This is a genomic window from Stutzerimonas azotifigens (assembly GCF_013522725.1).
GTDB lineage: Bacteria > Pseudomonadota > Gammaproteobacteria > Pseudomonadales > Pseudomonadaceae > Stutzerimonas > Stutzerimonas azotifigens_A.
The window spans coordinates 283691-325491 of sequence record NZ_JAAMRF010000006.1; the positions used below are offsets into that span (position 1 = coordinate 283691).

Annotated in this window: 49 protein-coding genes and 1 tRNA gene (1 of these 50 cut by a window edge); 17 read left to right on the forward strand and 33 right to left on the reverse strand. The window is 62.2% G+C overall.

The features are described from left to right. Positions 1-858, reverse strand: the 5' portion of a protein-coding gene (gene bamC / locus G7026_RS13710) for an outer membrane protein assembly factor BamC (RefSeq protein ID WP_181071468.1). The gene continues 243 nt to the left of window position 1, outside the view; only the first 858 of its 1101 coding nucleotides appear in the window; the start codon lies at positions 856-858; its stop codon lies beyond the left edge, outside the window. A 17-nt stretch (positions 859-875) separates the two neighbouring features. Then, on the reverse strand, positions 876-1754 hold the full coding sequence (gene dapA / locus G7026_RS13715; RefSeq protein WP_181071469.1) for a 4-hydroxy-tetrahydrodipicolinate synthase: 879 nt from the start codon (positions 1752-1754) through the stop codon (positions 876-878). 222 nt (positions 1755-1976) lie between these two features. Here dapA and G7026_RS13720 point away from each other — a divergent pair, with 222 nt between their 5' ends. Next, positions 1977-2534, forward strand: coding sequence for a glycine cleavage system protein R (locus G7026_RS13720; protein ID WP_181071470.1), 558 nt, complete (start codon positions 1977-1979; stop codon positions 2532-2534). Positions 2535-2592: 58 nt separating this feature from the next. After that, positions 2593-3066: a peroxiredoxin gene (locus G7026_RS13725; protein ID WP_181071471.1), complete on the forward strand. Its 474-nt coding sequence runs from the start codon at positions 2593-2595 to the stop codon at positions 3064-3066. Positions 3067-3107: 41 nt separating this feature from the next. On the opposite strand, the gene G7026_RS13730 is transcribed toward G7026_RS13725, so the two are convergent. Together G7026_RS13730 and G7026_RS13735 are read right to left on the reverse strand one after the other, a co-directional pair. Then, a complete protein-coding gene (locus tag G7026_RS13730; protein ID WP_181071472.1) occupies positions 3108-4187 on the reverse strand; it encodes an AI-2E family transporter in 1080 nt (359 codons plus the stop codon). Positions 4188-4205: 18 nt separating this feature from the next. Further along, positions 4206-4457, reverse strand: a complete 252-nt coding sequence (locus tag G7026_RS13735; protein WP_181071473.1) for a sulfurtransferase TusA family protein — start codon at positions 4455-4457, stop codon at positions 4206-4208. A 106-nt stretch (positions 4458-4563) separates the two neighbouring features. Here G7026_RS13735 and G7026_RS13740 point away from each other — a divergent pair, with 106 nt between their 5' ends. Beyond that, positions 4564-5994: a M48 family metalloprotease gene (locus tag G7026_RS13740; protein WP_181071474.1), complete on the forward strand. Its 1431-nt coding sequence runs from the start codon at positions 4564-4566 to the stop codon at positions 5992-5994. 18 nt (positions 5995-6012) lie between these two features. Here G7026_RS13740 and nadA read toward each other — a convergent pair whose 3' ends face one another. The 16 genes from nadA to aspS all read right to left on the reverse strand — a co-directional run bounded on the left by nadA (position 6013) and on the right by aspS (position 19233). After that, a complete protein-coding gene (gene nadA, locus G7026_RS13745; RefSeq protein WP_181071475.1) occupies positions 6013-7071 on the reverse strand; it encodes a quinolinate synthase NadA in 1059 nt (352 codons plus the stop codon). Positions 7072-7306: 235 nt separating this feature from the next. Further along, positions 7307-7382, reverse strand: a tRNA-Lys gene (locus tag G7026_RS13750). A gap of 58 nt (positions 7383-7440) precedes the next feature. Further along, on the reverse strand, positions 7441-8115 hold the full coding sequence (gene queC / locus G7026_RS13755; protein WP_181071476.1) for a 7-cyano-7-deazaguanine synthase QueC: 675 nt from the start codon (positions 8113-8115) through the stop codon (positions 7441-7443). Positions 8116-8130: 15 nt separating this feature from the next. Continuing rightward, positions 8131-8778 (reverse strand): 7-carboxy-7-deazaguanine synthase QueE, encoded by a 648-nt coding sequence (gene queE, locus G7026_RS13760; protein WP_181071477.1) that lies wholly within the window; start codon positions 8776-8778, stop codon positions 8131-8133. A gap of 113 nt (positions 8779-8891) precedes the next feature. After that, positions 8892-9713 carry a tol-pal system protein YbgF gene (ybgF, locus tag G7026_RS13765; protein WP_181071478.1) on the reverse strand — a complete coding sequence of 274 codons (822 nt, stop codon included), beginning with the start codon at positions 9711-9713 and terminating at the stop codon, positions 8892-8894. A 6-nt stretch (positions 9714-9719) separates the two neighbouring features. Further along, positions 9720-10226 carry a peptidoglycan-associated lipoprotein Pal gene (gene pal, locus G7026_RS13770; protein WP_181071479.1) on the reverse strand — a complete coding sequence of 169 codons (507 nt, stop codon included), beginning with the start codon at positions 10224-10226 and terminating at the stop codon, positions 9720-9722. 57 nt (positions 10227-10283) lie between these two features. Further along, complete coding sequence (tolB, locus tag G7026_RS13775) at positions 10284-11585, reverse strand: Tol-Pal system beta propeller repeat protein TolB (protein ID WP_181071480.1); 1302 nt, start codon at positions 11583-11585, stop codon at positions 10284-10286. Next, positions 11582-12577: a cell envelope integrity protein TolA gene (gene tolA, locus G7026_RS13780; protein WP_181071481.1), complete on the reverse strand. Its 996-nt coding sequence runs from the start codon at positions 12575-12577 to the stop codon at positions 11582-11584. The genes tolB and tolA overlap by 4 nt, the downstream gene beginning before the upstream one ends. Continuing rightward, positions 12577-13017 (reverse strand): protein TolR, encoded by a 441-nt coding sequence (gene tolR, locus G7026_RS13785; protein ID WP_181071482.1) that lies wholly within the window; start codon positions 13015-13017, stop codon positions 12577-12579. Before tolR ends, tolA begins: the two co-directional genes overlap by 1 nt. A gap of 12 nt (positions 13018-13029) precedes the next feature. Then, positions 13030-13722, reverse strand: a complete 693-nt coding sequence (gene tolQ, locus G7026_RS13790; RefSeq protein WP_181071483.1) for a protein TolQ — start codon at positions 13720-13722, stop codon at positions 13030-13032. Between the two features lie 2 nt (positions 13723-13724). Then, positions 13725-14168 carry a tol-pal system-associated acyl-CoA thioesterase gene (gene ybgC, locus G7026_RS13795; protein WP_181071484.1) on the reverse strand — a complete coding sequence of 148 codons (444 nt, stop codon included), beginning with the start codon at positions 14166-14168 and terminating at the stop codon, positions 13725-13727. Positions 14169-14221: 53 nt separating this feature from the next. Then, on the reverse strand, positions 14222-15274 hold the full coding sequence (ruvB, locus tag G7026_RS13800; protein WP_181071485.1) for a Holliday junction branch migration DNA helicase RuvB: 1053 nt from the start codon (positions 15272-15274) through the stop codon (positions 14222-14224). Then, a complete protein-coding gene (ruvA, locus tag G7026_RS13805) occupies positions 15275-15880 on the reverse strand; it encodes a Holliday junction branch migration protein RuvA (protein ID WP_181071486.1) in 606 nt (201 codons plus the stop codon). 83 nt (positions 15881-15963) lie between these two features. Further along, positions 15964-16488, reverse strand: a complete 525-nt coding sequence (gene ruvC / locus G7026_RS13810) for a crossover junction endodeoxyribonuclease RuvC (protein WP_181071526.1) — start codon at positions 16486-16488, stop codon at positions 15964-15966. A gap of 146 nt (positions 16489-16634) precedes the next feature. Beyond that, complete coding sequence (locus G7026_RS13815) at positions 16635-17381, reverse strand: YebC/PmpR family DNA-binding transcriptional regulator (RefSeq protein ID WP_181071487.1); 747 nt, start codon at positions 17379-17381, stop codon at positions 16635-16637. A gap of 76 nt (positions 17382-17457) precedes the next feature. Then, positions 17458-19233, reverse strand: a complete 1776-nt coding sequence (gene aspS, locus G7026_RS13820) for an aspartate--tRNA ligase (protein ID WP_181071488.1) — start codon at positions 19231-19233, stop codon at positions 17458-17460. A gap of 417 nt (positions 19234-19650) precedes the next feature. Between aspS and G7026_RS13825 the strand changes: the two genes are divergently transcribed. Further along, entirely contained in the window at positions 19651-20121 is a 471-nt protein-coding gene (locus G7026_RS13825; protein WP_181071489.1) for a Dps family protein, read from the forward strand. A gap of 253 nt (positions 20122-20374) precedes the next feature. Then, positions 20375-20989, forward strand: a complete 615-nt coding sequence (locus G7026_RS22745; RefSeq protein WP_181071490.1) for a cold-shock protein — start codon at positions 20375-20377, stop codon at positions 20987-20989. Positions 20990-21013: 24 nt separating this feature from the next. On the opposite strand, the gene G7026_RS13835 is transcribed toward G7026_RS22745, so the two are convergent. After that, positions 21014-21220, reverse strand: coding sequence for a SlyX family protein (locus tag G7026_RS13835; protein WP_181071491.1), 207 nt, complete (start codon positions 21218-21220; stop codon positions 21014-21016). 2 nt (positions 21221-21222) lie between these two features. Further along, complete coding sequence (locus G7026_RS13840) at positions 21223-21645, reverse strand: HIT family protein (protein WP_181071492.1); 423 nt, start codon at positions 21643-21645, stop codon at positions 21223-21225. A 394-nt stretch (positions 21646-22039) separates the two neighbouring features. On the opposite strand from G7026_RS13840, the gene G7026_RS13845 reads away from it, so the two are divergent. From G7026_RS13845 to G7026_RS13860, 4 genes are all read left to right on the forward strand, one after another. Further along, positions 22040-23290 (forward strand): OprD family porin, encoded by a 1251-nt coding sequence (locus tag G7026_RS13845; protein WP_181071493.1) that lies wholly within the window; start codon positions 22040-22042, stop codon positions 23288-23290. A gap of 182 nt (positions 23291-23472) precedes the next feature. After that, positions 23473-25188, forward strand: a complete 1716-nt coding sequence (locus G7026_RS13850) for a proline--tRNA ligase (protein WP_181071494.1) — start codon at positions 23473-23475, stop codon at positions 25186-25188. A gap of 8 nt (positions 25189-25196) precedes the next feature. Further along, complete coding sequence (locus G7026_RS13855) at positions 25197-26150, forward strand: hypothetical protein (protein ID WP_181071495.1); 954 nt, start codon at positions 25197-25199, stop codon at positions 26148-26150. Positions 26151-26161: 11 nt separating this feature from the next. Further along, positions 26162-26734 (forward strand): lytic transglycosylase domain-containing protein, encoded by a 573-nt coding sequence (locus G7026_RS13860; RefSeq protein ID WP_181071496.1) that lies wholly within the window; start codon positions 26162-26164, stop codon positions 26732-26734. A gap of 3 nt (positions 26735-26737) precedes the next feature. On the opposite strand, the gene G7026_RS13865 is transcribed toward G7026_RS13860, so the two are convergent. Continuing rightward, positions 26738-27196 (reverse strand): TlpA disulfide reductase family protein, encoded by a 459-nt coding sequence (locus tag G7026_RS13865; protein ID WP_181071497.1) that lies wholly within the window; start codon positions 27194-27196, stop codon positions 26738-26740. A 229-nt stretch (positions 27197-27425) separates the two neighbouring features. Here G7026_RS13865 and G7026_RS13870 point away from each other — a divergent pair, with 229 nt between their 5' ends. Beyond that, on the forward strand, positions 27426-27818 hold the full coding sequence (locus tag G7026_RS13870; protein ID WP_181071498.1) for a hypothetical protein: 393 nt from the start codon (positions 27426-27428) through the stop codon (positions 27816-27818). Positions 27819-27825: 7 nt separating this feature from the next. Here the strand turns inward: G7026_RS13870 and G7026_RS13875 are convergent, their stop codons facing one another. Further along, positions 27826-28095: a hypothetical protein gene (locus tag G7026_RS13875; RefSeq protein ID WP_181071529.1), complete on the reverse strand. Its 270-nt coding sequence runs from the start codon at positions 28093-28095 to the stop codon at positions 27826-27828. An 80-nt stretch (positions 28096-28175) separates the two neighbouring features. Then, positions 28176-29399, reverse strand: coding sequence for a YihY family inner membrane protein (locus G7026_RS13880; RefSeq protein WP_181071499.1), 1224 nt, complete (start codon positions 29397-29399; stop codon positions 28176-28178). Positions 29400-29583: 184 nt separating this feature from the next. Here G7026_RS13880 and arsC point away from each other — a divergent pair, with 184 nt between their 5' ends. From arsC to G7026_RS13895, 3 genes are read left to right on the forward strand one after another with little or no spacing between them, the layout of a single operon-like run. Next, positions 29584-29937 carry an arsenate reductase (glutaredoxin) gene (gene arsC / locus G7026_RS13885; RefSeq protein ID WP_181071500.1) on the forward strand — a complete coding sequence of 118 codons (354 nt, stop codon included), beginning with the start codon at positions 29584-29586 and terminating at the stop codon, positions 29935-29937. After that, positions 29934-30539 carry an NAD(P)H:quinone oxidoreductase gene (gene wrbA / locus G7026_RS13890; RefSeq protein WP_181071501.1) on the forward strand — a complete coding sequence of 202 codons (606 nt, stop codon included), beginning with the start codon at positions 29934-29936 and terminating at the stop codon, positions 30537-30539. Before arsC ends, wrbA begins: the two co-directional genes overlap by 4 nt. Continuing rightward, a complete protein-coding gene (locus G7026_RS13895) occupies positions 30532-30939 on the forward strand; it encodes a DUF2069 domain-containing protein (protein WP_181071502.1) in 408 nt (135 codons plus the stop codon). The genes wrbA and G7026_RS13895 overlap by 8 nt, the downstream gene beginning before the upstream one ends. Before the next feature lie 19 nt (positions 30940-30958). On the opposite strand, the gene G7026_RS13900 is transcribed toward G7026_RS13895, so the two are convergent. The 3 genes from G7026_RS13900 to lexA are packed head-to-tail and all read right to left on the reverse strand — an operon-like array spanning position 30959 to position 33612. Beyond that, positions 30959-32374, reverse strand: coding sequence for a Y-family DNA polymerase (locus tag G7026_RS13900; RefSeq protein ID WP_181071503.1), 1416 nt, complete (start codon positions 32372-32374; stop codon positions 30959-30961). Positions 32375-32380: 6 nt separating this feature from the next. Next, positions 32381-32995 (reverse strand): translesion DNA synthesis-associated protein ImuA, encoded by a 615-nt coding sequence (gene imuA, locus G7026_RS13905; RefSeq protein WP_181071504.1) that lies wholly within the window; start codon positions 32993-32995, stop codon positions 32381-32383. Next, positions 32995-33612: a transcriptional repressor LexA gene (gene lexA / locus G7026_RS13910; protein ID WP_181071505.1), complete on the reverse strand. Its 618-nt coding sequence runs from the start codon at positions 33610-33612 to the stop codon at positions 32995-32997. Before lexA ends, imuA begins: the two co-directional genes overlap by 1 nt. Positions 33613-33732: 120 nt before the next feature. Between lexA and G7026_RS13915 the strand changes: the two genes are divergently transcribed. Next, on the forward strand, positions 33733-34359 hold the full coding sequence (locus G7026_RS13915) for a cyclodeaminase/cyclohydrolase family protein (RefSeq protein WP_258190273.1): 627 nt from the start codon (positions 33733-33735) through the stop codon (positions 34357-34359). On the opposite strand, the gene G7026_RS13920 is transcribed toward G7026_RS13915, so the two are convergent. The 5 genes from G7026_RS13920 to G7026_RS13940 form a co-directional block, all read right to left on the reverse strand. After that, the gene (locus tag G7026_RS13920) at positions 34349-34906 is read right to left on the reverse strand and encodes a nucleotidyltransferase family protein (RefSeq protein WP_308811802.1); all 558 of its coding nucleotides are present in this window, start codon (positions 34904-34906) and stop codon (positions 34349-34351) included. The genes G7026_RS13915 and G7026_RS13920 overlap by 11 nt on opposite strands. A 13-nt stretch (positions 34907-34919) precedes the next feature. Further along, entirely contained in the window at positions 34920-35465 is a 546-nt protein-coding gene (locus G7026_RS13925; RefSeq protein ID WP_258190274.1) for a disulfide bond formation protein B, read from the reverse strand. Positions 35466-35624: 159 nt separating this feature from the next. After that, positions 35625-35858: a hypothetical protein gene (locus tag G7026_RS13930; RefSeq protein WP_181071508.1), complete on the reverse strand. Its 234-nt coding sequence runs from the start codon at positions 35856-35858 to the stop codon at positions 35625-35627. A 76-nt stretch (positions 35859-35934) separates the two neighbouring features. Further along, the gene (locus G7026_RS13935; protein WP_181071509.1) at positions 35935-36363 is read right to left on the reverse strand and encodes a DNA methylase; all 429 of its coding nucleotides are present in this window, start codon (positions 36361-36363) and stop codon (positions 35935-35937) included. 88 nt (positions 36364-36451) lie between these two features. Next, a complete protein-coding gene (locus G7026_RS13940) occupies positions 36452-37075 on the reverse strand; it encodes a glutathione S-transferase family protein (RefSeq protein ID WP_181071510.1) in 624 nt (207 codons plus the stop codon). A gap of 203 nt (positions 37076-37278) precedes the next feature. Between G7026_RS13940 and G7026_RS13945 the strand changes: the two genes are divergently transcribed. From G7026_RS13945 to G7026_RS13955, 3 genes are all read left to right on the forward strand, one after another. Next, entirely contained in the window at positions 37279-38928 is a 1650-nt protein-coding gene (locus G7026_RS13945) for a VRR-NUC domain-containing protein (RefSeq protein ID WP_181071511.1), read from the forward strand. Further along, complete coding sequence (locus tag G7026_RS13950; RefSeq protein WP_181071528.1) at positions 38925-41186, forward strand: ATP-dependent DNA helicase; 2262 nt, start codon at positions 38925-38927, stop codon at positions 41184-41186. Before G7026_RS13945 ends, G7026_RS13950 begins: the two co-directional genes overlap by 4 nt. A gap of 394 nt (positions 41187-41580) precedes the next feature. Continuing rightward, on the forward strand, positions 41581-41801 hold a 221-nt coding region (locus tag G7026_RS13955; protein WP_181071512.1), incomplete at its 3' end, for an OprD family outer membrane porin.

The window sequence follows — 41801 nt, forward strand, 5'->3', positions numbered from 1 at the left end:
GCCCAGGCTGCGGTCGAGGTCGTCGATGCGAATATCGGCTGCCTCGAGGGCGCGGCCGATGCGCGACCAGGCGCGATCGAAATCGCTTTCCAGCTGCAGCATCGGGTTGCCGTTGCCGTCCTCGCTGAGGCGCACCCGGTCCGGCGCATCGAAGTCACGCTCGGCCAGCAGCGACACCGAACCGCCCTGCTCGGAGGAGCGAGCCAGGCCCGTGCGCAGTTCGTCGAGCAGAGCAGCATCGAGGCTGGTGTTGACCGAGCGCTCGGTCCAGGCGACGTCTGCCGTACTGCCGGCGGGACGCTGCGCACTGACCACGAAGATCTCGCTGGTATTGCTCTGCACGCCCGGCTCTATCCGTACGCGAAAGCGCGACTCGTCGTTGCGCATGCCAAGGCTGCTGGCAAGGGTCGAGTCGATCTGCTCGCGGGTCTGCCAGCCCGTGACGAACTCGCCGGTCTGCGGCCGTTCCTCGGCAATCTCGAAACCGTTGTCGATGAAGAACTGACGCGCGGCAGGCCACACTTGCGAAGGCGTGCGCATCGCGACCAGCCAGCGCGAATCGCCGGAGCGCTGCAGGCTGAACTCGCTGGCCTCAGCGGCCACTTGCAGGCGCTGCGGGCGCGGCACTTCGTAATCACTGGAGGCATGCGAGTCGGCGACGTTACGCGGGATCGGCAACAGCGGCTCGACCGGACGAACTACGCTGCCAGGCGGTGCCTGCATCGGTGCCGTCTGGCGGGCCGACAGATAGTCGTTTCCACGGTCCCGGAAATAGCCATCGTCACCCCAGAGCCAGCCACAGCCGCTGGTACTGGCAATGATCACCGCCAGGGTCGAGAAACCGGCCAATCGCTTCATGCGTATTCCCTTATCGTTCAAACCAGTACACCGGATTCGCGCATTGCCTGACGCAATGGCTCCTGGCAGCGCGGGCTCAGCCAGGTCAACGGCAGGCGAATGCCGTCGGGCATCAGGCCCATCTCGTGCAATGCCCACTTCACCGGAATCGGGTTGGCCTCGATGAACAGCTGCTGGTGCAGCGGCATCAGGCGCTGATGAATGGCTCGCGCGGTCTCGGCATCGCCGGCCATGGCCGCCGCGCATAGGTCGCTCATGGCGCGAGGGGCGACGTTGGCGGTCACCGAGATGTTGCCCTTGCCGCCCATCAGCATCAGCTCGACGGCCGTGGCGTCGTCACCGGAATAGACGAGGAAGTCTTGGGCCACGCGGTCGAGGATGTCGCGCGCGCGGCCGAGGTCGCCGGTCGCTTCCTTGATACCGATGATGTTGGAGACTTTCGACAGGCGCTCGACCGTTTCAGGGAGCATGTCGCAGGCGGTCCGACCAGGCACGTTGTAGAGAATCTGCGGAATCGCGACGGCTTCGGCGATATGGCGGAAGTGCAGGTAGAGCCCTTCCTGGGTCGGCTTGTTGTAATACGGAGTGACCAACAGACAGGCATCGGCACCGGCGGTCTTGGCGTTCTCGGTAAGCTCGACGGCCTCACGGGTGGAGTTGGCGCCCGTCCCGGCGATGACCGGAATACGGCCATTGACCTGGCCGACGACGCGACGGATCACTTCGATATGTTCGGATACGTCGAGCGTGGCGGATTCGCCCGTGGTACCGACCGCAACGATTGCGTTGGTGCCTTCCTGCAAATGGAAATCCACCAGCTTGCTCAGGCTGTCCCAGTCCAGACCACCCTGCGCATCCATGGGCGTGACCAGTGCCACCATACTGCCCGCAATCATGCAACCACTCCTGCCGGAAAAAGAGAGGCGTAATGGTACAAGGCTCCAATACGCTTTGCGAGCGCGCCGCGCGGTCGCGCTGCGAGAGAAGCCAAGTCCTCGACTGCCGGCACCCGAGGCATCTGTTCGGCGGCGATGAATTTCCCTCGGCGAGCGAAGTTCGCTAACCTTAGCCCTTTTCGGCCTGGCTGGCCGACCGATTCATCACCCCAGGAAAGCTGCATGTCCACCCCTCTCGTACGCGAACAGTTCCTCGTTATTAGCGCTCTGGGCGCCAACGCCATGGAGCTTACCAATGTGCTCTGCCGAGCCAGCCACGAGAACCGCTGCGCCGTGGTCAGCACCCGGCTGAGCCGTCATGGTGACCATAGCGCCCTGGTCCTGCAGATCTCCGGCAACTGGGATGCGCTGGCGCGCATGGAGTCGGCGCTGCCGGCGCTGTCGAAGAAACACGCTTTCACCCTGAGCATCATCCGCAGTTCGGCACCGGAAGCCCGCCCCGAAGCCCTGCCCTACGTGGCCTACGTCAGTGCGGTCTATCGTCCCGACATTCTCAGCGAGCTGTGCCAGTTCTTCATCGACCACCGCGTCGCACTGGAAAGCCTGACCTGTGACACCTACCAGGCGCCGCAGACAGGCGGCACCATGCTCAACGCCACGCTCACCGTCACCCTCCCGGCCGGCACCCAGATCAGTTGGCTGCGCGATCAGTTCCTCGACTTTGCCGATGCCCTGAACCTGGACGCCCTGATCGAACCCTGGCGCCCGCAGAACCCCTAGTCATCACGGAATCGCTGCGGCGCCGGCCGCAGCGTCAGGCAAAACCGAAGGAGCAATGATGAGCGTCGAACTCGACCAACCGGTACCGCCGTTCCAGGCACAAGCCACCAGCGAACAGTCCGTCAGCCTCGAAGCGCTGAAGGGCAAGCAGGTCGTGCTCTACTTCTACCCGAAAGACAACACCCCCGGCTGCACCACCCAAGGCCAGGGCTTTCGCGATCGGCATGCCGAGTTTCTGGCCGCCGACACGCTCGTGTTCGGCGTGTCGCGCGATAGCCTGAAGACCCATGAAAACTTCAAGCGCAAGCAGGCGTTCCCGTTCGAACTGATCAGCGACAAGGACGAAACCCTTTGCCAGCTGTTCGACGTGATCAAGCTGAAGAAGCTCTACGGCAAGGAATACCTGGGCGTGGACCGCAGCACCTTCCTGATCGACCGCGAGGGCGTCCTGCGCCAGGAATGGCGAGGCGTGAAAGTCCCCGGCCATGTGGATGCAGTGCTCGAAGCGGCACGCGCACTCAGCGCGAGCTGATCGATCGAGGGAGGCCGCCGGGCAGCGGCCTCCCTTAACATTCAAGCGACCGGATCTTCGGTCACCGCCACCGCGCCATGGCGTGGCCAGGCGTTGAGCACCGCCTTGAAGAGCGTCGCCAGCGGAATCGCGAAGAACACCCCCCAAAAGCCCCACAGCCCGCCGAACAGCAGCACCGCGCAGATGATGGCAACCGGATGCAGGTTCACCGCCTCGGAGAACAGCAGCGGCACCAGCACGTTGCCGTCCAGCGCCTGGATGATCGCGTAGGCCACCATCAGATAGATGAACTGATCGCCCCAGCCCCACTGGAACAGGCCGATCAATGCAATGGGGACGGTTACTACCGCGGCGCCGATATAGGGCACCACCACGGAAAACCCGACCAGCAGGGCCAGCAGCGCCGCGTAATTGAGACCGAGCAAGGCGAACACCACGTAGGACACGACGCCGACGATCAGAATTTCGATCGACTTGCCGCGAATGTAATTGGCGATCTGCAGGTTCATCTCCTGGGCGACCTGGGTGATCAGGCCCCGCTCGCGGGGCAGATAACCGCTGATCCAGTTACTGATCTGCTGGCGGTCTTTGAGAAAGAAGAACACCAGGATCGGAACCAGCACTAGATAGATCATCAACCCGAGCAACAGCGGCAGGCTGGCCAGCGAGGACGTCAGCGCGATATGGCCGAAGCGACCGAACTCGCCACGGATCGCGTCGATGCCGCGCAGCACCTGCTCCTGGGTGATCAGTTGCGGATAGCTCTCTGGGAGCAGCAACAACAGCGATTGCCACTCGACCAGCATTCGCGGCAGCTCGTTGATCAAGGTGAAGCCCTGCTGCCACAGCAGCGGCACGAGAATCAGAATGCACACCGACAAGGCACCGACGAACAGCGCGAACACCAGCCAGACGGCAGCCAGGTGGGGCACACGAAAGCGCTCGAGCGTGCCGACCAGCCCCTGCATGAGAAACGCCAGCACCAGGCCGGCGATAACCGGAGCGAGCATCCGCCCAAGGGTCAGGACCAGCAGAAACGCCAGAAATAGCAGAACCGCCAGGACTACAGCCTCCTCGTCGGAGAAATAGCGATGCATCCAACCGCGTAGAACCTTGAGCATGCGACTCCTTGTTGGCCTTCAGGCCTTGCGCAACCAGTAACGATAAATGCCGGCATCCACCTCTTCATGCAGCAAGGCATGCCCGGCCAAATTGGCAAAACTGCGAAAGTCTCGTTGCGAACCCGGATCGGTCGCGATCACCTTGAGGACTGCGCCGCTGGCCAACCGGTTGAGTTCGAGCTTCGCCTTGAGCAACGGCATCGGGCACTCCAACCCGCTGGCGTCCAGCTCGGCGGCGACGGGGATGTCACCGTTTGCTGCGTCATTCATGATCAGTCTCCACAAAGGTCGTCAGGATACCGAGCAGGGCCCACCTCTGGCCAGCCGGCCAACCTCGACGCTACAGTAGCGATCTCACGTAACCCGAGCCTTCTGGATGAAATTGCTGCGCCCCACCCTGCTGACGCTAGCCTGCCTGCTTGCCATGCCCGTGCCGGCCAACGAACTGCCATCGCTGGGCGACGCCAGTTCCGGCATCGTTTCACCCGAACAGGAATTCCAGCTCGGACGCGCCTGGCTGAGCATGCTGCGCGCCCAGGTCAAACAGATTTCCGATCCGGTACTCAAGGATTACGTCGAGAGCAGCGTGTATCGCCTGGCCGAAAGCAGCCAGCTGCAGGACAGACGCCTCGAGTTCATCCTGCTCGACAGCCCTCAATTGAACGCTTTTGCCGCCCCCGGCGGGATCATCGGCGTCAACGGCGGCCTCCTCACCAATGCGCAGACCGAGTCCGAATACGCCTCGGTACTCGCCCACGAACTGGCGCACCTGTCGCAACGTCACTTCGCCCGAGGCCTGGAAGCCCAGCAACGCATGCAATTGCCATTGATGGCCGCCCTGCTCGCCGGTGTCGTCGCCGCGGCGGCAGGCGCGGGCGACGCCGGCATCGCGGCGATCGCCTCGACCCAGGCCGCCGCCATCCAGGAACAGCGGCGCTTCTCCCGACAGAACGAGCAGGAGGCTGACCGTATCGGCCTGGTCAACCTGGAACGGGCCGGCTATGACCCGCGCGCCATGCCGATGATGTTCGAGCGCCTGATGCGCCAGTACCGTTACGACCAGAGACCGCCGGAGTTTCTGCTGACACACCCGGTGACCGAATCGCGTATCGCCGACACCCGCAATCGGGCCGAGCAGTTCGCCAGCGGAGGCGCCGAGGACAGCCTGCGCTACCAACTGCTGCGCGCGCGCGTCCAGCTTCGCTTCGAAAGCTCGCCCGGCGCTGGCGCCAAGCGCTTCAGGGCGCTGCTCAGCGAAGATCCGACACTCGATGCCGCGCGTTATGGCCTGGCGCTGGCCCAGATCAAGACCGGCCAGCTCGACGAAGCGGCCGAAACACTGCAGCCGCTGCTACAGGGCGCGCCGGACAATCAACTGTACAACCTGGCGCAGACCGAACTGGACATCACCGCCAACCGTCTGCCACAGGCCCTGCAGCGGATGCAGCGGATGCAGAACCTCTACCCCAGCAGTTATCCGATCCAGCAAATGTACATCGATGTGCTGCTCAAGCAGGGCAAGACGGCAGAAGCCGAGAGCGCCCTCGACGAACTGGTCGGACGCCGCAGCAAGGATCCGGATATCTGGTATCAGGTTGCCGAAGTGCGTGGACTGAGCGGCAACATCGTCGGCCTGCACCAGGCGCGAGCCGAATACTTCGCCCTGGTCGGCGACTATGACCAGGCGATCCAGCAGCTGGGCCTGGCCAAGCGGCGCTCGCCGAACTTCCAGCTGGCCTCGCGCATCGACGCCCGCGAGCGGCAGATGATCGAGGAGCAGAGGATGATCAAGGAAATGATGCGCTGAGCCACCACGGCAACGCCATCAGGCGTTGCCAGCGAGCTTCAATCGCGCGGCCTGGGTGAAATCCAGCATCCGCTTCAGTGGTTTGACGGCACGGGGCACCAGCACCGGGTCGACGAATATCTCGTTGCTTCCCTGACGCAGGCAGTCGAGCGTGCGCTCCAGCGTATTCATCGCCATCCAGGGGCAATGGGCGCAGCTGCGACAGGCCGCGCCGTTACCAGCCGTGGGCGCCTCGATGAACTGCTTGTCAGGGCAGAGCTGCTGCATCTTGTAAAAAATGCCCCGGTCGGTGGCGACGATGAACTCAGGGTTGGGAAGCGTCTGCGCCGCCTTGATCAGCTGGCTCGTGGAGCCCACCGCATCGGCAAGACGCACCACGGCCTCGGGTGATTCAGGGTGCACCAGGATCGCAGCATGCGGGTACAGGGCCTTCATGTCCTCGAGCTGTTTGGCCTTGAACTCCTCATGGACGATACAGGCACCCTCCCAGAGCAGCATGTCCGCGCCAGTCTCGCGCTGCACGTAGTGCCCCAGATGCTTGTCCGGTGCCCAGAGAATCTTTTCGCCGTTATCCATCAGACTTTCAACGATCTCCAGGGCGCAGCTGGATGTCACCACCCAATCGGCTCTCGCCTTGACCGCCGCCGACGTGTTGGCATAGACCACAACGGTGCGCTCGGGATGCTGATCGCAAAACGCCGAGAATTCATCGACCGGACAACCCAGGTCCAGCGAGCAGGTCGCCTCTAGCGTGGGCATCAGCACACGTTTTTCAGGGTTGAGAATCTTCGCGGTCTCGCCCATGAACTTGACGCCGGCAACCAGAACCGTCGTAGCCGGGTGTTCATTGCCGAAACGCGCCATCTCCAGGGAGTCGGCAACGCAGCCACCGGTCTGCTCGGCCAGGGCCTGGATCACCGGATCGGTGTAGTAGTGCGCAACCAGCACTGCGTTCTGCCGGATCAGCTCTTGGGCAATTTCGTCACGCAACCGGGCCTCCTGATCGGGCGTCAGTGGCTTGGGCTGTTTGGCTGCCAGATGAGCCTGTACGAGGATGCGTTCGGCGATTTCGCTCATGTTAGGACCTGCGAGCAACGGTTGGCGCATGGCGTTCGATTGTACCCCGACCACTGCATACCTGAAGCGACATTGGGTAGCGAGCAACGGACACCGGACGCCCCAAAGGGACGGGGATACTAGCGAAGCGCCTTCGGCGAGGGAAGCGGGTTGCCCGCAACCCGAATCAAAAAGCGTAGATACGAAAAAGCCGAAAACCCTGAAGTTTTCGGCTTTTTGTTCGTCTCGAGCAATCTGGTGGGTCGTGTAGGATTCGAACCTACGACCAATTGGTTAAAAGCCAACTGCTCTACCAACTGAGCTAACGACCCGATGCGGAGCGCATGATACTGATTTGATTGAGGAAATCAACCTTTCTCAAAAAATATTTCAGGCATAGCGCGTCGGGTCCTCGATTCTCGCATCGCGAAACCCGGCAGCGCGTAGTCGACAACTGTCGCATTTGCCGCAGGCGCGGCCTTCGGTGTCAGCCTGATAGCAGGAAACCGTAAGCCCGTAATCGACCCCCAACCGCTGCCCAGCCTGGACGATCTGCGCCTTGCTCAGCATCTGCAAGGGAGCGCGAATCCTGAACCCCTCCCCTTCGACGCCCGCCTTGGTCGCGAGATTGGCGGTATGCTCGAAAGCCGCGATGAATTCGGGACGGCAATCGGGATACCCCGAATAATCCACCGCATTGACCCCGATGAAGATATCCCTGGCACCGAGCACTTCCGCCCAGCCCAGCGCCAGCGCCAGAAACACCGTATTGCGCGCCGGCACGTAGGTGACCGGAATCCCTTCAGCCGGGGTTTCGGGCACGTCGATCCGCGCATCGGTGAGTGCCGAACCGCCGATGCCGTTGAGGTTGAGCCCAACCACCTTGTGCTCCCTGACCCCTAGCTGCGCCGCGACACGCTCGGCCGCCTGCAGCTCGGCACGATGCCGCTGGCCATAGTCGAAGCTCATGCTGTAACAGGTATAGCCTTCGGCTTGCGCCATGGCGACCACCGTGGCCGAGTCCAGGCCACCCGAAAGCAGAACGACTGCTCTTTTCTCATTCATGTCCATAGCTCCGACTCAATGTCCTGGCTCGTCGTTCCAGAGCAACTTGTGCAGCTGCAGCTGGAAGCGAACCGGCAGATTGTCCTCGATGATCCATTCGGCCAGCGCACGGGGATCGACTTGGCCGTAGCTGGGCGAAAACAACACCTCGCCGACTCGCTCGTCGAGCCGGTACTCGATGAGCTTACTGGCCGCCCACTGGTAATCCTCCCGCGAGCAGATCACGAACTTGAGCTGATCGTGCGGTGTAAGGAAAGCGATGTTCTCGTAGCGGTTGCGCCCCACCTCGCCGGACCCGGGCGTCTTGAGATCGACGACACGACTGACGCGCCCGTCAACACGGGATACGTCAAGTGCGCCACTGGTTTCCAACGAAACCTGGTATCCAGCGTCACACAGCCGTTCGAGCAGCGGGATGCAATCAGGCTGAGCCAGGGGCTCGCCACCAGTGACGCAGACATGGCGCGCCTTGAGTGCAGCGACGCGCTCCAGAATCTCCTCGAACGCGAGGACTTCACCACCACTGAAGGCATAGGCGGTGTCGCAGTAAAGACAACGCAGGGGGCAGCCGGTCAGGCGAACGAACACCGTCGGCAAGCCGCTGGTACGCGACTCCCCCTGCAGCGAGTGGAAAATCTCGGTGATACGCAGGGTGTTATGCATAAAGGCCACGGGCGTGACGGCGAAACAGGCCATCCGCCTCCGTTGCGTTAAAAGAAGCGCATCCTAATGAAAAACCCGCGCGGTGCGCGGGCTTCGATACGACACGGACGCGGTTAGCGGCTGAGCTGTCGCTGCGCCAGTTGCGCAGCGGAACTGTTGGGGTATTGCGACACCACTTCGCGCAATATTCCCTGAGCCTTGTCGCGATTGCCAAGCCTGAGCTCGACATCGGCAAGCTTGTAGAGCGAGTCAGGCACCTTGGCGTGATTCGGGTAGGTCTGGCTGACCTTGGCAAAGGCCTGCCCCGCTGCCTGCAGATCGCCCTTGGCCAGATTCACCTCTCCCAACCAGTACTGCGCATTACCAGCGTACTGACTTTGCGGGTAGCGGCGCAGGAAGGCGGCGAACGCCTGGCTGGCCTTGTCGAAATCCTTGGCCTTGATGAGGTCGAATGCAGCGTCGTAATACAGCTTTTCATTCGCCGGGTCGGCCGACTGATTGTCCGCCTGAGCCTGCTGAGCCGGCTCGCGTGGCGTTCCGCTGGCGTCGATAGCGCCAGTGGTAGAAGAATTTTGTTCGCCCATGGCTCCGGCGGATGCACCGCTGGACAGGCGACGGTCGAGATCCTGATAACGCTCCAGCCCTTCCTTCTGAAGTTGCTGGATCTGGTTTTGCTGTTGTTCCACCATCCCGCGCAATTGTGCGATTTCTTCCTGCATCTGCTGCAGTTGAATGAACAACATGCCCTGCGCCGAAGACGGGGTATTCACCCCGCCTTCGGCGTAAGCACCGCCGCTGTCCTGCCGCGCAGCGGGATAGCTCGAGCCACCTGAACCGGAGGGCTGCGAGCCATATTCCACTACGGGTACCTGAGCCAGCGCATAAAGCGGAAGGCTCAGAGTCAACAATGTCAGAGCACGGCAGTACTTACGCATGGCAGCTTACTTACGCAGCTCTACGCGACGGTTCTGAGCCCAGGACTGCTCGTCGTTGCCGGTAGCGACTGGACGCTCTTCGCCGTAGGAAACAACTTCCAGCTGAGCAGGGGAAACGCCCTGCAGAACCAGGTAGCGCTGAACGGCTTGCGAACGACGCTCGCCCAGAGCCATGTTGTATTCGCGGGTACCGCGCTCGTCAGTGTGGCCTTCGAGAGCGACGCGAGCACCGTTACCTTTCAGGTCACGAGCATGAACGTCCAGAGCGCGCATGGCTTCCGGCTTCAGATCGGAACTGTCGTACTCGAAGTAGAAGGTGGTGATCGCGCGCAGAGCGGCTTCTTCGCTCATGCTGCCGTCTACGGAACCGGTACCGGCGCCGTAACCAGCGTTCGGATCGATGCCAGTGGCAGCGCCTTCACCCGAATCGTCACCGCCTTTGGACGAACAACCAACCGCTACGGCCAGGGACAGCGCCAGCACAGCAAACTTACCGAATTTCAGCATTTCCATGATGTAACTCCTAACAACCCCAGGTGTGTGTTTTTGGTTTTAACGCTAAGTACCGCATCAGTTCAGGTAAGGGGACCAGGATGGCTCACGGACTTCGCCTTGAGCGGTAGGAATCGGGAGCCTTACTCGGCCATTGATGGACGCGAGCATCAAGACTCCCCGGCCCTGCTGGCGGGTGGCGTAGATTAGCATGGTGCCATTGGGCGCAACAGTAGGCGATTCGTCCAAACTGGTATCTGTTAATAAGCGCAAATTACCGCGCTGCAAGTCCTGCGCAGCAACCTTGAAGTTGGTGTAGCCATCCTGACGATGAATCATCACCAAGGTCTTCTCGTCGGCCGAAAGTTTCGGGTTGGCATTGTAGTTTCCAACAAAAGTCACACGCTCCGGCGCATTGCTACCAATACGCTGCTTATATATCTGTGGTTTTCCAGCCCGATCAGAAGTGAAATAGATCGTTTGGCCATCCGCCCCCCAGAAAGGCTCGGTATCGATCGCGTAGTGGTTGGTTACACGCTGCAGATTGCGCGAGCCCAGATCCATTACATAGATCTCAGGGTTACCGTCTTTCGACAGCACGAAAGCCAGACGGTTGCCATCAGGCGAGAACGCAGGCGCGCCGTTGAGACCCTCGAAGTTGGTGATCTGTTCACGGCGACCGGTATCGACATGCTGGATGAAGATCCGTGGGCGACGCTGCTCGAAGGAGACATAGGCAATACGCTTGCCATCGGGTGCAAAGCGCGGCGACAGGATCGGCTCGCGCGACTGCAACAGAGTGACGGCGCGGGCACCGTCATAATCCGAGCGCTGCAGAGTATAGCGAGTGTTGTTCCCACCGACGTTTTCAGCCGTGACATAGAGCAGGCGTGTCGAGAACGCCCCCTTGATACCCGTCAGCTTCTCGAACGACTGATCGGCCACGTAGTGAGCCATATCGCGTAGCTGATCTGGCGTGCCGCCAACGGTGCCGGTCATGACCTGCTGTTCGGTGGAGACGTTGTACACCTCGAACTGCACCTGCAGGCGACCACCTGCCGGCTGGATGTTGCCGACCATCACGTACTGGGCACCGAGTGCCTTCCAGTCGCGATAGATGATTTCGCTGCCACGGGTCGGCAGGCTGATCATGTTCTGCCGTGGCAGAGGCTCGAAGATGCCGGAGTTGCGCAAATCATTGCCGACGATCTGCGACATGTCCTCGGGCAGCACGGTACCGCCCTGCCAGCCGAAGGGCACCACCGCAATTGGAATCGCCCGGTCCGCGCCACTGGTGACCAGAATGTTTTTTTCCTGTGCCCCGGCAAAGCCCGCAATACAGCACAGGGCGACAAGGAAACCTCGGAGAGTGTTGATCACAACGCAAGATCCTCTGGCGTGAATGTCATGTTGAAGGAACGGTACGGTTGGAAGTCCTGCGGCGACAACCCCTGCATCTCGGTCAGTCGTCCGATGTTCTTCACCGCGGCCACCGCAGAGTTGTCGAACGGCGCATCGCCACTGGACCGCGCCACGCTGACATTGGTGATTGTGCCGTCGGGAAGCATGTTCACTCGCAGTACCACGGTCATGTTGTTACGAGCCGATGGGGGCCTGGACCAACCCTCGGCCGCTCGCAGACGGATCAGGTCATCGAAATTGCCGGCCACCTGGTCTCCCTGGGTGTCCGCCATCGCCTGTTGCCGCTCGGTCGTATCGGACAGCAACTCGGCAAGTGCCTGGGCCTTCTTGTCCTCTGCAGCCTTGCGTGCAGCATCCGCTGCCGCTTTTTTCTTGGCTTCTTCAGCGGCTTTCTTCTTGGCCGCCTCGGCTGCCGCTTTCTTCTTCGCCTCTTCGGCCGCAGCCTTTTTCTTGGCTTCTGCAGCCGCGGCCTTTTTCTTCGCCTCTTCGGCGGCCTTCTGCTTGGCCTCTTCCTCGGTTTTCTTGCGCGCGAGATCGGCTTGGCGCTTCTGCTCGGCGGCCTTGGCCTCCTCGGCTTTCTTGGCTTCGGCCTGCTTGGCCGCGACAGCCTTCGCAGCATCGGCCTTTCGAGCCTCTTCGGCCTTCTTTTGTTCCGCCGCTTGCGCCTGCTTTTGCTGCTCGACCTTGCGCTGCTCCATCTGCTCGGTTTCGTATTGCTTGGCAGCGGTCTTCTTCGCCTCGCCCGCAATCTTCTGGTTGGTCTGAGTGGTAGCCTGACTCTGCGACTTCAGCTGATAGAGCGTCGCCTGCACTACCGGCTTGGAAGGCGGCAGTTCAGGCGTCATCGAAAAGCTGACGAACAGCATCCCGAAAATGATGATGTGCAGGCCCACCGCCAGCACGGTGGGCCAGAAATAGCTCTGCGACGAGGAGCGCGGCGTCTGCTGCATCAGGGCGCCTCTGTGATCAGCCCGACGTTGCCAACGCCGGCTTCCTGCAGCCCGCCCATTGCCGCCATCACTGCACCGTAGTCGACCGCCTGATCGCCGCGGATATAGACCTGGGTGTCCGGACGCTGTCGCATGATCGCTATGACGGCCTGCGTCATGTCGGCCAGGGAGACCGCCTCGTTGCCCTTGCTGTCGGTGTCGACTTCGCTACCGACGTTCCAGTAGTAGGTCTTGTCCGCCTTGATCGAGATCGTGAGGATCTGCTTGTCGTTGTCCTGTGGCAGCGCCTCGCTGCTGACCTTGGGCAGGTCGACCTTGACGCCCTGGTTGAGCATCGGCGCGGTCACCATGAAGATCACCAGCAGCACCAGCATCACGTCGATGTAGGGCACCACGTTCATCTCGGCGACCGGCTTGCGTCTGTTGCGAATTCTAGCCATGGCCAAGGGGCCTCAATCTTCGGTGGTGTGAACTTTGCGATGCAGGATCGCCTGGAACTCATCGGCAAAGGTGTAGTACCGCGCGATGAGCATCTCGCTGCGCGCCGCGAAGCGGTTGTAGGCAATGACCGCCGGGATCGCCGCGAACAGGCCTATAGCCGTCGCGATCAGCGCTTCGGCGATGCCGGGAGCGACCGTCGCCAGAGTCGCCTGCTGCACCTGGGCCAGACCGCGGAACGAATTCATGATCCCCCAGACGGTCCCGAACAGACCGATGTAGGGGCTGGTGGAACCCACGGTCGCCAGGAACGGCAGACTCTGCTCGAGCTTTTCTTCCTCACGCGAGATGGCTACGCGCATGGCGCGGTTAACGCCGTCCATGACCGCATCGGGATCGACGCCCTGCTGTTGACGCAGACGGGAGAATTCCTTGAAGCCGGCGCGGAAGATCTGCTCCACGCCCGAATCCGGATCGGGATTGCTGCCCGCCTGGCGATAGAGCTTGGACAGATCGATGCCTGACCAGAAACGCTCCTCGAAGGTATCGAGGGCCCGCTTGGCGGCACGCAGCAGATTGCCGCGCTGGAAAATCAGGATCCACGAGGCCACCGAGGCGCCTACTAGGATCAGCATGACCAGCTGCACAACGAAGCTGGCATTGCTGATCAGGCTCCACATGGACATATGATCGACGTTGGCTTCCACGCTTACTCTCCTGCTGGGGATAGACCCGAGGCCGCAAACGCCGCTCGCAGCGACGGGGGAATGGCTCGGGGTTTCAAACTGTCGGTGCGCGCACAGGCCACCAGAAACTGCCCTTCGCAGAGCAGCACGTCATCCTTCACACGCCGCACCTGCTGGCGAAAACGCAGGCTGGCGCGATTGAGCTCGGCGACCTCGGCGGTCACCAGCAACTCGTCGTCCAACCGGGCGGGCGCGTGATAGCGCGCTTCACTCGAATGCACGACAAAAAGCAGGTCTTCACTGACCAGTTGCGACTGGGCGAAGCCCAGACTACGCAACCGTTCGGTGCGGGCCCGCTCCATGAATTTGAGATAGTTGACGTAGTAGACGATGCCGCCCGCATCGGTGTCCTCGTAATAGACGCGACAACGATAGGTGAATGGCTGGGCTTCGGTTTGCGCGGGCATACTCTAGTGCTCGCCCCCCGAATTGCCAATCGGGGCATGTAACAATATTTGCGTCATTGCGAATCCGATTCGAACAGGTCGCTGATAGGAGCCTCGGCCATGCGCCGCGGCAAATTCAGCCCAAAGTGAAGGTAGGCATGGCGGGTGACCACGCGGCCACGCGGCGTACGCATGATGTAGCCCTGCTGAATCAGGTACGGCTCGAGCACATCTTCGATGGTGTGTCGCTCTTCGCTGATCGCCGCGGCGATGTTGTCGATACCCACCGGGCCGCCGTCGAATTTCTCGATCAGCGTCAGCAGCAATCGACGATCCTGATGATCGAACCCCCGCTCGTCGACGTCCAGCATGTTCAGCGCCAGGTCTGCGATCGCACGGGTGATCTGACCGTTGCCACGCACCTCGGCAAAATCTCGCACGCGGCGCAGCAGTCGATTGGCGATACGCGGTGTCCCCCTCGCACGACGCGCGATCTCGAAAGCACCTTCCGGCTCGATGGCGAGATTCAGAATCGCTGCAGAGCGACTGACGATGGTCGCCAGATCGGCTGTGGAATAGAACTCCAGACGCTGCACGATACCGAAGCGGTCGCGCAGCGGATTGGTGAGCATGCCGGCCCGAGTGGTCGCCCCAACCAGAGTGAAGGGCGGCAGGTCGAGCTTGATCGATCGTGCCGCTGGCCCTTCGCCGATCATGATGTCGAGCTGGAAATCCTCCATCGCCGGATAGAGCACCTCCTCGACCACCGGCGAAAGCCGGTGTATCTCGTCGATGAAAAGTACGTCGCCAGCTTCCAGATTGGTCAGCAGCGCCGCCAGATCACCGGCGCGCTCGAGCACAGGCCCCGACGTGCTCTTGATCGAAACGCCCATTTCCTGAGCGATGATATTGGCCAGCGTGGTTTTACCCAGGCCCGGCGGGCCGAAGATCAACGTGTGATCCAGTGCCTCGCTTCGCCCCCTGGCAGCACGGATGAACAGGTCCATCTGCTCGCGCACCACGGGCTGCCCGATGTACTCGGCAAGCTTGAGCGGGCGTATAGCACGATCCAGCTGCTCGTCACGGTCACGACTGGAGGCGGTAATGAGACGATCGGCTTCGATCACTTAGACCATTCCCTTGAGCGCACGACGGATCAATTCTTCACTGCTCAAATCGTCTTCCTGTATGGCAGAGACGGCACGGCTGGCCTCCTGCGGCTTGAATCCCAGCGAGATCAATGCGCTGACCGCATCATTCTCGGCGCTAGAGACTGCCATACCGCCGCGAGGTTCCACCACCAGCGTCGCGATGGACGGCATTGTTTCCCAGGCTTTGAACCGATCCTTAAGTTCGACAAGCAAACGCTCAGCGGTTTTCTTGCCGACGCCAGGGATCTTCACCAGCACCGAGGTATCCCCCGCCTGGACGCAGCGCACCAGTTCATCCACCTCAAGTCCGGACATCAGCGCCAGAGCCAGCTTCGGCCCAACGCCATTGAGCCGGATCAGCTCGCGAAAAAGCTCGCGCTCGCGCTTCTCGTAAAAACCGTAGAGCAGATGTGCGTCTTCGCGCACCACCAGATGAGTGTGCAAGGTCACCAGCTCGCCGATGGACGGTAAACGGTACAACGTCGTCATCGGCACTTCGAGCTCGTAGCCCACGCCATTCACATCGAGAATCAAATGAGGCGGCTGTTTCTCCACCAATGTGCCACGCAAACGTCCAATCACTGTGATGCATCCTCGTTCGACCGGCGCTGAAGGCAAGTCGGATTATCCCAAGCGTCACCCCGACACCAGCATCGGGACGATGATTACAACCGTAGGCGACCACCCCGCCGCTTGGCACCAGCCAGGCCATGCGGAATAAGACTCTGGCGATGATGGGCATGACAAAGGGCAATCGCCAGCGCATCAGATGCGTCGATTTGCGGTTTCTGCGTCAATTTCAATAAGTGCATCACCATCATCTGCACCTGCTGCTTGTCCGCCCCGCCGGTGCCAGCTATCGCCTGCTTGACCTGGGTGGCGGTGTATTCGGCGATCTCCAGCCCCTGCTCCGCCGCGGCCACGATGGCGGCACCGCGTGCCTGGCCCAGCTTGAGTGCGGAGTCGGCGTTGCGCGCCATGAACACCTGCTCTATACCCATCGTCACAGGGCCGTGCAGTTGAATCACTTCACTGACGCCACAAAATACTGCCTTCAGGCGCGCCGAGAGCTCACCGCTGCCAGTGCGAATGCAGCCAGACGCGACGTACTCGCAGCTGCGACCGTTATCCCGCACTACGCCGTAACCCGTGATTCGTGAGCCCGGGTCGATCCCAAGAATGAGCGTCATAGCCGCCATACTGTCTATTTATCCAGCCTGAAGTATAGTGAGGTCGCTGCCCCGCGACCAGCGGCATACGAAGCGCCAACCACTACGCCAATAAAAAGCCGGAAGCACACATCGGTGACTTCCGGCTCATGTATCACGGCAAGGGATCAGTCCAGTTGTTCCATGAGCTCATCCGGAATCTCGGCGTTGTGGTACACGTTCTGTACGTCATCAAGATCTTCCAGCGCATCGATCAGACGCAGCACCTTCTGCGCGGTTTCCAAATCGGTGATCGGCGCGGCAATCGACGGGATCATGGCGATGTCCGCCTCCTCGCCTTTGAACCCAGCAGCGTTAAGAGCCTCGTTGACCGCATGGAAATCGGCAAAACTGGTGGACACCAGCGCCGACCCATCCTCGCCCATTTCTACGTCGTCGGCACCGGCCTCCAGCGCAGCTTCCATCAGCGCGTCCTCATCCACGCCCGCCGAGAAGCTGATCTGCCCCTTGCGATCGAACATGTAGGCGACCGAGCCGTCGGTACCCAGGTTGCCACCGTGCTTGCTGAAGGCATGACGGACTTCCGCCGCGGTGCGATTACGGTTGTCCGTCATGGCCTCGACGATAATCGCCACACCGCTGGGCGCGTAACCTTCATAGGTCAGCTCCGCCATGTTGTCGGCTTCGTTGGTGCCGGCACCGCGCGCGATAGCGCGGTCGATGGTGTCGCGGGTCATGTTGGCGACCAGCGCCTTGTCCACAGCCAATCGCAAACGAGGATTGTCCGCTGGAATGCCCCCGCTCTTGGCGGCAACGGTCAGCTCACGAATGAGCTTGGTAAAGATCTTTCCGCGCTTGGCGTCTTGGCGCCCCTTGCGGTGTTTGATGTTGGCCCATTTGGAATGACCAGCCATTAACTGCCTCCCGTTCTGATCAACTTTTTCAACGTGCTGAAACCAAGAGCCCAGGTTTCCCTGGGCTCTTGCGCCGTCATTCCGCTTTTGGCTGCTCGCGCAGGCGGATGTGCAGCTCGCGAAGCGCCTTGGCATCCACCGCGCCCGGCGCCTGGGTCATGACGTCAGCGGCGCTCTGGGTTTTCGGGAAAGCGATGACCTCGCGAATCGACTGCGCGCCGGTCATCAACATCACCAGACGGTCCAGGCCGAAGGCCAGGCCGCCATGCGGCGGCGCGCCGTATTTGAGGGCATCGAGCAGGAAGCCGAACTTCTCGTTCTGTTCCGCCTCGTCGATACCCAGAATACGGAACACCGTCTGCTGCATTTCCTTGCGGTGGATACGGATTGAACCACCGCCCAGTTCGGTACCGTTGAGCACCATGTCATAGGCACGCGACAGCGCACCGGCCGGATTGGCCTCGAGCTCTTCAGGCGTGCACTTGGGCGCGGTGAACGGATGGTGCAGCGCGCTCAGGGAACCGTCGTCGTTCTCCTCGAACATCGGGAAGTCGACGACCCACATCGGTGCCCACTCGCAGGTCAGCAGCTTCAGGTCGTGGCCGAGCTTGATGCGCAATGCGCCCAGCGCTTCGGAGACGATCTTCGCCTTGTCGGCGCCAAAGAAGACGATGTCGCCATCGACCGCACCGACGCGATCGAGGATGACGTTGAGCTTGTCTTCCGGAATGTTCTTGACGATTGGGGACTGCAGGCCTTCGACACCCTTGGCGCGTTCGTTGACCTTGATGTAGGCCAGGCCCTTGGCACCGTAGATGCCGACGAACTTGGTGTAGTCGTCGATCTGCTTGCGCGGCATGCTCGCCCCGCCCGGCACGCGCAGCGCGGCGACGCGGCACTTGGGATCGTTCGCCGGACCGCTGAAGACTTTGAATTCGACCTGTTGCAGCTGATCGGCCACGTCGACCAGCTCAAGAGGAATGCGCAGGTCCGGCTTGTCGGAGCCGTAACGGCGCATGGCTTCTTCGAACGGCATGTGCGGGAATTCGCCGAACTCCACGCCCAGCACTTCCTTGAACAGCTTGCGCACCATGCCTTCGGTGATGCCGATGATGTCGGATTCGTCGAGGAAGCTGGTCTCGATGTCGATCTGGGTGAATTCCGGCTGACGGTCGGCGCGCAGGTCCTCGTCGCGGAAGCACTTGGCGATCTGGTAGTAGCGATCGAAGCCGGCCACCATCAGCAACTGCTTGAACAGCTGGGGTGATTGCGGCAATGCGAAGAAGCTGCCGGGATGAGTGCGGCTGGGCACTAGATAGTCACGCGCGCCTTCCGGAGTCGCACGGGTGAGAATCGGGGTTTCCACATCGAGGAAGCCGTTCTCGTCCAGATAGCGACGGATGCTGGTGGTAATGCTCGAGCGCAGCTTCAGCTTCTCGGCCATTTCCGGCCGGCGCAGATCGATGAAACGATACCGCAGACGAGTCTCCTCGCCGACGTCGCTGTACTCGTTGAGTGGGAACGGAGGCGTTTCCGCCTCGTTGAGCACTTCCAGCGCATAGCCGAGCACTTCGATGGCGCCGGAGGCGATATTGGGATTGACCGCGCCCGCAGGACGCAGGCGAACCTTGCCGGTTACCTTGACCACGTACTCGCTGCGCACCTTGTCGGCCGCGGCGAAGGTCTCGGCGCGATCCGGATCGAATACCACCTGGGCCAGGCCCTCGCGATCGCGTATGTCGAGGAAGATCACCCCACCATGGTCACGGCGGCGGTGAACCCAACCGCACAGGGTAATTTCCTGGCCATCCAGGCTTTCGTTCAACTGGCCGCAATAGTGGCTGCGCATCATGGTGGTGTTCGCTTCTCGTATCACTGATTCGTTGGGTCGCTCGTCGCGACAAGAAGACGGCCAGCGGAACAGGGCGTTCCAAGCCGTCGAGCGGCTCATGCGGACTCGCCGCAGCGCTTGCCGGTCAGGCATGTTCAAGCAGGGCAGGCGGCCATACACAAGGGCCATTGCCACACGGGGGCGGGATTATATCTGGATAATCCAAGCCGTGCAGCCGCGCCCCGGCCGGCTCGAATGATAAATGCAGTCAATCACCATCATTGAAAACGATTCACGCACTTGCGCATCAATCATTGAACCTAGAGCCGCGGGGGAGCTTCAAACTTCTATCATCGGACAGATCGCCACACGGGCGCCACGCAGCGACCGTTTTCTGGCATAACTGCCATTACCGTTTCATCTCAAAAGGAGAACTGCATGGATATCAACATCGGCATCGAAGAACAGGACCGCTCCGCCATCGCTGAGGGCCTTTCCCGCCTGCTCGCCGACACATACACCCTGTACCTCAAGACCCATAATTTCCATTGGAACGTCACCGGACCGATGTTCAACACCTTGCACCTGATGTTCGAGACCCAGTACACCGAACTGGCGCAGGCAGTCGACCAGATCGCCGAACGCATCCGCGCCCTGGGCCTGCATGCACCAGGCACCTATGCCGCTTATGCTCGGCTCTCCTCGATCAAGGAAGAAGAAGGGGTACCTGCAGCCGAAGAAATGATCAAGCAACTGGTTCAAGGACAGGAAGCGGTCGTGCGTACTGCGCGCAGCCTGTTCCCGTTGCTGGACAAGGTCAGCGACGAGCCGACCGCCGACCTGCTTACTCAACGCATGCAGGTCCATGAAAAAACCGCCTGGATGCTGCGCAGCCTACTGGCGGCCTAACGGTTAACTGCCTGCAAACGGGCCCTGATGGGCCCGTTTGCACATCTGCCCCGCGCTCCCGCCTGTAGCGGCGCGACTGTATGACGACGCTGGCAGCACGGGTCATTTGAGAAGCCCTCTCCTTTACTGTTAAATACGCCGGCGCTGCAGTCTGAGCAATCAGTCAAACAGTGTTCCCTCCTGCCTGACTGCGCCATCACGGCGCTCAGCCTGCCGCCGTTCCTATTCGCGTATTAACTGTGTGAGCCTCACCATGTTGAAAATTGTCCACGTCGTGGCGGGCAGTGCTGCCCTGCTCCTGTCTTTTATTCCCGGCCTGCGCGGCACAGCGCCTCTTTTGATGCAACCGGAAGCGGTGGCCCTTGCCTTTATCGGACTCATGAATCTCCAGGCCGCCGCCGGGCGCATGCAGAAACGAGGGCCGCAGCATCCACTGCACATGGCTGCCTCCTTCGGCCTGCTACTTGCCGCCGCACTGCAAACCGTCGTCCTGCTGGTACCGGTTACACCTATCGCCGGACAACCTGGGATACTGGCGAGCCTCTCGCTCATGCTGATAGCGGTTCTTTTGCAATTCGCCCCGAGCAAGTCAGCCAATCAACCACGCCGTAGCCACCCAGCCCGCCAGCCACAGCGCGCCGATAGCACCCCAGGACGAGAGACGGGCACGGTCAAATGGTTCAATACGTCCAAGGGGTTCGGGTTCATTTCCCGCGATACTGGCGATGATATTTTCGTTCACTTCCGAGCGATTCGCGGCGAAGGGCATCGCGTCCTGATCGAAGGGCAGCGTGTCGAATTCACCGTCATGCAGCGAGACAAGGGACTGCAAGCTGAAGACGTGGTCGCCACTGCCTACCAGCACTGAAACCTCATCAGCGCCTGCGCTGCATCAATAGTGCGGCGGTGGCGCTTCGTCACCGTCCGACGGCAATGCACTCTGGAGCTCGTCCTGCCGCTTGGCCAATGCTGCGACCTGCAGTCTCAGCCGCTCCAATATCTGCTGTTGTACTGCAATCTCGTCGTTCAACGACTGGATAGTGTCGTCCTGAAAAGCCAGGCGAGTTTCAAGCTCTGCAATACGCGATTCGAGATTCATTCTTATTCTCCAAACTTGAAGTCGCCAGTTAGCACCAACTTCAACTTGTTCCTTATCGCCGATATCTGCTCTTGCCGATAAGCAATCGGCTCTTGCCTGCCCCACACCGGCGCAGGCCAGGCCGCATCGCCCTTGCGTCGTGCAATGACGTGCATGTGTAGCTGACTAACCATATTACCGAGCGTCGCCACATTCATCTTGTCGGCCTGAAAGGTATCTTTCAGCACTTCGGCAAGCTGGGTCGTTTCCCGCCAGAGCAGCTGCTGATCCTCACCGCTGAGCTGGAATAACTCGCTTACCTCCTCTCGCCGCGGCACCAGGATGAACCAGGGGTACTGCGCGTCGTTCATCAGCAGCAGTCTCGACAGCGGGAAATCGCCCAGCGTTACGGTATCGCTCTCGAGCCGTGGATCAAGGGCAAACATTCCATCCTCCTATCGCATCAGCGCACCAAAAAGGTGCTTCAAAAGGTGTCATCAGCACAATCTGCGTGCACGCCAGCAGGCCTCGACTATAAAAAAAGTGGCGAAACGCCTGCTAAGTCGACTTGAGCACGATTATTGCTCTAACGCCTGACAGCAGCCAGCATCCCTCACGGATACGGGCGTTGCAGACGTCGCCCCGGGCTTGCCCGAAGGCGCATCCAGTACTACACCGGTAGGACACGACGATACACTTACAGTACTTTGCCGCAGATCAATTTGGCTTGTAGGCAAGTTCGGAAACTGGAGTGTAGAATCGGGCCCGACAATAAGAGCGCAACTTTCTGTAATGGGCAGAAAGTCAGCACAATATTTTTAAACCAATGGAGCAATCACGATGCAAGTGATGAAGTGGAGCATCATCGCCCTGGCCGTTGCGGCAGGTACCTCTCAGATGGCAGTTGCCAGCCAGCAGTCGGAATCGACCGGCTTCGTCGAAGGCAGCAGCCTAAACGTTTTGAACCGCAACCTTTACTTCTATCGCGATTTTCGCAACGACCCTACCCTTGATGATGATCCCCAAGAATGGGGCCACGGCATCATCACCACTTTCGAGTCCGGCTTTACTCAGGGCATGGTTGGTGTAGGCGTCGATGCGATCGGCTTGCTCGGCATCAAACTGGACAGTGGCCGCGGGCGCGCTGGAACCGGCCTGTTCCCTACTGGTAGCGATGGCCGCTCTCAGGATGATTACTCCGAATTTGGCGCCGCCGTTAAGCTGCGCGTTTCCAACACGGTCCTCAAGTTCGGCGACCAGTTCACCGCGCTGCCGGTGTTCGCCACAGACGACAGCCGCCTGCTGCCGGAAGTCGCTGAAGGTTTCCTGCTGACCAGCAACGAGATTGCCGGACTGGAGCTTAATGCGGGCCACTTCACCGCCATCAACGCCATGGACCAGACGTTCCATGACAGCCTGGGCCTGAAGAAAGCCGACTTAGTCGGTGGCACCTACACCTTCTCCGACGCGCTGAGCAGCTCGCTGTACTACTCCAGCGTGGAAGACAACTTCCGCAAGTACTACGGCAATATCAACTACAGCATGCCGCTGAGCGATGCGCAGGCGCTGGCGTTCGATTTCAACATCTACGACACCAAGAGCAAGGGTAGCGAAGACTCCGGCGAAGTCGACAACATCGCCTGGAGCCTCTCGGCAGCCTACAGCATCGATGCGCACACCTTCACCGTAGTTCACCAGCGCGTAACCGGTGATGGCGACTACGCCTACGGCGTGGACGGTGGCGGCACCGTGTTCCTGGGCAACTCGGTTCAGCGCTCCGACTTCAATGCCGAAGGCGAGAAGTCTTGGCAAGCGCGCTACGACCTGGACATGGCCTCCTTCGGCGTGCCGGGCCTGAGCTTCATGGCCCGCTATGTGCGCGGTACCGACGCCAATGTCGCCACCACCAACAACGGCAAAGAGTGGGAACGCGACATCGAGGCCCGCTACGTTGTCCAGAGCGGCGCTGCGAAGGACCTGAGTTTCCGCCTGCGTCAAGCGACCTACCGCTCCAGCGATGGCGTCTACTACGGGTCGCCGTCGATCGACGAGGTTCGTGTAATCGTCTCGTACCCGCTGAGCATTCTGTAACTCGCTCAGTTGAAACGTGACACCGGAGCCCGGCACTTGCCGGGCTCTTTTTTTGCGCGCGACAAACCTGACTTCGCCGCTGCCTTGGTGCCCGTTTTTCCGCCCGGTGGATTCTGTACGCCAGCCCCCGCATCGCCGTACAATGCCCGGCCAATCTCGCCCGCAAGGACATCACGGCCCCCATGCGTACCAGTCAGTTCCTGCTCTCGACCCAGAAAGAAACTCCGTCGGACGCCGTTGTCATCAGCCATCAGTTGATGCTGCGCGCCGGCATGATTCGCAAGCTCGCCTCCGGCCTGTATACCTGGCTGCCGATGGGATTGCGCGCCCTGCGCAAGGCCGAAGCGATCGTTCGGGAAGAAATGGATAAGGCGGGAGCGCTGGAAGTTCTGATGCCGGCCATTCAACCTGCCGAGCTCTGGCAGGAATCAGGGCGCTGGGTCCAGTACGGTCCCGAACTGCTTCGCCTCAAGGATCGCCATGACCGCGAGTTCTGCGTCGGCCCCACCCACGAAGAAGTGATCACCGATCTCGCGCGCAACGAGCTCAACAGTTACAAGCAGCTGCCGATCAATTTCTACCAGATCCAGACCAAATTCCGTGACGAAATCCGTCCGCGCTTCGGCTTGATGCGTGGCCGCGAATTCACCATGAAGGACGCCTACTCCTTCCACCTGACGCAGGAATCGCTTCAGGAAACCTACGACCGCATGCACCAGGCGTACTGCAACATCTTCACCCGCCTGGGGCTCGACTTCCGGCCCGTACAGGCTGACACCGGGTCGATCGGCGGCACCGGCTCCCATGAGTTTCACGTACTGGCCGAATCTGGCGAAGACGACATCGCCTTCAGCGACAGCTCCGATTACGCAGCCAACATCGAGAAGGCAGAGGCAATACCGCGCGAAACCGAGCGCGCAGCACCTCGCGAAGAGCTGCGCCTGGTGGATACCCCTGATACCAAAACGATCGCCGCGCTGGTCGAGCGGTTCGGCCTGCCGATCGAGAAGACCATCAAGACGCTGATCGTGCATGGAACCGAAGAAGGCCAACTGGTTGCGCTGATCATCCGCGGTGACCATGAGCTGAACGAGATCAAGGCCGCCAATCATGCGTGGGTGGCGAGCCCGCTGGTATTTGCCAGCGAGGCGGAAATTCGTGCTGCGATCGGTGCAGGCCCGGGCTCGCTCGGCCCGCTGAACTTGCCGATCGCCTGCATCGTCGACCGTTCCGTCGCGCTGATGAGCGACTTCGGCGCTGGCGCCAACGTCGACGACAAGCATTATTTCGGTGTGAACTGGGAGCGCGACCTGCCACTGCCTGAAGTCGCCGACCTGCGCAACGTGGTAGCCGGAGACCCCAGCCCCGACGGCCAGGGCACCCTGATCATCAAGCGCGGCATCGAGGTGGGACACATCTTCCAGCTCGGCACGAAATACAGCGAGGCGATGAACTGCAAGGTCCTCGGCGAAAGCGGCAAGCCGGTTACCCTCACCATGGGGTGCTACGGCATTGGCGTTTCCCGCGTGGTGGCTGCGGCGATCGAACAAAACTACGACGAGCGCGGCATTCTTTGGCCCGAGGCGTTGGCGCCTTTCCAGGTCGCCATCGTGCCGATGAAGTACGAGAACGAATCGGTGCGTGAAGCGACCGACACGCTCTATGCCGAACTGCTTGCCGCAGGTTACGACGTGCTGCTCGACGACCGTGACAAGAAAACCAGTCCCGGCGTCAAGTTCGCCGACATGGAGCTGGTCGGCATCCCTCATCGCATCGTGGTCAGCGACCGCGGGCTCGCCGATGGGATGCTCGAATACAAGCACCGCCGCGACGAACAGCCACAGGCCGTTGCGATCGCTGAGGTGCTCCAGCTCATCCACTCGCGTCTGGGTCACTGACTGGCATCATGCTCAACCACCGCGTCGTAGTTACAACCAGTGCCACCCTCTGCGCGGCGCTGCTGCTGGGCGGCTGCGCCAATCACCTGCCCCAGCGCAGCGAGCTGGAGGCCAGGGCCGAGCGCAAACTGCTCGACCACAGCCTTCGCATCGATGTGGGCGACCCTGCGGTGATGGAACTGCCGCAACGCCGCATCCGTGTCCAGGAGCAGAAGACCTTCGAAGTCACCGACTTCGAAGTGACCCGTTACTACGATCGCTATACGCCCTACCAGGCATGGCGGGAGCTGTACGAAATCCCGCTGGGAGCGGTGGCGCTGGTAGGCGGCATCGGTGCCAACGTCCTCAACGTGGTGATGCTGGGCAGCCTTCCGGAGAACGTCACCCGGGGCTGGATCAGCTATGGCGTCGCCGGCCTCAATCCGTTCATGAACGTGGAGTCCAACGGCCGCTCGCAACAGAATCTCGCCAGGCTCGACGAGGCACGTCGCGATGCGCGGGTGGACTACTCCAGCCTGCCCTGGAGCGAGCGTCCCGTCACCGTCAGCGGTGATGGCCAATCCTACGAACTGGTCACCGACCGCAACGGCGTGCTGCGCCTGAGCCTGCTCGAAGGGCCCTTCCCCGAGCAGGACATCGGCCGGATCGGCAAACTTGTCCTCAGCGTCGAAGACCCGCAGGACGGCGCCCGCGCCGACGCGACACTGATGGTCAGCCGGACCTTGCGCGGCAAATTGCAGGAAGCCCACGACCTCATCTACAGCGACCTCGAAGGCGACGACGTCGCGCAGTGGGTACACCGCGTCAAGCGCCTGTCCGAACTGGGCCTCGAAGAAGAAGCCAGCGAGCTCGAGCAGAGCCTGATCGAACTCACGCGAAACGATCCCGAGCTGCAGCGGGAATTTCTCAAGAGCCTGCTCGACGACGCCGGCCGGCTGGCCGCCGATCCGGGCGAAGACTGACGAAGTCGCCCGTGCGCACGCTCGCGGCGGCTCTACTCCTGGCGCTGGGCCTCGCCCTCCCCGCGCAGGCCAACCTGCGCCAGGCGCCCGAGCCAGAACTGCGCGACCTGATGATGCGCACCGTCTCGCAGGCGGACAGTTTCGAGGACCGCTTCGATGCCGAAGTCTGGCTGCTCGACATGTCGACGCGCCTCGCACGCTACCTGCCCGACCCGGGCGAGCGCCTGACGCTGCTGCGTCTGGTCCACAGCGAAGCGAGCAAGGCCGGCCTCAAGCCCGACCTGGTCATGGCGTTGATTCATGCCGAAAGCGGCTTCAACCGCTTCGCCATTTCCAGTGTGGGAGCCCAGGGCATGATGCAGGTCATGCCTTTCTGGAAAGCCGAGCTGGGCAGACCCGACGACAACCTCACCGACAATGCGACCAATCTGCGCTACGGCTGCACGATCCTCAGCTATTACCTGAAGAAGGAAAACGGCGATATCAGCCGGGCGCTGGCACGCTATAACGGCAGCCTGGGGCAGACCCGCTACCCCGCGAAAGTCATCGGCTTCTGGCAGGACTTCTGGTACGTCAAACCCTGAGCATCACTGAGCCTGCAGCTGCGCCAGGCGATTCTTGATGCCTTCGGCCGTCTGCTCGCCGACCAGCTGCTCGCGCACCTTGCCCTCGCCATCGATCAGGTAGGTCACTGGCAGTACCGGACTGCGCGGCAGCTGTAGACGGTCGGCCGGGTCGAGTGCCAGAACGCGGAACCCGATCCCCATCGCCTCGCTCGCCTGCCCCAACTCCTCCCCTTGCAGGCCGTCGAAATTGACGCCAAGCACCTCAAGCGATGTCTCGCGACTGAGCGCATTGAGCTCGGGAATTTCGGTACGGCAAGGGCCGCACCATTCGGCCCAGTAGTTGAGCACCAACCAGCGTCCTTGCAAGGTATCGCCACTCACCGTCTGTCCATGCTGGTCGACGCCCCAGTCCTCGCTGCAGCCGGCGAGAAGCATGCACAACAGCAGAGGGCGAAACAGACGGTTTATGGCGTGGATCATGCTCGGCAGCTCCTGTGGGAATGACGTTCAAGCATAGCCTGCCATCGCAAGCGAGACATCGGATTGACATTCCCGATGGTTTACTGGCGCCCACCAACGGGCACGCCAACTAACCGGCGCATATTTGGATATGCGAGAAGAGTCACGCTTGCGACTGCCCGAGCGCACAGTTTCGACGAACGGCGCTCCCTATAATCGGCCCACTTGCCTATCACTCGGAAGTCATGCCATGTCTCAAGCCCATGACAAGCTCGTTGGTTCTGTCCCGGCCCGGATCGCCGAAGCGGCCCACTTTGCGCTGACCGCCTACGAAGGCCGCGTCGCGGAGTTCCATGTCGCGGCCTGGCTGCAGTTGCCAGGCCTCGCCAATCAGAACGCCTCACTGCTGGTCCGCTACCGTGACGGTCAACAGCGTCGGGAAGTGTCAGTGGACCATGGCCGCGTCAGTGGCAATGGCAAGGTCCTGCTATCGGGCATTGCGCGGCTCGCCGCAAAGGGCAAGATTGAGGATCTACAGGTGGTATTGCGACCACCGATGGCCACTGAGGCGATGGTGGTCGAGGAACTCTTCGTCCAGGCGGCCGAAGCAGTGGTCACCGACGAACAGGTCGCAACGGCCTGATCGCCCTCTAGCTTCCGAGCCGCTCCAGTGGCTCGTCCCGCCCCGAGGCCTTCGCCGGAACGCCATCGCCGCGCTCCGGCTGCCTGACCAGCGATTCCGGCCAGCGACTGAAATTAAGTCCCGTCAGACGATTCAACGACTCGAGCGCCGAGCCGGGTACTCGTTGATGCAAATGGATGACGTTGCCCTGGACTTTCATCGCGATCCTTTTCAGCAAATCAGCGCTTTTCCCAAGCATAGCGAGAAGCGTGCCACAGCGTTCGGTAAAGTTGTCCAACTCGCTCCAGTCCAGTCTTCGCGAGCGGCCAGCCGCTGCGACGATGTCACAGGGAGCCAGACAACCGTGCGCGGGTGACGCTATTTGTCACTTCCAGTCTGCAGCCAGTCAGCGAGACTGCCACCGAAGAGATTCGCTTGCTCCTTCTGCAGCAACTCGAGCGAACGTCGCAAGGTGTCGTACCACGGCTCATCCAGATGCGCCGGCAGTTGCTCGGTACGCAACAAGGGCCAAGGATTGTGGCGCAGCAACTGATCCAGGCTGTAGCTTCGTAGGTCACGACACAACACCCAGCCCGCCGAGCCCGTTCGGCAGGCGAGCTGCTCTTGTTCGAAGAACTGCAGGATCTCGTCCCATTCGTCTTCAGGCAGATGCCAACCGGCGCGGTGCATGTCCCTGATTCTGACTTCCCTACCTGACTGATGGCTGTCGTGAAGGATGCGCAGCATCGCCAGCATCACCAGCAGCCGGGGCATCTCGCGACAGCGCCACTCGCGCGATGACGACATGCCGCAGACCAGCTCCGCGCCAAACAGCACGATTATCCAGCACAGATAGATCCAAAGCAGAAACAGTGGCACCGCCGCGAAGGCACCATAGATCAGCTGGTAGCTGGGGAAGAAACTGACGTAGAGACCGAAAATCTCCTTGGCTGCCTCCAGCAGAATGGCGGTGAACAGGCCACCCACTACTGCATGGCGAAAGGGTACGCGGGTATTCGGAACAGCCGCATAGATCAGGGTAAACGCCGCCACGCTGAGCACCAGAGGCATGCCTTGCAAGACCGTGCGCACGCCAATCAGCGCATCGGGCCCGGAAATCAGCGAGAGCGAAGTGATATAGGTGCTCACGGCGAAACCTGCGCCGAGCAGAAAGGGGCCGAGACTCAGGATTGCCCAGTAGAGCAGGAAACTGGCCATTCCCCGGCGTGGCTGGCGAACCCTCCAGATGGTGTTGAACGCCTTTTCGATAGTCAGCAGCATCATGAACGCCGTGGCCATCAGGAAGCCGACACCGAACCAGGTCAGCTGCCGCGCCTGGGTAGTGAACGCGGTGAGGTATTCCTGGATGGTCTCGCCGGTCGAGGGTATGAAGTTGCGAAAGATGTACAGCTGAATCTGCTCACCCACGCCCTGAAACGCCGGAATGGCCGACAGCATCGCGAAGGTCACGGTCATCATCGGCACCACGGCGAACAAGGTGGTGTAGGTCAAGGCCGCCGCGCTGTTGGGGCCGCGGTCGGCGAGAAAGCGCCGGATCAGAAAAGTGCTGAAATCCACCAGATGTTCGACGCGCCGATGCATGCGTTCTCCAATGCGCTTGCAGGACGAAGCCTGCAATCGGTAACTGACTGGTCCTGCGGCAAGGGCAGGCTCGTTCGGACATCGCCATCCGCACGACCCTGAGATGCCAAACCAAAGCATTCGGTTCAGGCTGCCGCGCTGTGAGGGTTAGAATAGCCAGCTCCACTGGTGCGAAGCGACCCCGATGACCGAACTCACCCTGTATCACAATCCGCGCTGCTCCAAATCCCGCGGCGCGCTCGAGCTTCTGGAAGCTCGCGGCCTCGCGCCGACACTGGTCCGCTATCTCGATACACCGCCTAGCCGGGACGAGCTCAAGGCACTGCTCGGTAAGCTCGGCGTGAGTGCCCGCGACCTGCTGCGCACCGGCGAAGAGCAATACCGGGCACTCAATCTCTCCGATCCAGCGCTCGATGACGATCAGTTGATCGACGCCATGGCCGAGCATCCCAAGCTCATCGAGCGCCCGATTCTGATCGTTGGCGACAAGGCCGTGATCGGCCGGCCGCCAGAGCGCGTGCTGGAGTTGTTGCCATGACCGCGCCCTTCGTTCTGGTGCTCTACTACAGTCGGCACGGCGCCACCACGGAGATGGCCCGGCATATCGCGCGGGGCGTCGAGCGCGCCGGCCTGGAAGCCAGGCTGCGCACCGTCCCGGCAGTATCGGCCGACTGCGAGGCGACCCGCCCCGAGATTCCCGAGGAAGGTGCGCTCTATGCCACCCTCGATGACCTGAAGCACTGCGCGGCTCTTGCGCTGGGCAGCCCGACGCGCTTCGGCAACATGGCCGCGCCGCTCAAGTACTTCCTCGACGGTACCAGCAGCCTATGGCTGACCGGCGAGCTGGTCGGCAAGCCGGCCGGCGTTTTCACCTCCACAGCCAGCCTGCATGGCGGCCAGGAAAGTACTTTGCTGTCGATGCTGCTGCCGCTGCTGCACCACGGCATGCTGGTACTCGGTCTGCCCTACAGCGAAAACGCGCTGCTCGAAACCAAAGGCGGCGGGACGCCCTATGGCGCTAGCCATCACGCCGGAACCGATGGCAAGCGAGCACTGGATGAGCACGAAATCGCCCTGTGCCGCGCCCTCGGTGAGCGCCTGGCGGAAACCGCCAAGCGCCTGGAGATCCGCCGTGGCTAGAAAACCCAAGCCCCTGCCCTCGCTGGAATGGCTCACGCCGCGGGTCAAGGTGAGCCGGGCCGTGAGCCTGATCAGCTTCATCGCACTCGCTGCCCTGGTCGCTGGGTGGAACCTTTTCTTCGCCGACCTGCATGGTGCACGGACCTGGGTGGTGATGAGCATCCAGCTCGTGCCGCTGCTGCTCGTGGCGCCCGGAGTGCTCGCTGGCAGTCCGAGGGCCCATGCCTGGACCTGCTTCATCGTCAACCTGTACTTCATCCAGGGTGTGTTGGCCGCGATCGATCCGGCACGTTCGCTCTACGGCTGGCTCGAAGCACTGCTCAGCCTGCTGCTGTTCTGTGCCGGGCTCGTCTATATCCGCTGGAGCTACCAGTACCAGCGCAAGCTGGCGGGAGAATGAAGCGGCTGCGGGGCTGCGTTCAGGAGAACCAGCCCTGCAGCAACAGCGGACCTTCCTGGCCGATGGTTCGATACGCCCAGCCAATCCGGCCGCTGCGCGTTTCGATGAGGTAATAGTCGCGCCGCACGTCGTCCCCATCCCACCAACCGGACTCGATGCGCTCGGGCCCGGCCAGGATTCGCGGTGTCGATTCGCGCAGCGTCACCGGCTCGCGCAGCAACCATCCCGGACGTTTCGCCACTGCCAGCAGCGGGCTCTGAGCAGGCTCGCGCTCCAACTGCCAGGTCCGTTCGGGACGATGATCGACCAGCGCCCGCAACCCCAGCACCGCCTCGTCGCCCAGGCGGGCCCGCAGACGCTCGCGCAACTGCTCCCAGGGCAGCGACTGCTGCGGTCGATCGTTGAACAGTTCCCGATGTTCGGGCACGAAGACGGGCAGGTCGCGCGCAACCAGGCGCAATGCCTGCGCCGGGGCCGGGATCTGCAATTGCTCCAGGCGCCCGCGCGCCAGCTCGAAGAGCATCGAGGCTTCACGCTCCGCGCTCAGCAAGCCGACGGGCACCAGGCTGTCCTCCCGCTCGCGGTGCTCCAGGTGAAGGGTGAAGCGCTGCACGCCGCTGTCGCGCCCGGCAAGAAAAGCCGCCAGATCGGCCGTCAGCCGTCGCAACGGGAAGAGCAGCGCCTGATGGGAGGCGACGTCGTAGTTGAGCTCGATGCGCAGGTCGAACTCGTCCGGCGGCGCGTAATACTGCAGTGTCAGCGGTCGAGTGCCGACCAGCGTATCGAGGTGGCGAAGCACGTCCTTGGGAAAACGTCGCGCCACCGTGTCACGTGGTAGCGCCAACACCAAGTCCAGCGTACGCAGCCCCATCCTCGAAAACGAGGTGGCCACCTCCGCAGACAGCCCGACCCGATCGATGGGCATGCACCCGAGCACCTCGCGCAGCGCCGCGTCGTCCGACACCACCAGGCCGTCATGGGCATTGGCCAACATGCGCGCGGCCGCCGGATTCGGCGCCAGCACGATGCGATGACGAAAACCCAGCGCGGTCAGCTCCTCTCGCAATCTCGCCTCGAACCGTGGCCAGGGGCCGAACAGGCCGAAACTGGATTCCACCTCCATCAACAGCGCACGGGGGTAATGCAGACTGACATGGGAGCTGAACCGATAAGCCCAGGCGGCTAGGAAGTTCTGCAGGCGCTCGACTTCAGCCATGTCGTACTCAAGAGTGGCGAAATTGCGAGTTATCGCCTGGGCGGCAATCAACGATTGCCCAGGACGCAGACCCAGCGCACGGGCCGCCTCGTTCATCGTCTGCAGGATGCGCCGCTGCGGCGTACCGCTGATCAGCGCCAGCGGTGTGTCGACATCGTCACGCCCGCGCAGCACACCATCGAGTGCCAGTTGCGGCAGCACAATACAAGCCCAGCGCATGACGGCTCACTGCCAGGCGGCAAAGGGAATCGGATCGGGAGGTGCGACCGCTCCACGACACTTGAGTACCCGCAGCTGCGCTGGCTCCAGGCTCAGGCGCAACGCTGCAGGGGACGGATTGACCGCCTCCTTCAGCGGGCGGTAGGCAAAGGCCAGGGTCTGTCCCGTCTCGGCGGCGACCTGCAGACGCCGCAAGGCGCGATCGTCCGCCTGCTGTGGCCAGCACAGCACCGCCCCGCAGCTTCCCGAACGCAGGCATTGCTCGGTGGCCCACAGCGCTTCCTTGCCACGCGACTCCACAAGCGACAGCCAGCGCAGGTCCACGCCTGCGGCCAGCCATGCCTGGGGAAAGGGGATGTGCGGCGGCGCCACAAGCACCACCCGCTCGGCAGCCGCCGTCAGCCGGGCCAGGGTCGGCCAGAGCAGCTGCAGCTCACCGCTGCCTTCACCCGGGATCAGGATCTCTGTGAGGGCCGCATCCGGCCAGCCGCCGCCAGGCAGCAGCGCATCGAGCGGCGCATGCCCGGTGGGCTGCGTGCTGCTGGCTACCTGGGCTACGGGGCGGCCTTTCCAGACCCGACGCTGGTCTAACAGCGTCTCGAGGGCAACGACACCACTCATCAGCCACGCCTTACCAGGCCACAGAACACGCCCTCGATGGCGAAGTCCTGCCCCGGGTCGACCAGGATCGGTGCATAGGCCGGATTTCGCGGCAGCAGGCGTATCGCATCCGCGCTGCGTTCGAAGCGCTTGATGGTGACTTCCCCTTCGAGCCGGGCCACCACGATCTGCCCATTCTGCGCCTCGCCGATGCGATGCACGCCGACCAGATCCCCATCGAGAATGCCGTCCTCGATCATCGAGTCGCCTTCTACCCGCAGCAAGTAATCGGGCAGGCGGGCAAAGGTGTTGCGTTCGAGTATCAGGTGGCCGTGCAGATCAGCGTCCGGGCCGATCGGTGCACCGGCTGCAACGCGCCCGAGCACCGGGATTTCCAGCATTTCGCTACGCGCCTGGCGCTCCACCAGGCGTATGCCGCGGGCCTGGTTGGGCAGCACCTCGATCAACCCGGCCTCGGTCAGGGCCAGGATGTGCTTGCGCGCCACGCCACGGGAGGCGAAACCGAAGGCTTCGGCGATCTCGGCGAGGCTGGGCGAAAGGCCCTGCTCTTCGATGCGTTGGCGAATGAAGTTCAGGATGGCGCGACGGCGGGGGCTTAAGTCTTTCATGGAGTACATTTGTACTCTTTTGCGAACCATATGACCAGCGCCTTTGGTCCGCCACCTGCCAGGGCGGGCGGAACGTGTTCCGGCATAGACCCATCCAACAGGGACAGTTCATGTCTTGCAGAGGATGACTTGAGCGAACTTCCAACCAGCGTCTGGAGCCGTTCCCTGGAGCGCTTCCGCCAGGACACCGCGGCCAACCGCCCCACGCCAGGCTGCGGCGCCGTCGCGGCAGTCAGTGCATCCCTTGGCCTTGCCCTGGTGCTGAAGGCACTGCGCATCAGCCAGACGCGTCAGGAAGACCCCAGGCGCCTGCGTCTCATCGAGCCCGTCGAAACATTGCTGAAACGGCTCGGCAGCTTTGCTGACGATGACATGCAGGCATTCAGTCGCTACCTGCAGGCGGCACGACAGTCCGACGATACGTCCGGTGACGATGTACAGGCAGCGGCGCGCCAAGCCTGTGCGGTCCCGCTCGCGACCGCCCATGCCTGCCTGGAGGCGCTCGGCCTGAGCGTTTCGGCCCTGTCCCTGGCCGTCGACGTCGTGCGTGCCGACATCGAAGCGGGCGCCCTGCTGATCCATTCGGCACTGAGCGCGGCACTGCTCAATGTCGACGCGGACCTGCCCTGCCTGGCCGGACATGACAGTCGCGAGCAGGCCCGCGCGATGCGCCAGCGCCTGCAGGCCGACGCCGATGCGGCGCTGCAACGGCTGCGCGGTGGCGCATCGCGCGGGCGGGGGATGACTAGTCGATGAGGGTCAGCCAGGGCCAGCGCGCCCGATAGCTTTCGGCCTTGCCCGCGAACAGCTCCGGCTGTGGCGTCAGCGGGTTGCAGCGCAGCAGGCCGTGGTCCAGTTCATTCAACCCGAACGGCGCATAGAGTTCACCGCTGACGACATCGATGGCGACACAGGTGCAGGCCACCAGATAACGATCGACGCCCTCGCGGCTGCTGTTCAATTGCGGGTAGGCCAGGCCGAAACGCTGCGGATACCAGAGATGGACCCGGGCCTGATTCTTCACCTCCACAGTCACGCCTAGGTCGGCGGTGAGCGCTGCGACCTGCCGGATCACCCTGTCCTCGGCTTCCCAAGACAGGTCGTGGTCGAAATAGAACAGGTCGTAATCCTTGACGCCCCAGTGCGGGGGCAAGCCGGCCTGCCGATTCCACCAAGCCTGGTAGAGGCAGCCGGCGGTGAGTACGCATTGCGGGAGTGAGAGGGAGGGAAGCCGCTCGAGCAGCGTGACATTGATGGGGTTGGTCAGGGCCGCGTCGATCAGCCCCGACGCGCTCAGCGCCACGCCGGCTCGACGATCAACGGAACATGCTGCGACGCGGGCGGCGGCGGGCATTCCACCAGCCAATCGCCACGGCCACGGCGATCACCACGAAGGCGGTCAGCGACCATTGCGCCATGCCCAGGCCCAGGATCGGGTCGTAGGCGTCACCGCACATGCCGGTTGCCTGGAACAGGGTCGGCATCCACTGGGCCAGAGGAATCGCATCGGTCCAGAGCTGCATGACGTCTATACCGCAGCTCGCGGCCGGATGGCCCTGGACATAGACCAGTCGCGCCGCGACGCCGACACCGACCAGAGCGATCAACAGGGCCACGAATGCGGCGCCTCGGTTGGCCCGTGCGCTTGAAAAGGAGGCACCCACGAACGCGACCAGGGCGATGAGCAGGAACAGATAACGCTGCACGATACACAGCGGGCATGGCGCCTGCCCCATGACTTCCTGGAAATACAGCGCACCGGCCACCAGCCCCAGACAAACGATGCCCAGCAGAATCAGCAGCATGCGTTGGCCGGAAAAGCGCTGCGGGCCACCGGAAATCGCCATGATGTATTCCCCCATTTCCATCTCCAAATGTGTTTAGGTGCGCAACGCTAGCAATCGTCGAGCCATTTGTCGCAGCGACTTGTCAGCAAATCTGGCAAAAAGCTACCAGCACCCATCGATTTCGCGACCGAAGCGACATCCTGAGAGCACGGCAGCTGCCGCTAGCCGCGCCGATCAGCCCCGCGGCCTGACGCCCGATGCTCCAGGCTGTTCACTTCGACTGATCGGCTGGGTACAGCGCAGGTCGCGGTAGGTGCTGCCGTCGAGCAATTCCCAGCCGGGGCCGGGCGAGGTCTGCTGGCAAGTAACCTGGCCATCGAGACGACTCAACCACTTGTAATAGGGCGCAGGCGCCGCAAGGGACAGCAAGGGAAGGCTGGACAGCATCAGGCAAGTGGCAAGGCGCATGGCGGTATGACATCGGAAAGATTTCGCGCACTTTACCCGCCCCGTGGCGTTGTGCAAGCACCGTCGAGCATCATGCTCAGCCCCAGACCTTTTTCGCTTCGCGCATGAAGATTTCCACCGTCTTCGGTCCGACACCCTCGAACTCGGCCAGGCGCTTCTCCAGGTCCTTGCGGCTCTCGCTCATCTCGTGGAGGCGCTCGAGCTTGCCTCCATATTCGCTATTCAATTTCTCGCAGAGCTTGAGCAAACGATCGGCGGTCGATTCGTCGTAGCGCACATAATGCCCCTCGCCGAGCATGTCGACGATCTGCTGCCAGCTGCAGTTACCCAGTTTCCTCGGGGTATCGCGCTTGTGCTTGTCGACGATGACCCGATAGGCCTCGGCGGCGATATCCTGCTGGATCCGCTTGCCGAACAGGAAGCTGGCGAGGAACCACTTGAACAGCTCGCCCTCGCCCTTCTCGATATCGATACCCAGCTCTTTCGCACTGATTTCAGCCGTCATGTCGTTCCCCGGTCGTTTTGGTCTCTTGTTTCCGATGACCAAAAAAGCAGGGCGTTCCTGACAGCGCAGGCCTGGCGACGGACTGCCGTCATGTCAGGGGGATCATCACCGCTGTCTGGAACCCAGGGCGCTCGCACAGGCGGTCGTACCAGGCCTGCAGATGCCTCAACTCGGGGCGTTCGATTGGCATCTCGAACCAGGCATAAGCAAAGCTGCCCAGCGGGATATCGCCCATGCCAAACGTTTCCCCGGACAGATATGGCTGCGTCGTCAGCGCCTGGTCAGCCAGCGCCAGCAGGTCGCTGCAGGTCTGGAAGGACTTCTGCACTTCGTCCATCTGGCGCTGCCCTGGCGGGGTGCGCACCATGTTCCAGAACAGCACCTTGAAGGGCGCCGCCAGCGACGAGGTAACCCAGTCCATCCATTTGTCGGCCTGGAAACGTTGCGTCGGATCAGCCTGCCAAAGCGTGGTCTCCCCATAACGCGCCGCCAGGTAGCGGACGATCGCGTTGGATTCCCAGAGCACCAGGTCCCCGTCCTGCACGCAGGGCACCAGACGGTTGGGGTTCATCGCCACATACGACGGCTCATCGACCACGCCAAAGGCGCCGCCGGCGTCGATGCGCTGGTAGGGCACATCCAGCTCTTCGAGACACCAGAGCACTTTCTTGACGTTGGTGGAGTTGTGTCGACCCCAGACTTTCACTTGCATCGCGCGCGCCTCCTTTCAGGGCGCCAGGGCGCCGGATGATCGAACCCTATACCTCGACGGCTGGCTCCGCCAGTTCGGATCATCGCTATGCCAGGTCGCCGCCGCTGATCGTCCCGGCATTTTGCCAAGGACGGAACTGCTGTATAAATGCACAGCCTTTTCATTCCGGATGTCTCCGGATCGCTCAGCGAAGCGGACGTTCGATGCGCCAGTCTCTGCCCAACCCTTTTTATTACCTGGACAATTTCCAATGGGTCCTCGCCTGGGTAGGGGCTCACCATGCCGATCTGCTCGACGAAGCCGAACACCGGTTCATCGAGCGTTTCTCGGCTTTGCCGCAACCCTCCCGAGCGCTGCTGGTACGCATGGTGATGCGCAAGGGCGAGCTGTTTCGCGCCAGCAAGCTGCGCTATGAGGAGATCGGTTGTCCGCACCTGGCTGCCGCCCCCTTGATCGAGCTGGGCTGGCTCGACGATGTGCCCGCCCTCGATCTGCTCCAGCTGTTCGGCCTCTTGAGAAAGGCCGAACTGGTCCAGGTATTCGGTCAGGCCGCCGCGTCGCTAAACCAGCGCAAGGATGAGCTGCTCCAGCAACTGCTGGACGAGCATGCCCAGGCTCAGCCACTGCATCATTGGTGCGGCACGCTTGAAGATGCTGTTTTCGAGGTGCGCATCGGCCAGTTGTGCGAGCGCCTTCGCCTGATGTTCTTCGGCAACATTCACCAGGACTGGTCCGAATTCGTCCTTGCGGACCTCGGCATCTACCGCTACGAGCAGGTAGCCTTTTCACCGTCTTCCCGCGCCTTCCAGCGCCGCGAGGAAATCGACGCCTATCTGCACCTGCATCGGTGCCGCGAGCGCTTCGAGGTGGGCGAGTCGCTGGATGACATCCTGCGGGACGTTCCCGATGCGCCCTACCCCAACGCCTGGCTGGAAAGTCGCCGCGGCAAGCTGCTGCTGCGCCTGGCGCAGCAATACGAGCGCGAACAGGACTGGCCTCAAGCACTGCGGCTGCACGCATCCAACCGTTATCCCGGTGCGAGGCAACGAACCATCCGGGTGCTGGAGCGCTGCGGCCAGGTCGAAGCCGCGCTGGAGCTGGCGTTACGGGCAGAGGTCGCGCCGGAAAGCGAACTCGAGGCGCAGCAGCTCGAGCGCATGCTGCCGCGCCTGCGACGTGCCCTGGGCCAGCCGCGCAGCCCACGCCGAGCTGCGGCGACAGCGGAGCGCATCGACCTTGTCCTGCCGGCTCCCGACGGCGGCCTGTCTGTGGAATATGCCGTGCGCGAGCATCTGGACCGCCCCGAGGCGCCGGTTCATTACGTCGAAAACATGCTGCTCAATTCACTGCTCGGGTTGCTCTGCTGGGATGCCTTGTTCGCCGCCCTGCCCGGCGCCTTCTTCCACCCCTTCCACGCCGCGCCCGCCGATCTGGCGCAACCGGACTTCCACAGCCGTCGCGCCGCATTGTTCGACGAATGCCTGGGAGCCCTCGACGACGAGAGCTACCGCGACTGCATCCGCCGCACCTTTCGCGAGAAAGCCGGCATTCACACCGCGTTCGTGGCCTGGAGCCTGCTCGACGACGAGCTGCTCGAACAGGCCCTCGCGTGCATTCCCGCCGCACACCTGAAGACCATCTTCATGCGCATCTTGCGCGACGTGCCGAACAACCGCACCGGTCTGCCCGACCTGATCCAGTTCTGGCCCGAGCAGGGTCGCTACCGGATGATCGAGGTCAAAGGGCCGGGCGATCGGCTGCAGGACAACCAGCTGCGCTGGCTCGACCATGCCGCCGAGCATGGCCTGCCGATCGCGGTGTGCTACGTGCAATGGGCCGGGCCGACGCCGTGAGCTATCAGGTCGCGGTTCGGGCGCTGTGCGAATTTACCGCCAAGGCAGGCGATCTGGACCTGCGCTTCACCCCCTCGCCCACCGCGCTCGAAGGCATCGCCGGCCATCAATTGGTGGCATCCCGACGCGGTCAGGACTACGAATCGGAAATCACCCTGACCGGCAGCTATCGCAGTCTGCAGGTACGCGGCCGTGCCGACGGGTACGACCCGGCGCGCAATCGCCTCGAAGAGATCAAGACCTTTCGCGGCGACCTGTCCCGCCAGCCGGCCAACCACCGCGCCCTGCACTGGGCACAGGCCAAGGTATACGGCTGGCTGCTGTGCCAGAGCCGGGGGCTGGCCTCGCTCGAACTGGCGCTGGTGTATTTCGACGTGGTCAGCCAGCAGGAAACGGTGATCGCGGAGGACCATCCTGCCGAGTCGCTGCGCGAGTTCTTCGAAATGCACTGCGAGCGTTTCATCGGTTGGGCCGAAGCGGAGCTGACCCACCGTGCCCGGCGTGACCAGGCGCTGTTACAGTTGCGCTTTCCCTATCCCGAGTTTCGCAGCGGACAGCGGCAACTGGCCGAGGCCGTCTACAAGGCGGCCTGCACCGGCAGCAGCTTGATGGCGCAGGCACCTACCGGCATCGGCAAGACGCTGGGCACGCTGTTTCCGCAACTCAAGGCATTTCCTGGGCAACGGCTGGACAAGCTGTTCTTCCTCGCTGCCAAGACCTCCGGGCGCCGCCTGGCGCTGGACGCCCTGGCCAAACTCGACAGCGATGAGGCGCTGCCGCTGCGCGTGCTGGAGCTGATCGCCCGCGACAAGGCGTGCGAGCACCCTGACAAGGCCTGTCATGGCGAAGCCTGCCCGCTGGCCCGAGGCTTCTACGATCGCCTGCCGGTCGCGCGCCAGGCCGCCCTCGAACGCCCCGTGCTGGACCAGGCAGCACTGCGCGAGACTGCCCTGGCGCACCAGGTCTGCCCCTATTACCTCAGCCAGGAGCTGGCGCGCTGGGCGGACGTGGTGATCGGCGACTACAACTACTACTTCGACCTGGGCGGCCTGCTCCACGGGCTGACGCTGAACAACGGCTGGCGCGCCACGGTGCTGGTCGACGAAGCCCATAACCTGCTCGAACGCGGGCGCAAGATGTACAGCGCCGAGCTCGACCAGCGCAGCTTCAAGGGTCTTCGCCAGAACGCCCCGGCCCTGCTGAAGAAGCCGCTCGAACGCGTCCAGCGTTGCTGGAACGAACTGCACCGCGAGCAGATCCTGCCTTATCAGGTCCATGAGGCGTTGCCCCTGAAGCTGATCAACGCTCTACAACAGGCGGTCAGCGCCATCACCGACTACCTGGGCGACAACCCTGCCGGGTTGGCGCCGGAACTGCAGAACGCCTATTTCGAAGCGATGCACTTCTGCCGTATCGCCGACCTGTTCGGCGAGCATTCGCTGTTCGACGCGACCCTTCTGCCTGGCAGTGCCCGCGGCGGCAAAAGCTCCAGGCTGTGCCTGCGCAACCTTTTGCCCGCGCCCTTCCTCTCGCCACGCTTCGCCCTGGCGCATTCGACGGTGCTGTTCTCGGCAACCCTGAACCCTCGTCGCTTCTATACCGATACCCTGGGCCTGCCCCCGGCCAGCGTCTGGCTGGAGGTTGAATCACCGTTCGAAGCCAGCCAGTTGCAAGTGCATCTGGCGCAGCACATTTCCACCCGTTTCAACGACCGTGCGGCTTCGCTGCCACCGATCGTCGACCTGCTAGCCCGACAGTATCAGCGGGAGCCGGGCAATTACCTGGCCTTCTTCAGCAGCTTCGATTACCTGCAGCAGGTCAGTAGCCTCATGGCCGAACGGTATCCCGAACTGCCCTGCTGGGAGCAGACCCGCGCCATGGACGAGCAGGCGCGCACGGCGTTTCTCGAGCGCTTTTGCGCCGGCGGTCGAGGCATTGGCTTCGCTGTATTGGGTGGCGCCTTCGCCGAAGGCATCGATCTGCCCGGAGACCGACTGATCGGCGCCTTCATCGCCACCCTGGGCCTGCCACAGGTCAACCCGGTCAACGAGCAGCTAAAAACACGCATGGCGAGCGTCTTCGGCGCCGCGCACGGCTACGACTACACCTACCTCTATCCGGGTCTGCAAAAGGTGGTTCAAGCCGCTGGTCGGGTGATTCGCACGCCGCAGGATCGTGGCGTCATCCACCTGATCGATGACCGCTTCGCGCGGCCCCAGGTCCGGGCGTTGCTGCCGGGATGGTGGTCAATCCACTAGCACCCTCAGTCGCGGAAGTGCGCCGGTAGGGCCTCTCTTCGGATCGGCTGAGCGGCCTGTTTCTGGCCAGATGCACGGCCTGTCATCCGACAACCTGCAGCTCTACCTCGCGAGCTCGACACGATGCCATCTCCCGGGCCAACCATCCAAACAGCGATGGAAAGGCTTAATGCTCCGTATAACGGGGCTTTCAGGCCACGGACGAATAGTTCATTCGTCGCGTTGACAACTGTTACTGCATGTTGATAATCGCCCATGTCGTATGACGACATATGAGGTTGCTGACACACACGATAACGCAGGAGGCCTCCTGCCGGCTGCGTACAAGAGACACCCATCCCTGCGCCTTCGAACAGCCAGCGGATGATCACATCAAAAAGGGAGTACAAAAATAATGACCCCACGCAATCCGCTAGCCGCCGCCGTTTTTGCCGGCGGCCTGACCATGGCCCTGGGCGTCCCGGTCGCCGTGGCGCAGGAAGGCTTCATCGATGGCTCCAAGCTGAGCGTCAACGCCCGCAACTTCTACATCAATCGCAACTTCGTCGACCCGACCAATGCCCAGAGCAAGGCCGAAGAGTGGACGCAGAGCTTCATCCTCAACTTCCAGTCCGG

Bases quoted from the DNA above. Each gene is read 5' to 3' on its own strand.
- dapA (WP_181071469.1), bottom strand. From the start codon at position 1,754: ATGATTGCGGGCAGTATGGTGGCACTGGTCACGCCCATGGATGCGCAG.
- G7026_RS13720 (WP_181071470.1), top strand. From the start codon at position 1,977: ATGTCCACCCCTCTCGTACGCGAACAGTTCCTCGTTATTAGCGCTCTG.
- G7026_RS13725 (WP_181071471.1), top strand. From the start codon at position 2,593: ATGAGCGTCGAACTCGACCAACCGGTACCGCCGTTCCAGGCACAAGCC.
- G7026_RS13730 (WP_181071472.1), bottom strand. From the start codon at position 4,187: ATGCTCAAGGTTCTACGCGGTTGGATGCATCGCTATTTCTCCGACGAG.
- G7026_RS13735 (WP_181071473.1), bottom strand. From the start codon at position 4,457: ATGAATGACGCAGCAAACGGTGACATCCCCGTCGCCGCCGAGCTGGAC.
- G7026_RS13740 (WP_181071474.1), top strand. From the start codon at position 4,564: ATGAAATTGCTGCGCCCCACCCTGCTGACGCTAGCCTGCCTGCTTGCC.
- nadA (WP_181071475.1), bottom strand. From the start codon at position 7,071: ATGAGCGAAATCGCCGAACGCATCCTCGTACAGGCTCATCTGGCAGCC.
- queC (WP_181071476.1), bottom strand. From the start codon at position 8,115: ATGAATGAGAAAAGAGCAGTCGTTCTGCTTTCGGGTGGCCTGGACTCG.
- queE (WP_181071477.1), bottom strand. From the start codon at position 8,778: ATGCATAACACCCTGCGTATCACCGAGATTTTCCACTCGCTGCAGGGG.
- ybgF (WP_181071478.1), bottom strand. From the start codon at position 9,713: ATGCGTAAGTACTGCCGTGCTCTGACATTGTTGACTCTGAGCCTTCCG.
- pal (WP_181071479.1), bottom strand. From the start codon at position 10,226: ATGGAAATGCTGAAATTCGGTAAGTTTGCTGTGCTGGCGCTGTCCCTG.
- tolA (WP_181071481.1), bottom strand. From the start codon at position 12,577: ATGCAGCAGACGCCGCGCTCCTCGTCGCAGAGCTATTTCTGGCCCACC.
- tolR (WP_181071482.1), bottom strand. From the start codon at position 13,017: ATGGCTAGAATTCGCAACAGACGCAAGCCGGTCGCCGAGATGAACGTG.
- ybgC (WP_181071484.1), bottom strand. From the start codon at position 14,168: ATGCCCGCGCAAACCGAAGCCCAGCCATTCACCTATCGTTGTCGCGTC.
- ruvC (WP_181071526.1), bottom strand. From the start codon at position 16,488: ATGACGCTCATTCTTGGGATCGACCCGGGCTCACGAATCACGGGTTAC.
- G7026_RS13815 (WP_181071487.1), bottom strand. From the start codon at position 17,381: ATGGCTGGTCATTCCAAATGGGCCAACATCAAACACCGCAAGGGGCGC.
- aspS (WP_181071488.1), bottom strand. From the start codon at position 19,233: ATGATGCGCAGCCACTATTGCGGCCAGTTGAACGAAAGCCTGGATGGC.
- G7026_RS13825 (WP_181071489.1), top strand. From the start codon at position 19,651: ATGGATATCAACATCGGCATCGAAGAACAGGACCGCTCCGCCATCGCT.
- G7026_RS22745 (WP_181071490.1), top strand. From the start codon at position 20,375: ATGTTGAAAATTGTCCACGTCGTGGCGGGCAGTGCTGCCCTGCTCCTG.
- G7026_RS13835 (WP_181071491.1), bottom strand. From the start codon at position 21,220: ATGAATCTCGAATCGCGTATTGCAGAGCTTGAAACTCGCCTGGCTTTT.
- G7026_RS13840 (WP_181071492.1), bottom strand. From the start codon at position 21,645: ATGTTTGCCCTTGATCCACGGCTCGAGAGCGATACCGTAACGCTGGGC.
- G7026_RS13845 (WP_181071493.1), top strand. From the start codon at position 22,040: ATGCAAGTGATGAAGTGGAGCATCATCGCCCTGGCCGTTGCGGCAGGT.
- G7026_RS13850 (WP_181071494.1), top strand. From the start codon at position 23,473: ATGCGTACCAGTCAGTTCCTGCTCTCGACCCAGAAAGAAACTCCGTCG.
- G7026_RS13855 (WP_181071495.1), top strand. From the start codon at position 25,197: ATGCTCAACCACCGCGTCGTAGTTACAACCAGTGCCACCCTCTGCGCG.
- G7026_RS13865 (WP_181071497.1), bottom strand. From the start codon at position 27,196: ATGATCCACGCCATAAACCGTCTGTTTCGCCCTCTGCTGTTGTGCATG.
- G7026_RS13870 (WP_181071498.1), top strand. From the start codon at position 27,426: ATGTCTCAAGCCCATGACAAGCTCGTTGGTTCTGTCCCGGCCCGGATC.
- G7026_RS13880 (WP_181071499.1), bottom strand. From the start codon at position 29,399: ATGCATCGGCGCGTCGAACATCTGGTGGATTTCAGCACTTTTCTGATC.
- arsC (WP_181071500.1), top strand. From the start codon at position 29,584: ATGACCGAACTCACCCTGTATCACAATCCGCGCTGCTCCAAATCCCGC.
- wrbA (WP_181071501.1), top strand. From the start codon at position 29,934: ATGACCGCGCCCTTCGTTCTGGTGCTCTACTACAGTCGGCACGGCGCC.
- G7026_RS13900 (WP_181071503.1), bottom strand. From the start codon at position 32,374: ATGCGCTGGGCTTGTATTGTGCTGCCGCAACTGGCACTCGATGGTGTG.
- imuA (WP_181071504.1), bottom strand. From the start codon at position 32,995: ATGAGTGGTGTCGTTGCCCTCGAGACGCTGTTAGACCAGCGTCGGGTC.
- lexA (WP_181071505.1), bottom strand. From the start codon at position 33,612: ATGTACTCCATGAAAGACTTAAGCCCCCGCCGTCGCGCCATCCTGAAC.
- G7026_RS13925 (WP_258190274.1), bottom strand. From the start codon at position 35,465: ATGGGGGAATACATCATGGCGATTTCCGGTGGCCCGCAGCGCTTTTCC.
- G7026_RS13930 (WP_181071508.1), bottom strand. From the start codon at position 35,858: ATGCGCCTTGCCACTTGCCTGATGCTGTCCAGCCTTCCCTTGCTGTCC.
- G7026_RS13935 (WP_181071509.1), bottom strand. From the start codon at position 36,363: ATGACGGCTGAAATCAGTGCGAAAGAGCTGGGTATCGATATCGAGAAG.
- G7026_RS13940 (WP_181071510.1), bottom strand. From the start codon at position 37,075: ATGCAAGTGAAAGTCTGGGGTCGACACAACTCCACCAACGTCAAGAAA.
- G7026_RS13945 (WP_181071511.1), top strand. From the start codon at position 37,279: ATGCGCCAGTCTCTGCCCAACCCTTTTTATTACCTGGACAATTTCCAA.